This window comes from Kitasatospora purpeofusca (genome assembly GCF_000718025.1).
Classification (GTDB): domain Bacteria; phylum Actinomycetota; class Actinomycetes; order Streptomycetales; family Streptomycetaceae; genus Kitasatospora; species Kitasatospora purpeofusca.
Map to the genome: position 1 here is coordinate 56,962 of NZ_JODS01000028.1, position 52,595 is coordinate 109,556.

42 protein-coding genes and 2 pseudogenes are annotated in these 52,595 nt (G+C 75.0%); 21 read left to right on the forward strand and 23 right to left on the reverse strand.

Translation table 11 applies throughout. The annotated features are described in order from the left end of the window. Window positions 1-389: 389 nt before the first annotated feature. A complete protein-coding gene (locus tag IF01_RS0130900) occupies window positions 390-1,175 on the reverse strand; it encodes a glutamate racemase (RefSeq protein ID WP_030396890.1) in 786 nt (261 codons plus the stop codon). Window positions 1,176-1,193: 18 nt separating this feature from the next. On the opposite strand from IF01_RS0130900, the gene IF01_RS0130905 reads away from it, so the two are divergent. Beyond that, on the forward strand, window positions 1,194-2,375 hold the full coding sequence (locus IF01_RS0130905) for a glycosyltransferase (protein ID WP_051742914.1): 1,182 nt from the start codon (window positions 1,194-1,196) through the stop codon (window positions 2,373-2,375). Between the two features lie 100 nt (window positions 2,376-2,475). Then, window positions 2,476-3,222 (forward strand): SAM-dependent methyltransferase, encoded by a 747-nt coding sequence (locus IF01_RS0130910; protein ID WP_030396892.1) that lies wholly within the window; start codon window positions 2,476-2,478, stop codon window positions 3,220-3,222. A 34-nt stretch (window positions 3,223-3,256) separates the two neighbouring features. Here the strand turns inward: IF01_RS0130910 and IF01_RS0130915 are convergent, their stop codons facing one another. The 6 genes from IF01_RS0130915 to IF01_RS44465 all read right to left on the reverse strand — a co-directional run bounded on the left by IF01_RS0130915 (window position 3,257) and on the right by IF01_RS44465 (window position 9,731). Beyond that, the gene (locus IF01_RS0130915) at window positions 3,257-4,132 is read right to left on the reverse strand and encodes an alpha/beta fold hydrolase (protein WP_030396893.1); all 876 of its coding nucleotides are present in this window, start codon (window positions 4,130-4,132) and stop codon (window positions 3,257-3,259) included. 61 nt (window positions 4,133-4,193) lie between these two features. Further along, window positions 4,194-5,393, reverse strand: coding sequence for a glycosyltransferase family 4 protein (locus tag IF01_RS0130920; RefSeq protein WP_051742915.1), 1,200 nt, complete (start codon window positions 5,391-5,393; stop codon window positions 4,194-4,196). Window positions 5,394-5,396: 3 nt separating this feature from the next. Then, window positions 5,397-6,596: an ABC transporter ATP-binding protein gene (locus IF01_RS0130925; protein WP_030396895.1), complete on the reverse strand. Its 1,200-nt coding sequence runs from the start codon at window positions 6,594-6,596 to the stop codon at window positions 5,397-5,399. Beyond that, window positions 6,586-7,500, reverse strand: a complete 915-nt coding sequence (locus IF01_RS0130930; protein WP_233290520.1) for an ABC transporter permease — start codon at window positions 7,498-7,500, stop codon at window positions 6,586-6,588. Before IF01_RS0130930 ends, IF01_RS0130925 begins: the two co-directional genes overlap by 11 nt. A 219-nt stretch (window positions 7,501-7,719) precedes the next feature. Further along, window positions 7,720-8,406 (reverse strand): thiol:disulfide interchange protein DsbA/DsbL, encoded by a 687-nt coding sequence (locus IF01_RS0130935; protein ID WP_030396897.1) that lies wholly within the window; start codon window positions 8,404-8,406, stop codon window positions 7,720-7,722. Window positions 8,407-8,510: 104 nt separating this feature from the next. After that, window positions 8,511-9,731, reverse strand: coding sequence for a glycosyltransferase family 4 protein (locus IF01_RS44465; RefSeq protein WP_051756535.1), 1,221 nt, complete (start codon window positions 9,729-9,731; stop codon window positions 8,511-8,513). A 341-nt stretch (window positions 9,732-10,072) separates the two neighbouring features. On the opposite strand from IF01_RS44465, the gene IF01_RS0130945 reads away from it, so the two are divergent. From IF01_RS0130945 to IF01_RS0130990, 10 genes are all read left to right on the forward strand, one after another. Beyond that, window positions 10,073-11,212, forward strand: coding sequence for a glycosyltransferase family 4 protein (locus IF01_RS0130945; protein ID WP_244215685.1), 1,140 nt, complete (start codon window positions 10,073-10,075; stop codon window positions 11,210-11,212). Window positions 11,213-11,671: 459 nt separating this feature from the next. Beyond that, window positions 11,672-13,561: a tyrosine-protein kinase family protein gene (locus tag IF01_RS42560; protein WP_037781780.1), complete on the forward strand. Its 1,890-nt coding sequence runs from the start codon at window positions 11,672-11,674 to the stop codon at window positions 13,559-13,561. Beyond that, window positions 13,558-14,766 carry a glycosyltransferase gene (locus IF01_RS0130955; RefSeq protein ID WP_078880464.1) on the forward strand — a complete coding sequence of 403 codons (1,209 nt, stop codon included), beginning with the start codon at window positions 13,558-13,560 and terminating at the stop codon, window positions 14,764-14,766. The genes IF01_RS42560 and IF01_RS0130955 overlap by 4 nt, the downstream gene beginning before the upstream one ends. Before the next feature lie 85 nt (window positions 14,767-14,851). After that, window positions 14,852-15,925 (forward strand): GNAT family N-acetyltransferase, encoded by a 1,074-nt coding sequence (locus IF01_RS0130960; protein ID WP_233290522.1) that lies wholly within the window; start codon window positions 14,852-14,854, stop codon window positions 15,923-15,925. Continuing rightward, window positions 15,925-17,550, forward strand: coding sequence for a hypothetical protein (locus tag IF01_RS0130965; protein WP_051756537.1), 1,626 nt, complete (start codon window positions 15,925-15,927; stop codon window positions 17,548-17,550). The genes IF01_RS0130960 and IF01_RS0130965 overlap by 1 nt, the downstream gene beginning before the upstream one ends. Then, on the forward strand, window positions 17,547-18,740 hold the full coding sequence (locus IF01_RS0130970) for a DegT/DnrJ/EryC1/StrS family aminotransferase (RefSeq protein ID WP_030396903.1): 1,194 nt from the start codon (window positions 17,547-17,549) through the stop codon (window positions 18,738-18,740). Before IF01_RS0130965 ends, IF01_RS0130970 begins: the two co-directional genes overlap by 4 nt. 138 nt (window positions 18,741-18,878) lie before the next feature. Then, window positions 18,879-19,340: a large conductance mechanosensitive channel protein MscL gene (gene mscL, locus IF01_RS0130975; RefSeq protein ID WP_037781782.1), complete on the forward strand. Its 462-nt coding sequence runs from the start codon at window positions 18,879-18,881 to the stop codon at window positions 19,338-19,340. 612 nt (window positions 19,341-19,952) lie between these two features. Beyond that, window positions 19,953-20,756: a DUF6643 family protein gene (locus tag IF01_RS51610; RefSeq protein WP_051756539.1), complete on the forward strand. Its 804-nt coding sequence runs from the start codon at window positions 19,953-19,955 to the stop codon at window positions 20,754-20,756. Window positions 20,757-21,095: 339 nt separating this feature from the next. After that, on the forward strand, window positions 21,096-21,974 hold the full coding sequence (locus IF01_RS0130985) for an MOSC domain-containing protein (protein WP_037781784.1): 879 nt from the start codon (window positions 21,096-21,098) through the stop codon (window positions 21,972-21,974). A 444-nt stretch (window positions 21,975-22,418) separates the two neighbouring features. Next, window positions 22,419-24,818 (forward strand): right-handed parallel beta-helix repeat-containing protein, encoded by a 2,400-nt coding sequence (locus IF01_RS0130990; protein WP_030396907.1) that lies wholly within the window; start codon window positions 22,419-22,421, stop codon window positions 24,816-24,818. Window positions 24,819-24,877: 59 nt separating this feature from the next. Here the strand turns inward: IF01_RS0130990 and IF01_RS0130995 are convergent, their stop codons facing one another. Then, on the reverse strand, window positions 24,878-25,984 hold the full coding sequence (locus IF01_RS0130995) for a PLP-dependent cysteine synthase family protein (protein WP_030396908.1): 1,107 nt from the start codon (window positions 25,982-25,984) through the stop codon (window positions 24,878-24,880). Between the two features lie 144 nt (window positions 25,985-26,128). Then, complete coding sequence (locus IF01_RS0131000) at window positions 26,129-27,307, reverse strand: ROK family protein (RefSeq protein WP_037781810.1); 1,179 nt, start codon at window positions 27,305-27,307, stop codon at window positions 26,129-26,131. A 116-nt stretch (window positions 27,308-27,423) separates the two neighbouring features. Between IF01_RS0131000 and IF01_RS0131005 the strand changes: the two genes are divergently transcribed. Both IF01_RS0131005 and IF01_RS0131010 read left to right on the forward strand, forming a co-directional pair. Then, window positions 27,424-28,689 carry an MFS transporter gene (locus IF01_RS0131005; RefSeq protein WP_030396910.1) on the forward strand — a complete coding sequence of 422 codons (1,266 nt, stop codon included), beginning with the start codon at window positions 27,424-27,426 and terminating at the stop codon, window positions 28,687-28,689. A 76-nt stretch (window positions 28,690-28,765) separates the two neighbouring features. After that, window positions 28,766-29,347 carry a HutD/Ves family protein gene (locus IF01_RS0131010; protein ID WP_030396911.1) on the forward strand — a complete coding sequence of 194 codons (582 nt, stop codon included), beginning with the start codon at window positions 28,766-28,768 and terminating at the stop codon, window positions 29,345-29,347. Here the strand turns inward: IF01_RS0131010 and IF01_RS0131015 are convergent, their stop codons facing one another. Together IF01_RS0131015 and IF01_RS0131020 are read right to left on the reverse strand one after the other, a co-directional pair. Next, window positions 29,348-30,526 carry a hypothetical protein gene (locus IF01_RS0131015; protein ID WP_063764340.1) on the reverse strand — a complete coding sequence of 393 codons (1,179 nt, stop codon included), beginning with the start codon at window positions 30,524-30,526 and terminating at the stop codon, window positions 29,348-29,350. It lies immediately after the preceding gene. Between the two features lie 139 nt (window positions 30,527-30,665). Further along, complete coding sequence (locus IF01_RS0131020) at window positions 30,666-31,664, reverse strand: esterase/lipase family protein (protein WP_375341009.1); 999 nt, start codon at window positions 31,662-31,664, stop codon at window positions 30,666-30,668. A 114-nt stretch (window positions 31,665-31,778) separates the two neighbouring features. On the opposite strand from IF01_RS0131020, the gene IF01_RS0131025 reads away from it, so the two are divergent. Continuing rightward, a complete protein-coding gene (locus IF01_RS0131025) occupies window positions 31,779-33,074 on the forward strand; it encodes a PucR family transcriptional regulator (protein ID WP_037781786.1) in 1,296 nt (431 codons plus the stop codon). 13 nt (window positions 33,075-33,087) lie between these two features. On the opposite strand, the gene IF01_RS0131030 is transcribed toward IF01_RS0131025, so the two are convergent. Together IF01_RS0131030 and IF01_RS0131035 are read right to left on the reverse strand one after the other, a co-directional pair. Next, window positions 33,088-33,624 carry a GNAT family N-acetyltransferase gene (locus IF01_RS0131030; RefSeq protein ID WP_030396915.1) on the reverse strand — a complete coding sequence of 179 codons (537 nt, stop codon included), beginning with the start codon at window positions 33,622-33,624 and terminating at the stop codon, window positions 33,088-33,090. 76 nt (window positions 33,625-33,700) lie between these two features. Further along, the gene (locus IF01_RS0131035; RefSeq protein ID WP_030396916.1) at window positions 33,701-34,459 is read right to left on the reverse strand and encodes an acyltransferase; all 759 of its coding nucleotides are present in this window, start codon (window positions 34,457-34,459) and stop codon (window positions 33,701-33,703) included. 147 nt (window positions 34,460-34,606) lie between these two features. Here IF01_RS0131035 and IF01_RS0131040 point away from each other — a divergent pair, with 147 nt between their 5' ends. Next, window positions 34,607-35,365 (forward strand): maleylpyruvate isomerase family mycothiol-dependent enzyme, encoded by a 759-nt coding sequence (locus tag IF01_RS0131040; protein ID WP_030396917.1) that lies wholly within the window; start codon window positions 34,607-34,609, stop codon window positions 35,363-35,365. Window positions 35,366-35,386: 21 nt separating this feature from the next. Here the strand turns inward: IF01_RS0131040 and IF01_RS0131045 are convergent, their stop codons facing one another. After that, window positions 35,387-36,160, reverse strand: a complete 774-nt coding sequence (locus IF01_RS0131045) for an enoyl-CoA hydratase family protein (RefSeq protein ID WP_030396918.1) — start codon at window positions 36,158-36,160, stop codon at window positions 35,387-35,389. Between the two features lie 150 nt (window positions 36,161-36,310). Beyond that, window positions 36,311-36,880 (reverse strand): Uma2 family endonuclease, encoded by a 570-nt coding sequence (locus tag IF01_RS0131050; protein ID WP_051756541.1) that lies wholly within the window; start codon window positions 36,878-36,880, stop codon window positions 36,311-36,313. 107 nt (window positions 36,881-36,987) lie between these two features. On the opposite strand from IF01_RS0131050, the gene IF01_RS0131055 reads away from it, so the two are divergent. Next, on the forward strand, window positions 36,988-37,410 hold the full coding sequence (locus tag IF01_RS0131055) for a RidA family protein (RefSeq protein WP_030396920.1): 423 nt from the start codon (window positions 36,988-36,990) through the stop codon (window positions 37,408-37,410). 40 nt (window positions 37,411-37,450) lie between these two features. On the opposite strand, the gene IF01_RS0131060 is transcribed toward IF01_RS0131055, so the two are convergent. Further along, the gene (locus tag IF01_RS0131060; RefSeq protein ID WP_157855394.1) at window positions 37,451-38,761 is read right to left on the reverse strand and encodes an MFS transporter; all 1,311 of its coding nucleotides are present in this window, start codon (window positions 38,759-38,761) and stop codon (window positions 37,451-37,453) included. Between the two features lie 146 nt (window positions 38,762-38,907). On the opposite strand from IF01_RS0131060, the gene IF01_RS0131065 reads away from it, so the two are divergent. Continuing rightward, window positions 38,908-39,900 carry an ArsR/SmtB family transcription factor gene (locus IF01_RS0131065; RefSeq protein ID WP_030396922.1) on the forward strand — a complete coding sequence of 331 codons (993 nt, stop codon included), beginning with the start codon at window positions 38,908-38,910 and terminating at the stop codon, window positions 39,898-39,900. A 237-nt stretch (window positions 39,901-40,137) separates the two neighbouring features. Beyond that, window positions 40,138-42,450: a glycosyl hydrolase family 18 protein gene (locus IF01_RS0131070; RefSeq protein ID WP_051756542.1), complete on the forward strand. Its 2,313-nt coding sequence runs from the start codon at window positions 40,138-40,140 to the stop codon at window positions 42,448-42,450. Window positions 42,451-42,546: 96 nt separating this feature from the next. Here IF01_RS0131070 and IF01_RS0131075 read toward each other — a convergent pair whose 3' ends face one another. Then, on the reverse strand, window positions 42,547-43,812 hold the full coding sequence (locus tag IF01_RS0131075; protein WP_167349781.1) for a geranylgeranyl reductase family protein: 1,266 nt from the start codon (window positions 43,810-43,812) through the stop codon (window positions 42,547-42,549). Window positions 43,813-44,050: 238 nt separating this feature from the next. Here IF01_RS0131075 and IF01_RS0131080 point away from each other — a divergent pair, with 238 nt between their 5' ends. Then, window positions 44,051-45,415: a dipeptidase gene (locus IF01_RS0131080; protein WP_030396925.1), complete on the forward strand. Its 1,365-nt coding sequence runs from the start codon at window positions 44,051-44,053 to the stop codon at window positions 45,413-45,415. A 198-nt stretch (window positions 45,416-45,613) separates the two neighbouring features. Here the strand turns inward: IF01_RS0131080 and IF01_RS0131085 are convergent, their stop codons facing one another. Both IF01_RS0131085 and IF01_RS0131090 read right to left on the reverse strand, forming a co-directional pair. Beyond that, window positions 45,614-46,480, reverse strand: coding sequence for a DUF4184 family protein (locus IF01_RS0131085; RefSeq protein ID WP_051756544.1), 867 nt, complete (start codon window positions 46,478-46,480; stop codon window positions 45,614-45,616). Window positions 46,481-46,682: 202 nt separating this feature from the next. Continuing rightward, window positions 46,683-47,750 carry an NUDIX domain-containing protein gene (locus IF01_RS0131090; RefSeq protein ID WP_030396927.1) on the reverse strand — a complete coding sequence of 356 codons (1,068 nt, stop codon included), beginning with the start codon at window positions 47,748-47,750 and terminating at the stop codon, window positions 46,683-46,685. A gap of 384 nt (window positions 47,751-48,134) precedes the next feature. Between IF01_RS0131090 and IF01_RS0131095 the strand changes: the two genes are divergently transcribed. Further along, complete coding sequence (locus IF01_RS0131095; protein ID WP_030396928.1) at window positions 48,135-49,121, forward strand: PfkB family carbohydrate kinase; 987 nt, start codon at window positions 48,135-48,137, stop codon at window positions 49,119-49,121. Between the two features lie 147 nt (window positions 49,122-49,268). On the opposite strand, the gene IF01_RS44475 is transcribed toward IF01_RS0131095, so the two are convergent. The 4 genes and pseudogenes from IF01_RS44475 to IF01_RS47030 form a co-directional block, all read right to left on the reverse strand. Beyond that, window positions 49,269-50,186: a C40 family peptidase gene (locus tag IF01_RS44475; RefSeq protein WP_051756548.1), complete on the reverse strand. Its 918-nt coding sequence runs from the start codon at window positions 50,184-50,186 to the stop codon at window positions 49,269-49,271. 225 nt (window positions 50,187-50,411) lie between these two features. Continuing rightward, complete coding sequence (locus IF01_RS0131105; protein ID WP_030396930.1) at window positions 50,412-51,836, reverse strand: acyl-CoA synthetase; 1,425 nt, start codon at window positions 51,834-51,836, stop codon at window positions 50,412-50,414. Between the two features lie 239 nt (window positions 51,837-52,075). Continuing rightward, window positions 52,076-52,354 (reverse strand): annotated as a pseudogene (locus IF01_RS46085) (electron transfer flavoprotein subunit alpha/FixB family protein); the annotation flags it as partial. 146 nt (window positions 52,355-52,500) lie between these two features. Next, window positions 52,501-52,595, reverse strand: a pseudogene (locus tag IF01_RS47030) (electron transfer flavoprotein subunit beta); the annotation flags it as partial.

Here is a 52,595-nt window from a genome sequence, read left to right on the forward strand (position 1 = left end):
CGCAATCGGGTCGGCGTCGGGTGTGCTGCCTCGGCCTGCGTCCGTGCGGGCAGGTGGTCGGCGGGAGTGGCGGCCCGCGCAGGGCCGACGAGCAGGCTCGGGCCTGCCGGGGCGGCGAGGCGGGCGACCCGGAGAGCAGCCGGAGGCCGCCGGAGCAGCGCAGCAGGCAATCCGGGAAACAACCGGGCGGCCGTCCTCACGCCACAGGGCGGCGGAGGCGGACGATCCGGGGGGAAGCATCCGGGAGACCGATCCCGAGGCCAGGCAGCCGGCGGCCGACCCAAGGCGACCCGGGTGCAGCCGGGCGGACGCCACCGAGCCGCCGGGCGCTCCGGGAGCAGCCGCGGAGGGTGTCCCCCACGCCGCCCGACGTCCCGGGCGGCCGGGGCTCAGGCGGCCGGGGTCGGGATCGGGGGGGCTCCGAGGAGGGCGGTGCCGGGGTAGGCCAGGGCGACGGCGGGGAGGGTGGTCGGGATGCCGGCGTGGAGGACGGTGAGGGTCCCGTTGCCGCGGCGGGTGGGGTCGGCGACGCGGCGGAGGGCCTGGGCGACGACCGGTTCGGCGGAGCCGTGCAGGGTGAGCGTGGGCAGGGCGGTCGGTGCGACGGCGGCGCGGATGCGTTCGGCGACCAGTTCGTAGTGCGTGCAGCCGAGGACGAGGGCCGCCGTTCCGGCCGGGGTCCGGGCGGCGGCGTCGGCGATCGCCGCGTCGATCGCGGCCTGGTCACCGTGGTCCACGGCGTCGGCGAGGCCGGGGCAGGCCACCTCGGTGACGGCGGCGGTTCCGGCGAAGTCGCGGATCAGTCCGCGCTGGTACGCGCTGCCGGTGGTGGCCGGGGTGGCCCAGATGGCGACCGGGCCGCCTAGCGCGGCGGCCGGCTTGATCGCCGGGACGGTGGCGATGACCGGGAGCGCGGGCTCCAGTTCGGCGCGGAGGGCGGCGAGCGCGTGCACGGAGGCGGTGTTGCAGGCGATGATCAGCGCGTCCGGCTCGTGCGCGGCGGCGGCGCGGGCGCAGCCGAGGGCGAGTTCGGTGATCTCCTCGGGCGTCCGGGGGCCCCAGGGCATCGAGGCGGGGTTGGAGGAGAGCACCAGATCGACGTCCGGGCGCATGGTCCGGAGTACGCCGGCGGCGGCCAGCAGGCCGATTCCCGAGTCCATCAGTGCGATCTTCACGCTTCAAGACTTTAGTCGATGACCCGCCACGGGCCCTTGGTGCGGCAGACTGCCCGGGTGACCGTCCTGCTGTGGATCGCCGTGCTCTCCCTGCTGGTCTGGCTCTGGCTGGCGGGCTGCCACGGGTTGTTCTGGCGTACCGATGTCCGGCTGCCGCCGCGCCGTCCGCCCGAGCGGTGGCCGCAGGTGGCGGTGGTGGTGCCGGCCCGGGACGAGGCGGAGGTGCTGCCGCTGTCCCTGCCGAGCCTGCTGGCGCAGAAGTATCCGGGGCGGGCCCGGGTGGTGCTGGTGGACGACCACAGCTCGGACGGCACCGGTGCGCTGGCGCGTTCGCTCGCCGCCCCGGGGGGCCTGGAGCTGACGGTGGCCTCCCCTCCCCCGCTGCCGCCGGGCTGGACGGGCAAGCTGTGGGCGGTGCGGCACGGGGTGGAGCTGGCGGGGGCGGACGCCGAGTACCTGCTGCTGACGGACGCGGACATCGCGCACGGGCCGGACTCGCTGGCCGAACTGGTGGCGGCGGCGGAGGCGAACCGGCTGGACCTGGTGTCGCAGATGGCCAGGCTGCGGGTGGAGACGGGGTGGGAGCGGCTGATCGTGCCGGCCTTCGTCTACTTCTTCGCCCAGCTCTACCCGTTCCGGTGGAGCAACCGGCCCGGTTCCCGGACGGCCGCGGCGGCCGGCGGCTGCTCGCTGGTGCGGCGGGAGGCGCTGGAGCGGGCGGGCGGGGTGGCGGCGATCCGGGGCGCGGTCATCGACGACGTGTCCCTCGCCCGGGCGGTGAAGGCCACCGGGGGCCGGACCTGGCTGGGTCTGGCCGAGCAGGTGGACAGCGTGCGCCCGTACCCGCGGCTGGGGCAGCTGTGGCGGATGGTGTCGCGCAGTGCGTACGCCCAGCTGCGGCATTCGCCGGTGCTGCTGCTGGGGACGGTGCTGGGGCTGGCGCTGGTGTACCTGGTGCCGCCGGTGGCGGTGCTGGCGGGGGTGGCGGCGGGTGCCTGGCCGGTGGCGGTGGCGGGCGGGGCGGCCTGGGCGCTGATGACGGGCACCTTCGTCCCGATGCTGCGCTACTACCGGCAGCCGGCTGCGGCCGCGCTGCTGCTGCCGTTCACGGCGGCGCTGTACCTGCTGATGACGGTCGACTCGGCGGTGCAGCACTGGCGCGGCCGGGGCGCCGCCTGGAAGGGCCGGACGTACAAGTAGCGGACGTGCGGACAGCGGGCGGACAGGTAGTGGACGGACAGGCAGCGGGCGGACAGGTAAAGGCCGGACGGGCGGGGGCCGGGTGGGCCACACTGTTCGAATGGACCGTCAGACGATCTCCCGGCTCGCCCACGCCCATCACCCGATCGCCGCGCCACTCTCCGACGAGGCCGTGGCGACGCTGCTGGAGCGGGCGCTCGGCCCGGAGGAGGAGGGGCGGGTGCTCGACCTCGGCTGCGGGCAGGGCGGCTGGCTGCTGCGGGCGCTGGCGGCGCGGCCGCGCCGGCGGGCGGTCGGGGTGGACCTGGACCCGGGCGCGCTGACCCGGGCCCGGGAGTCGGCGGAGGCGGCGGGGGTGCAGCGGCGGTTGGGGCTGCACCATCTCGATGCCCGGGAGTTCACCGACCGCGAGCCCTTCGGGCTGGTCCTGAACGTCGGCGCGACGCACGCCTTCGGTGGGCTGCTGCCGACGCTGGCCGCCGCCCGGGAGCATCTGGCGCCGGGCGGCCGGGTGCTGGTGGGCGAGGGTTTCTGGGAGCGCGAGCCCTCGTCGGCGGCGCTGGGCGGACTGGGCGCCGCCCGCGAGGAGTACACGGACCTGGCCACCACGGTCGACCGGGTGGTGGCGGCCGGGTGGACACCGGTGTTCGGCCACGTCAGCAGCCTGGCGGAGTGGGACGACTACGAGTTCTCCTGGACGGGCTCGCTGGCCGCGTGGGCGCTGGACCACCCGGATCACCCGGACGCGGCGGACGCCCGGGCGGCGGCCGACCTGCACCGTGCGGAGTGGCTGCACGGCTACCGGGGGACGCTGGGCTTCGTCACCCTGGTGCTGCGCCGGGACTGACGTGGCAGGACGGACGCGGCAGGACGGCCGCCCCTCAGGGCTTGAGGCGGGCGAGGAAGTCGTCGATCAGCGGGGCGATCTCGGGCAGCTTCTCCTCCAGCGCGAAGTGCCCGGTGTCGAACACGTGGAGTTCGGCGTCGGGCAGGTCGCGCAGGTAGGCGCGGGCGCCGGGCTCGGTGAAGAACGGGTCGTTGCGGCCCCAGACCACCAGGGCCGGCGGCCGGTGGGTCCGCAGCCAGTCCTGCCAGACGGGGTAGAGCTCGACATTGCTGTGGTAGTCGAGGGCGAGTTCGACCTGGATGTCCTTGCGACCGGGCAGGTCGAGGTGGTGCTGGTCGAGGGTCCAGCCGTCGGGGGCGACCAGTGAGGGGTCGCCGGTGCCGCCCTCGTACTGGGCCCGGGTGATCTCCTCGACGAGGATGGCGCGGGCGCGTTCGGCGGCGCCCTCGACGCCGGGGCGGTTGGCGACGAACTCCCGTGCCTGCGCGGAGAGCCCCTCCTCGTAGGCGTTGCCGTTCTGGACGATCAGGCCGGTGATCCACTCGGGGTGGCGGGTGGCGAGCCGCAGGCCGACGGGGGCGCCGAAGTCGAAGACGTAGAGGGCGAAGCGGTCGAGGCCGAGGGCCAGGCAGAAGCCCTCGACGACGTCGGCCAGGGTGTCGAAGCGGTAGCGGAAGTCCTCGGGTGCGGGGCTTTCGCTGTGGCCGAAGCCGGGGTAGTCGGGGGCGATCAGCCGGTAGCGGGTGCCGAGCGCGTCGAAGAGCCGCCGGAACTGGTGGGAGGCGGACGGGAATCCGTGCAGCAGCAGGAGCACGGGGGCGTCGGCCGGTCCGGTCTCCCGGTAGAAGACGCGCAGGCCGTCGACATCGACGTGGCGGTGATGGATGTGCGGGATCGTCAGCTCGCTCATGCTAACCATTAAACACCCGAGTACCGGTTAGAGGAAGAGCTGATCAAGGAAAGAACCGGTGTCACCGCCCCAGCAGCCGCAGGGCGGTCGGCTTGGTGAACTCGTACCTGGTCATCTGCTCCAGGTCCTTCAGCCAGCCGACCGTGCGGCCCGGCCGGGCGAGCACCCGGGCGTAGAGCTCCTCGAAGGCACCGGTGACGCTCTCCAGCGAGAACCGGCCGACCACCCATTCCCGCCCCCAGGCGCCCAGTTCGGCCCGGCGCGCCGGATCGTCGAGCAGCCCCCGCAGTTGGGCGGCCAGCGCCTCCGGCGACCGCGAGCCGTCCCCGAAGCCGTACATGCAGCGCGAGGCGTGCGGTTCGACCAGCGGCCCGGGCTCGTGCACGGCGGCGTACCCGGCCGCGCCGTGCACCACCACCGGCTTGCCGAAGGCGAGTCCGCGCAGCGCGGAGCCGCCCATGCCGAGGACGATGTCGGCGCCCTGGTAGGCGGGTCGCGGATCGGCGAGCTGGCCCGGGACCAGCACCGCCGGACGGCCGAGCGCCTCGTTGACGGCGGCGGCGCGGGCCCGCAGCGACTCCAGGCTCGGGCCGGTGCCGACGATCACCAGCCGGACCCGGGGGTCGTCCAGCTGCCGGACGGCGTCCACGGTGAGCTCCGCACCGGCGTCCTTCTCCAGCGCGGGGACCAGCCGGGTGACGATGGCCAGCAGCAACTCCTCGTCCCCGATGCCGTGTTGGCGGCGGAAGGCAGTGCCGTCGACCAGGCCGGGGGCGTCCGTGGCGGTGTTCACCGGCGGTTCGATCAGGCTGACGTCCCGGTGGCCGAAGGCCCGGCCGTCGCCCAGCAGCGCGCCGAGGCCCAGCACCAGGGGCTGGTGCCGGGGCAGGCCGCGCAGCATCCGGATCCCGTAGAAGGTGGTGACCACCGGGATCCGCCCGTAACGGCCGGGCCCGAAGTAGGAGTTGCGGGCCGCCCTGACCTCCCAGGCGTGCAGCAACTGGCTGCCGTGCTCGGCGGCCAGCCGGCCCAGCCGGCGCCGGACCTCGGAGTGCGGGGTGTCGGGGCCGCCCGCCACCACCACGTCCAGACCGTGGCCGGCCGCCACCTCGACCAACGGGGCCGGTCCGTCCACCCCTTGGGCGAACAGCACCGGGTCGTGACCCCGGTCGCGCAGGGTGCGGGCGATGTCGACGGCGTTCAACTGGGCGCCGCCCAGGGCCAGATTGTTGAGATGGACGAGCACCCGGACCGATCTCACGCCTCACTCCTCCCAGTGGTGCGGGACGAACACCGGCGCGGCCAGCACGACGGCACGCGGCGGGGAGTCCAGCATCGGCCCGAACACGTCGAACTGGCCCACCGAGTGCCAGCTCATCAGCGTGCCGCCGTCGGTCCGGCCGATGCTGTAGACGCCGGCCCAGAGCGTGTACCGGCCGCGCGGCAGCGGCAGCCGGGGGATCACGCAGGCGACCTGGCGGTCCCCGCCGGTGAGCCGGATCTCGTGGCTGATCTGGAAGATCGGGCTGGAGGTGCCCTCGCTGACGCCCAGGTGCAAGGTCGCGTCGCCCCGGTACTCGCCGCCCAGGGTGAGCTCGACGGTCATCGGCTCGTCGGTGGTCAGGCTGTCCCGGTCCTCGCCGCGCACCTCGTGCTTGAGCAGTTGGAGCGGCTCGCCGGTGCGCCCGCCGGCCTCGGACTGCGCCTCGATCGAGTCGCGGTAGCCGGCCATCGCGTCCTTGATCCCGGCGTCCACCCGGATCGAGCCCTGCTCCAGCCAGATGCCGCGCCGGCAGATGGACTCCACCGCGGGCAGGTCGTGCGAGACGAAGACGATGGTGGTGCCCTGTTCGGCGACCTCGCGCATCCGGTCCAGGCAGCGCTGCTGGAACACCGCGTCGCCGACCGCCAGCACCTCGTCCACCAGCAGCACGTGCGGCTCCAGGTAGGCCGCGACGGCGAAGCCGAGGCGCATCTGCATGCCCGAGGAGTAGAACTTCACCTGCCGGTCGATGGCGCCGCCGAGCCGGGCGAACTCCACGATGTCGTCGAAGCGGCCGGCCACCTCGCGGCGGCGCAGGCCGAGCAGCGCGCCGAACAGGTAGATGTTCTCCCGGCCGGTCAGGTCCGGGTGGATGCCGGCCCGGATCTCGATCAGCGCGCCGATCCGGCCGCGCACGTCGATCACCCCGCCGTACGGGTACATCACCCGGGTCAGCATCTTCAGCAGGGTGGACTTGCCGGAGCCGTTGGAGCCGATCAGGCCGACCGACTCGCCCGGCTCGATGTGCATCGAGATGTCCCGCAGCGCCCAGCGCCAGTCCTCGCCCTTCTCGCCGCGCAGTCGGCGGGCCAGCGAGTCGACCTTGTCGCGCAGCAGCATCCGCTGCTGGTCGGCCTTGAAGCGCTTCCACACCTGGTCGGTGCGGATGGTCCCGAGCGGGAGGGTCTGGCTAGGCGACATCGGCGATCCCCGTCTCCAGCTTCTTGAACAGCAGGTAGCCGCCGACCAGGAACACCACCGAGGAGACCGCGGCGATCGTGGTGAGCGCGGCGTCCGGCGCCTGCCCGTAGAGCAGGGCGTTGCGGTAGCCCTCGATCACGGCGCCGAGCGGGTTGACGCCGACGTACAGCTCCTGGAGCCGCTCCGGGATCTGGGCCAGCGGGTAGGCGACGGGGGTGGCGAACACTCCCATCTGGGTGATGATCGGCAGCAGGTGGCGGACGTCGCGCAGGTACACCACGGCCACCGAGAGCACGAGGGCGATGCCGTAGGTGAAGGCGAACTGGATGCCCAGCAGCGGCACCACCCAGAGGAAGGTGACGGCGGGGGCGGTCCAGAAGATCAGGAAGAGCAGGCCGAGCACCGCGGTGCCGATCAGCATGTCGACGGTGGCGACCAGCATCGTGGCGAGCGGGAACACCTCGCGCGGGCAGTACACCTTGTTCAGCAGGCTGAGGTTGTTGGCGAGGCTCAGCGCACCCTGGTTCATGGTGTTGCTGAAGAACTGCCAGACGATCAGGCCGACATAGGCGAACAGCGGGTACGCGGCACCCTCGGTCTCGACGTGCACGGCCCGGCGGAAGACCAGGGTGAAGATGGCGCACAGCGCGAGCGGGGTGAGCACCGCCCAGGCGAAACCGAGCACCGCCTGCTTGTAGCGGGCCCGCAGGTCCCGCTCGGCGAGCGCGCGGACGAGTTCACGGGCGCCCCACAGTTCGCGGGCCACCTGGGCCGGACGGAGCCCGCGTTTGAAGATCAGCTCGGGCGGCGGCCCGTCGGCGGCCGACGGGCGTCGCCCCGGGGCCTGCGTTGTCTGGCTGTCGCGCTCGTCGACGAGCTGCGCGCGTTGTCCCCCCACGGACACCTGCCCTCTCCGGTACCGGTGGTATCGAGAAGTGGGCCCGTCACAACGGCTGTTGACGCCGTCGCGGTGCGGCCCGGCCCCACTCTGGCACAGAGTGTGGCCGCCGGGGGTCGGTTCGGTGAAGGTGATCGACCCCACCCCGGCCGACGACCGAAAAGGGGCGGACCGGTCGCGGTGCGACCGGCCCGCCCGTCGGAGGTCGGGAGGGGTGGGAGGACGTCAGTACAGCTTGTGGGCGCGCGGGTGGCGCTGCTGCTCCTGGGCGACCAGGTGGTCCATCACCTCGGGCATCGCCTCGACGCCGCCGGCGTTGGTCGGCGAGGTGCGGTACTCGCCCTGCACCACCACGGTCGGCAGCTCGTTGATGCCGTAGCGGACGAACAGCGCGGCGGCCTCGTCCACGGCCCGCAGGGTGTCCTCGGAGCGGTAGGCCTCGCGGAAGGCCTGCTGGTCGACACCCTGGCGCAGGGCCCAGTCGGTGGCGGTGTCCTCGGTGGTGACGTCCTGCTCGCTGCTGTGGACCGCGCGGAAGGCGGCGGCCTGCAGCCGCTCGACCAGGCCGAGCCGCTCCAGCGTGTAGTAGAGGCGGGCGTGGCCGCGCTGGGCGGTCTCCTCGCGGCTGCCCTGCCAGATGGCCGGGACGCGGCGCAGGTCGACGTCGGCGCGGTGCCGCTCGGTCCAGGCCTGGAGCGGCTGTTCGAGCTGCTGGGAGTGACCGCAGTCGTACCAGAAGAACTCGATCGCCTCGGTGCGGGCGCTCTCGCGCACCGGCTGCGGCTGGTCGAGGCGGACGTACTGGGCGCCCTCACGGGGCGGCTGGTGGGTGACGGCGCCGGCCTGGACGGGGGATGCGGCGATCCCGGCGGCGACGGCGAGCAGCAGGGTGGTTCGAAGGATCGACTTCACACGGGGCAGTGTGTCCGTGACGGAACGTCATCGGCCAGGTCGTCCCGGTGCGTCGGGCCGGGATTCGCCCGATCGGCGCACCCGGCCCGGCGCACCGGGACGCGTCAGCCTCGTCCGCCGTCCGGGCCGTCCTTCGCCGCGCCGACCCGGTCCGCCTCCGCCGCGGGTCCGGCGGGTGCGGCGGGTCCGGCGGGTCCGGCCGCACCGCCGCCGACGCGTCCGCAGACCTCGCCGAACAGCTGCTGCCAGGCGTCGGCCACCACGTCGAGCTCGTTGTGGGCGAGCGCGTGCGCCCGGGCCGCGGCGCCGAGTCCGGCCCGGTCGCCGGCCAGGACCTTGGCCAGCGCCTCGGCGAGGGCCGGCGGGTCGCCGGGGGAGACCAGCGCGCCGGTGATGCCGTCCCGGACCACCGAGCCGACCCAGCCGACGTCCGTGGCCACGGCCGGCAGGCCGGCCAGCGCCGCCTCGATCAGCACTCCGGGCACACCCTCGCTGTCACTGCTGAGCAGCACGGCATCGGCGGCCCGGTAGAGCGGCGCCGGGTCGGCGAGGGTGCCCAGGAAGTGTGCCCGGGCGGCGGCCGGATGTCGCTCCAGGGCGGAGCGTTGCGGGCCGTCGCCGGCGACCGCGAGGCGGACGTCCGGGAGCCGCCCGAGGGCGTCGAGGGCGAGGTCCAGGCGCTTCTCGGGGGCGATGGCGCCGAGCCAGGCGACCAGCAGGCCGTCCGAGGGCAGGCCGAGCGCCTGCCGGGCGGCGCGGCGGTCGGCCTCGTCGGCGGCCGGCGGGTAGCGGTCGGCGGACCGGGCGTTGGGGATGGTGCGGACCCGGGCGGCGGGCAGCCGGAAGCGTTCGACGAGCAGTTCCGCGGCCTCGTCGGCGAGGGCGGTGACGGCGGCGGCACGGTGCAGCAGGGCGCCGGTGCGCAGCCGGCGGACCGCTCCCGCGGTCCAGTGCCGGGGGTCGCCGATGGACACGTAGACGAACGGGGTGCGGGTCCCGGCGAGGGCGATGGCGCAGGCCGGGAGGGTCGAGGAGCCGTGGGCGACCACGAGGTCGGCGGTGCGGGCGGCGGCGCGCAGGGCGCCGAGGGTGCGCGGGTGGAGCCGGCCGGGACCGAGTACGGCGGTGGCGCGGGTGTCGGGGGCGTCCGGGTGGGCGTCGGGGTGCGGGGCGAGGGCGCGCAGTGCGGAGGCCTGGCCCCGGCGGCGCAGTTCGCGGTGCAGGTCGCGGGCGAGGCTCTGGGCGCCGCGACGGCGTGGATCGGTGATGAGGTGAAGGATGCGGGGGCGGGTTCCGGCCGTCCTGACCGGTGTCGCTTCGGGCATGGCAACGACCTTGGCACAGCCTCCCGTCAGGGACGACCCCTTCGCGCAACCCGGCGGTGGTCCGTAGGTCGGCGTGCGGCCTCCGGAAGGGCGCCGCCCGGGAGCCGTCGTACGCCCTGCCGGGGGTTCGCGCGCCCCGTTCCGCGCTGTCGACCGCCCCCTGACCGTTCGCCGGCGTCCGGTCCGCGGCGCCCGGCCGGCGGCGCACCCCGCCCCGGCGCCGGTCTGACCGAACCGCTGGCGGGCGCCGACCGCGACCTGCGATGCTGAGCGGCAGTCAGGGCGCCCTCCCGGCACGGGAGACCGGGGGTGCCCAGGAGGGCGGGGGTTGGCCTGTGCATGTGCTCTATGTGATCGACAGCGTGAGCCGGGTCGGCGGGGCCGAGCAGGGCCTGGTGGCGATGACCCCCCAGCTGGTGCGGGCCGGGGTGAAGCTCGACGTCGCGTACCTCAAGGACTCGCCCGGCGGCTTCCAGCCCGAGCTCACCGCGGCCGGGGCCGATGTGTTCGGGGTCGGCAGGCCCACCCGGGGCGGCACCGTCGCCGCGCTGCACCGGCTGGTCCGCGAGCGGCGGCCAGACCTCGTGCACACCACGCTCTACGAGTCGGACGTGCTGGGCCGGGCGGCCGCCCTGGCGGCCCGCACCCCGGTGGTGACCAGCCTGGTCAACGCGGCGTACGGGCCGGAGCACCGCAACGCGCGCGGGCTGAACCCGTGGAAGGTGCGGGCCGCGCAGGCGGTGGACGCCACCACCGCGCAGGGCACCCGGCGCTTCCACGCGCTGACCAGGTACGTGGCCGGGGCGATGGCCCGGCGGCTGCGGGTGCCCTCGCAGCGGATCGACGTGGTGCCGCGCGGGCGCGACCCGGAGCTGCTCGGCTCGGTGACGCCGGACCGGCGGGCCGCCGTCCGGACGGCGCTGGAACTGCCGCAGGACGTGCCGGTGGTGCTGGCCGCGGCCCGGCAGCAGTACCAGAAGGGCCTGGACGTCCTGCTGGAGGCCTGGCCCGAGGTGCTGCGGGCGGAGCCGGAGGCGGTACTGCTGCTGGCCGGCAGCGAGGGCACCGAGAGCGAGCGGCTGCGGGCGCTGGCCGCGGCGACCCGCGGGGTGCGGTTCCTCGGGCCCCGCGACGACGTGTTCGACCTGATGGCGGCCTCGGACGCGTTCGCGGTGCCGTCCCGCTGGGAGGGGCTCGGCAGCGCGGCGATGGAGGCGATGGGCGTCGGGGTGCCGCTGGTGGCCGCCGACGTGCCGGCCCTGCGGGAGACCGTCGGCTCCGAGGACTACGCCCGGCTGGTGCCGGCGGAGCACCCGGCCGCGCTGGCGGCGGCGCTCACCGACACCCTGGAGGACCGGGCCTCGGCCCGGGTGCGGGCGAAGGCGGCGCGGGCCCGGTTCCTGACCTCGTTCACGCTGCACCAGGTGTCGGCGCAGATGGTGGGGTTCTACGAGCGCTCGCTGCGGCTGCGGACGGTCTGAGCGCCCCGGCCCCGGAGCCGTCGGCGGTGTGTGCGCGCCGCGGCGTCCGGGCCGGGGCGCGCACCGCCGACGGCCCGTTCTGTCCGGATCCGGGCGGGTCGGCGGCCGGTGTACACGATCTCCCGGACCAGTATCGCCAAAGCGGTTGCGCCGCACGTCGGGGCTCGGGAAGCATCGCAAGGGGATCCGGCGGGGGCGGGGGTCGGCGTGCGGAGCACGCGTTGGACCACCGGGTCGGACCGCGCCGTGGGGAGTACGTCGTTCAGGACGTTGTCCGCGAGTCGTCAGGGGGGCGGGTTGCGACATCAGCCGAGGGATTCCACCGTGCCCGCGAGGGTGTGCCGGTCGCGCCCCGGGGCGTGACCCGACCAGCGGTACCCGGACCCGCCGCGCCCCCGGACAGGGGGGCGACGGGCGCTGACAGCACCACCGCACCACGAACGCGAGGGGATCCAACCGGTGGAACCGGCAAACCACTTCACCGTCCTGCGGCGCTACTGGCGCCTGCTCGTCGGCTGCACGCTCGCCGCGCTGGTCGTCGGCTGGCTGCTGACCCCGGCCGGTGACACGGTGGACAACGCCAAATGGAAGTGCAAGGTCGCGATCACCCCGGTCGCCGGCGCCGGCGACACCGTCCGGGCCGACCAGGTGCTCTCCTACGCCCAGGGCGCGGACGTCGCGGCGGCAGCCGCGAAACAGCTCGGCATCGCCGACGCCTCCGAGGTGCTCGCCCGCCGGACCGTCACCGCCGACAGCCCCCAGATGCTGACCATCGCCACCACCGGACCCACCGGGCCGTCCTGCTCCGACCTGGCCACCGCCTACTCGGCCGCGATCATCAAGGGTTACAGCGACGAGTCGGCCCGCAGCGCCGCGGAGACGATCAAGAAGCTGCAGGCCCAGGCGGACGCCCAGCAGCAGCAGTTGAACGACATCCAGGCCCAGTACAACCGTTCCTCCCCGGCCGACCAGCCCAAGCTCCTGCCCAAACTGACCGCCGCCAACACCTCGCTGACCACCACCCTCACCACGATCAACAAGCTGGCCAACAGCGCCCAGACCGACGCCATCCAGCAGTGGGGCAGCATCGACGCCCGCCAGGGCACCAGCAATCTGCTCTCCTCCCCCAGCCGCAGCGTGCGGCTCGGCCTGGCGGTGTTCCTCGGCCTGGCGCTCGGCGTGGTCGCGGCGCTCATGCTCAGCCGGATGGACACCCGGCTGCGCAGCCGCAACGCGGTCGAGGAGGCGTTCAACCTGCCGGTGATCGGCGAGGTGCCGCACCTGTCCCGCCGCCAGCGCCGGGTGCGCGAACCGCTGGTGCGCGCCCGGCCGTCCGACCCGGCCGCCGAGGCCTATCGCTCGCTGCGCTCCACCCTGCTGCTGACCGGCCCGGACACCCTGGCCCGGCCGGCCGGCGGCGACGACCGGGACCCGAAGCGGACCGCCCCGCGCCCGCTCACCGAGCCGGCCCCGGTGGTCCTGGTGGCCTCCGGCGGCAGCCGCGACGGCCGGACCATCACCATCGCCAACCTGGCCGCCGCGCTCGCCGAGACCGGCCGCGGCGTCCTCGTCCTGGACTGCGACTTCCGCCACCCGCAGCTGCACACCCACCTCGGTGTGGGCGACGGCCCCGGCATGGCCGAACTGCTCAGCGGTGAGCGGCTCGACGAACTGGACGAGCTGATCCGGCCGACCAATGTCGCCGGGGTCTCGCTGATCACCGGCGGCAACACCACCGCGTACCCGGCGGCCCTGGTGCTGCGGGCCGGCGACGTGCTGCGACGGGTCCGGCCGCACGCGGACGTCATCCTGATCGACACCTCCCCGCTGCTGCACGCCAACGACGCCTACGACCTGGTGCAGCACGCGGACGCCGTGCTGGTCACCGTGCGCAGCGGCAATGTCACGCCGGAACAGGCCGACCGGGTGGCCGAGTTGCTCTCCCGGACCGGGGTGCCGGTGGCGGGCGTGGCCCTGCTCGGCACCTACGGCCGCTCCGGACGGCGGCGGCGCGGGCCCGCGGGCGTCGCCGGGGCGTCCGGACCGGCCGGGCGGGGCGGACAGCAGCACCAGCCGCAGCAGTCGCAGCAGCAGACGGCGCAGCCGCGCCAGTCCGGGCCGGCGACGGAGCGGACGCCCGCGTCCGCGCCGGAGCGGGTCGCCGAACCGCCCGGGGAGCGCGGCGGCGGACGGACCACCCCCAGCTGGGCGCGGCGCGCGGCCGGGGCGAACGGCGACGGCCCGGACAGCGGCGGACCGGGCAGCACCGGCCCGGACAGCGCCAACGGCCACGGGCACGGCGGCGACCAGGGCGAACCGGCCCTGCTGCGCGAGGCGGAGGAGCGATGAGCGGGCCACTGGACGAGTCGCCACAGGCAGCGGGGCCGGTGCCGGAACAGCTGCCGGAGCCCGGACCGGCGGACGCCCCCGTGCGGGTGCTGTGGCTGGCCAAGGGCCTCGGTCGCGGCGGCGCCGAGCAGCTGCTGCTCAACTGCGCCCGCCACGCCGACCGTTCGCGCTACCGGATCGAGGTCGCCTACGTCCTGCCGTGGAAGGACGCGCTCGCCCCGGCGCTCACCGGGGCCGGGGTGACCGTGCACTGCCTGGGCGGCGTCCCCGGCACCCCGGGCCGGGCCGATCCGCGCTGGCCGCTGCGGCTTCGCCGGCTGCTCGTCGAACGCCGGTACCACCTGGTGCACACCCACATGCCGGTACCGGCCGCCGCCGCCCGGCTGCTCGCGCCCACCCTGACCGGCCCCGGGCCGCGCCTGGTGCACACCGAGCACAACGTCTGGGAGCGCTACCGCCCGGCCACCCGCTGGGCCAACGCGCTCACCTACCGGCGCAACGACGCGGTGATCGCCGTCTCGCACGCCGTCGCCCGGACCGTCCCGCCCGGACGGCGCCGCCCCGGCGACTGGGTCACCGTGGTGCACCACGGCCCCGACCTGGCCGGAGCCCCCGGCGGACCGGCCGCCCGCGCCGCCGCCCGCGCCGAACTCGGCCTGCCGGCCGAGGCGTTCGTCGTCGGCACGGTCGGCAACCTGACCCCGAAGAAGGACCAGGCCACCCTGCTCGCCGCCCACGCCGCCCTGCTGCGCCGCCACCCCCGGGCCCGGCTGGTGCTGATCGGCGCCGGACCGCTGGAGGGGCAACTGCGCGCCCGGGCCGCCGAACTGGGCATCGCCGACGCCGTCCTGATGACCGGGTCGCGCCCCGACGTGCCGCAACTGCTGCCCGCGCTGGACGTGTTCACCCTCAGCTCCCGCCAGGAGGGCCTGCCGGTCGCCCTGATGGAGGCGATGACCAGCGGACTGCCCTCGGTGGTCACCCGGGTCGGCGGCATGCCCGAGGTACTGGACGACGGCGAGCAGGGCTACCTCGTCCCGCCCGGCGACCCGTCCGCGCTGGCCGACGCGTTCGCCCGGCTGGCCGAGGAACCCGACCTGCGCACCCGGCTCGCGACCGCCGCCCGGGAGCGCTCCGGGCGCTTCGACGTGGCGGGCGCCCAGCGCGCCGTCGAGGCGGTGTACGCACGGGTGCTGCGGCACTGAGCGGACCAACCGCACCCGGAGAACTCCGGAGCACCGACGTTTCCCCGTTGACCCCCCGACCACCGATGGGAGAGCGAGTCCGGACGTGAGCGCCCTGCCCGCCCCCGCCGAGCTGACCTTCCGCCCGCCGGCCGAGCCCGACCTCCCCGCCGTGCTCGACCTGCTCACCGCCTCCCTGGCGGGTGGACCCACCGGCACCCGCACCGCCGAGTTCTTCGCCTGGAAGCACCTCCGCAATCCCTTCGGCGCCAGCCCCGGGCTGGTCGCCGAGACCGCCGACGGGCGGCTCGCGGGGGTCCGCCTGTTCCTGCGCTGGCAGTGGCAGGCGGGCGGCGCGGACGGCCGCCCGGTCAACGCCGTCCGGCCCGTGGACACCGCCACCCACCCCGACTTCCAGGGCCGCGGCATCTTCCGCCGGCTCACCCTGGACCTGCTCGACCAGGTCGCCGGGGACACCGAACTGGTGTTCAACACACCCAACGGCAACAGCCTGCCCGGCTACCGGAAGATGGGCTGGCAGGAGCTGGGCCGGGTACCGATCGCGGTCCGCGCCGTCCGCCCGGCCGCCTTCGCCCGGGGTGCGCGCGCCGCCCTCGCCCGACGTCCGGCCGCCGTGCCGACCGGTCCCCCGGACTGTCGACTGCCCACCGTCCTGGCCTGGTTGGCCGACCCGGCGGTGACCGGCGCACAGGGCCCGCTGGCCGAACTGCTGCGCGAACGCGCCGCCGCCGACGCCGCCGACCGCCGGCTCGCCGTCCACCGCACCCCGGAGTTCCTGCGCTGGCGGTACGGCGAGGCCCCCGGCCTGGACTACCGGGTGCTCACCGTGCACCGCGGCGAGGAGCTCACCGGCCTGGCCGTCGGCCGGCCCCGACGGCGCGGCCCGCTGGCCGAGTTCACGCTCGCCGACCTGGTGGTCCGCCCCGGCGACCGGGACAGCGCCGTCCGGCTGCTGCGCGCCGCCGCCCGCGAGTCCGGCTGCGACCACGTCGCCACCCACCTCTCCCCCGGCACCGAGGCCGCCGACGCCGCGCTGCGGGCCGGCTACCTGCGGGCCCCGCGCACGGGCATGACCCTCGCCGCCCGCACCCCGGGCGGCGCCACCCCGCTCACCCTGGCCGACTGGCGGTTCAGCCTCGGCGACCTGGAGGTGTTCTGATGGCGGCGGCGCCCGGGGAACCGGGCACCACGGGCGCCGCGTCCGCGGTGCTCCGGCGCGTCCCCTGGCCGTCCGCCCTCGCCGCCACCCTGGCCACCGGCTACGTCACGCTCTTCGTGCTCGCCTCGGTGCACACCTCGTACGACACCTGGGGCGCGCTGCTGATCCTCCCGGCGCTGATGGCGATCGGCACCCCGCTGCTGGCCAGGATCGCGGCCGCCAACCCCGAACGGGACGTCTTCCGGCTGCTGCTGCTGGCGATGACCGCCAAACTGCTCTGCGCCTTCCCCCGCTACCTGATGGCCTTCGTGCTCTACGGGGGCGCGGCCGACGCCAAGATGTACCACCAGAAGGGCAGCGAGCTCGCCGCCTACCTGGACACCGCCGACCTGCTCGGCGGCGTCCACTACGACCTGGGCATGAAGGTCGCCGGCACCGGCTTCGTCATCATCGTCACCGGCATCGTGTACGCGATCACCGGCCCCTCGCTGATCGGCGGCTTCCTGGTCTTCTCCTGGATGGGCTTCTGGGGCCTGCTGCTGTTCTGGCGGGCGCTGCAGATCGCCTTCCCGGAGGCGGACACCCGCAAGTACGCCAAGCTGGTCTTCTTCCTGCCCTCACTGCTGTTCTGGCCCTCCAGCATCGGCAAGGACGCCTGGATGATGTTCTGTCTGGGCCTCACCACCTACGGCACGGCGCGGCTGCTGGACCGGCGGTTCGGCGCCTTCTTCTGCATCGCGCTGGGCTCGGTGGGCACCGCGATGGTCCGCCCGCACGTCACAGCGCTGGCCGGGGCCGGGCTGATGGTCGCGTACGTGCTGCGCCGCCGTCCGCAGCAGGTCAGCGCGCTGGGGCCGCTGCGCACCATCCTGACCGCCGTGGTGCTGGGCGCGATGGCGGTGCTGATGCTGCAGCAGGTCTCGACCTTCTTCGGCACCGACGGGACCGGCGGCGACGCCGTCAACCAGGTGCTCTCGGAGACCTCCAGACGTACCAGCCAGGGCAATTCGATGATCAACGCGACCGCGCCCGAGGACGCCGCGCCGAAGTTCAGCCTCAATCCGGCGGGGCTGCCGGTCGCGGTGATCAGCGTGCTGTTCCGGCCGTTCCCGTTCGAGGCGTCCAACATCCAGAACCTGATCCAGTCGGTGGAGTGCTTCGCGCTGCTGGTGATGTTCATCCGGGCCTGGCCCCGGCTGTCCCGGCTGCCCCGGCTGTTCGTGCAGCGCTCGTACGTGGCCTTCGCCGCCGTCTACACGCTGCTGTTCTGCTGGGCCTTCTCGACCATCAACAACATGGGCATCCTGTCCCGCGAACGGGTCCAGGTACTGCCGCTCGCCCTGGTGCTTCTGGTCGTCCCGGCCGCCACGGCGAGCAGGGGGAGCAGCGCGGCCCGCCGGCCGCCACCGGTCTGGCGGGTCTCGCCCGGGCAGTGGGGCGCCCGGCGGACGTCCGAGCCACCGGGCCCGCCGACGGAACCACCCGTACCGACGGCGGTACCGGCACCTGCTGTCCGGTCCACCGCCGCACCTTCGTCCATCGTGTCACCTCCGTCCATCGTGTCACCTCCGTCCACCGTGTCACCGTCACCGTCAACGTCCCAGGGGGGATCGACCGCGCCATGACCACCGACACCCTTGCCCTGCCCGCCGCCCTCGGCGGCACTCCCGCCTTCCCCGACGGGCTGCCGCTCACCCGGGTCCAGGTGCCCGACCGCGCCGCGCTGCTGGAGCGGCTCGGCACCGTGCTCGACAGCGGACAGCTCACCAACGGCCGCACCGTCGCCGAACTCGAGGAGGCCGCGGCCGCGCTGCTGGAGGTGCCGCACGTGGTGGCGGTCTCCAACTGCACGACCGGACTGATGCTGGTGCTCCAGGCCGCCGAGGTGGACGGCGGGCGGGCGGTGGTGATGCCCGGATTCACCTTCTCCGCCACCGCGCACGCCGCGCACTGGGCCGGCGGCACCCCGGTGTTCGCCGAGGCCCGCGAGCGGGACATCACCCTCGACCCGGAGGACGCCGCCGCCCGGCTGGCCGCCGCCGACCGCCCGGCCGCGCTGATGGCCACCCATGTCTACGGCACGCCCTGCCAGGTCGAGCGCCTCCAGGAGGTCGCCGACGCGGCCGGGGTGCCGCTGGTGTACGACTCCGCGCACGGCTTCGGCAGCCGCCGCAAGGGCGTGCCGATCGGCAACTTCGGCTACGCCGAGGTGTTCTCGATGAGCCCCACCAAGGTCGCGGTGGCCGGCGAGGGCGGCCTGGTCGCCACCCGGGACGCCGCGCTCGCCCGGCGGCTGCGCACCGCCCGCGACTACGGCAACCCGGGCGACTACGACACGCTGTTCCCCGGCCTGAACGCCCGGATGAGCGAGCTGCACGCCGCCGTCGGCCTCAACTGGCTGGCCGGACTGCCCGAGCGGGTGGCCCACCGGGGCGCGCTGGTGGCCGAGTTCGCCGCCGTCACGGCCGGCCTGCCGGGGCTGCGGCTGGCCCTGCCGGAGGAGGGCGACACCTCCACCTTCAAGGACCTCACGCTCATCCTGGACGCCGACGGGTTCGGCCTCGACTCGCGGCAACTCGCCGACGCCCTGCGGGCGGAGGGGATCGACTCGCGGCGCTACTTCCACCCGCCGGTGCAGCGCCAGCGGGCCTACGCCCACCTCGGCCAGGCCGAGGCGCTGCCGCTCACCGACCGGCTCGCCGACTCGGTGCTCACCGTGCCGCTGTGGTCCCAGATGGACGCGCCGACGGTCCGCCGGATCGCCGAGGCGGTGGCCCGGATCCAGCCGTACGCGGAGCGTCTGCGCTCCGCCTGAGCCGACCGCACCGGGCCGCGTCGCCGTTACGCGGATCGGGTGAACGCGGTTGGACCGCGGGCACCCCCGGTCGGCAGGATGTCCGGCCGGGGCCCGTGGTCCCATCCCACCTTCCCCCGTACGGATTTGGAGTTCCCGGTGCTCAAGGGATTCCGCAGCTTCCTGCTGCGTGGAAACGTCGTCGACCTCGCGGTCGGCATCGTGATCGGCGCGGCCTTCACGGCCGTGGTCACCGGGTTCGTGACGGCCTTCCTCACCCCTCTGATCGGGGTGGCGACCGGCGCGGTCGGCGACTTCACCCTGAAGACCTTCGACGTGGCCGGCACCCGGTTCCCGTACGGCGTCTTCGTCAACGCGCTGATCAGCTTCCTGCTGGTCGCCGCGGTGATCTACTTCATCGTGGTGGTTCCGGTCGGCAGGCTCCAGGCGCGGCTCGACGGCGACAAGCCGGCGCCGGTCGCCAAGGCGGACTGCCCCGAGTGCCTGAGCAGGATCCCGGTCGCGGCGGTGCGCTGCTCGTTCTGCACCTCCGAGGTGGCCGGACTGCCGGGCTTCCCCGCCCAGAACGGCGGCGCTCCCCGGCCGGCCCCGGTGCACTGAGCGGACGCGGAGCACAGCCCGGTGGCCGTTCGGTGACCACCGGGCGACCGCGCGGGGGTGGTCCGAGGGCGGTCCGAGGGCGGTCCGGCGGCAGGTCGGGGCCGGGCCGCGGCGAGTCCGGGGCACGTCGGGGGCAAGTCGGGGGCGTTCCAGCGGCGTTCAGCGGCCCCGTCCGGGCGCGAGCGGTCCCGAACGGCCCGGCCGCGGCACCTCCCGGGCTGCCCCGGACCCCGCCCCGGCCCCTCCGAGGCCCTTCCGAGGCCCGGACAAACCCCGCGAATGCTCTGATGGGGACTTTATCCCCGAAACATTCACGAGCCCCCGCCGCGCTGTCGGCGGGGGCTCGGATGCGCCGGTACGCGCCCTGCCCGCAGAAGTTTCTTCGGCAGTGCCCGAACCGTCCACCGCCCCGTCACCGCACGGGGCTTCGACGGCCGCGTCCGGGCCCCGTTCGAGCTCCCGGAGCGGGCAACGGGTGGCCTGAAGTCATCGCCAATTTGTCCGTTCTTACTACTTTCGAAACCTTTGTTCGAGCGAAGCTTGTGTAAACACTCGAACTGCTCCGCCTCCCAGTCTCCTCAGTAGGCTCGTTGTGGGCTTACCGTATGCCCCATGACCTCGCCCCGCTCCTACGACGGAGTCGGCTACCCCTCTCCGTCCTTCTCCTCCGGCACGCCCATCTACGACAGCCTCGTCGCAGAGCGCGGTGTCCCGCAGATCGCGCCCATCAATGTGCCGGCCGCCCTGCCGCCGGCCCTGTCGACCGGTTACGGATCCGGCCTCCCCGGCCAGTCCTACGACAACCGGTACGGCTCCGGGTACGACAGTCCCGGTGGCAACCTCCCCGCCCTGCCGCCGGCCCGCCTCGCCCTGGGCCCCGGCCCGAGCAGCACCCCCTCCGGTCCGGCCACCACGTACATCCCGGCGCAGCCCGCCCCCGCGTACGCCGCCGCGCCCCAGCCGGCGGTCCCCGGGTACGGCGCTCCGCAGCCCTACCTGCCGGGCCAGCGCCCGCAGGCCCCGACGCCGGGCTTCACCCAGGCCTCCACCGGCGGGTACCAGCCCTCCGGCGGCCAGAGCTTCGGCGGCCAGAACACCTTCGTCGGCGGCAACGGCGGACAGCAGACCTTCGGCGCGCAGCCGGCCGGTCAGCACGGCGCGGCCGGCCAGCCCCAGGGCGGCCCGCAGTCCTTCGGCGGCCAGCAGTCGTTCGGCGGTCCGCAGGGCTTCGGCGGCCAGGGCGGCCACCAGGGCGGCTTCGGCGGCTCGGCCGACCAGTCCTTCGGCGGCGCCCAGCTGCGTCCGGCCGTCACCCCGGTCGCCCCGGTCCGCCCGATGCAGCCGCAGCGGCCCGGCCCGTACGGCGAGCACGGCCAGTACCAGCAGGGCTACCAGCCGCAGGCGCAGGGCTACTGACACCACCCCGGGCCGGACCCCCACCCGGCCCGGACCCGCACCACCTGAGCACTACCCGGCGCGCACCGAACGACGCCGGGCGTACGGAGAAACGGGTCATCCACGGACCGCCCGGAACGCCGGCCCCACGCCGGCGTTCCGGGCGGTCCGTGCGCGTTCGGGCAGCGTGTCGGGGCAGTCCCTCGCGGCACCGGCCCCGGCGGCTTCCGGCCGCGCGGTTCCGGCCGCGGTTCCGGTCGCGGTTCCGGCTGCGGTTCCGGCCGCGGTTCCGGTCACCGGTCCGCGAGCGAGGCAGGACTCACCCGCGGCCGGTTCGGGCGGGGCTGGCAGGATGGAGGTATGCAGCTCACCGGACTCCACGTCTACCCCGTCAAGTCCATGTACCGTCTGAGCCCCGAGAGCGCGCTCGTCGAACCGTGGGGCCTGGCCGGCGACCGCCGCTGGATGCTCGCCGACGCCACCGGCCGCTTCGTCAGCCAGCGCGAGAACCCCGCCATCGGCCAGGTCCGGACCGAGCTCACCGCCACCGGCGCCCTCGTCCTCACCACGCCCGGCGGCTCCCGCGCCGAGATCCCCGCCCCCTCGGTCGCGGTCGGCGACCAGCTCGCCGACGTCGAGGTCTGGGGCACCCGCTTCCACGCCGCCGAGGCCGAGAAGGAGGCCCAGCTGTGGATCGCCGAGCAGCTCGGCGACTACCGGCTGGTGCACCTGGACGACCCGCGCGCCCGGCCCGTCGACCCGGGCTTCTCCTCGCCGGGCGACACCGTCTCGATGGCCGACGGCTTCCCGCTGCTGCTCACCACCACCGCCTCGCTGGCCGAGCTCAACACCCTGATCGCCGAGGCGCACCCGGACGGCCACGAGACCCTGCCGATGGAGCGGTTCCGCCCCAACGTGGTGGTCTCCGGCAGCGACGCCTGGGCCGAGGACGGCTGGCGCCGGATCCGGATCGGCGGACTGACCTTCCGGGTGGTCAAGCCGTGCGGGCGCTGCGTGGTCACCACCACCGACCAGGAGAGCGGCGAGCGGCGCGGCCCGGAGCCGCTGCGCACCCTGGCCAAGCACCACCGGCTGCTGAAGAAGGCCGCGTTCGGGCAGAACCTGATCCCGGAGCGGCCGGCGGGCGTCGAGGGCGACGTGCTGGGCACGCTGCGGCTCGGCGACGAGGTCGAGGTCCTGGAGGACGGCATGGAGTGGCCGTCCGACCGACTGGTCTGACCGTCCGGCCCGCCCGGCCGGCTTCCTCGGACGGCCGCTGCGGAACGCCGCTGCGGCCGTCCGACACCGGGAGGGACCGCGCGCTCCCGGCGCACGGGGCCGGCGCCCACGCGCCGGTACCCGCGCGCGGGTGCCCTGCCCGGGGCTCCCGGCCGGCCCCGCAACCGGCCGCTCCCCCACCGGCGCCGCACCGGCCCCCGGCCGCTTGCGCACCCGCGTCCCGGAACCGGAACTGTGCGCACTCGTTGAAGCATGTGGTGAACCCGCGACGGCACCCGGCCCCGCCCGCCACCGGGCAGTGCGGAACGGCGGGAGCATCCGTGCGGGCGCGCTACGGTGGGCGGACGACCCGCGCACCCCGTGCGCCGCGTCCGGGCGAACGGCGCCCGCGTGCGTCCGGTCCGCAGATCGCCGGCTCGATGAAGGTGGGGACAACAAACCGTCATGGCTGAGCACAGGGTCCGGGTCACCCAGGACAGCGCATCCCGCTGGCGGCGCCGCGCCGGCGAGTACGACACGCTCACCGAGGCCCTGGCGGCCGCCGAACCCGGCGACACGGTGACCGTGCGGTCCGGCACCTTCCGGGAGAACGTGGTCGTGGACAAGGCGGTCACGATCGTCCCCGCCCAGGGCCCCGGCACCGTCCGGATCGACCCTCCCGGCGGCGTACCGCTCACCGTGACGGCCTCGGCCACCGTCCGGGACCTGGTGATCGAGGGAAGCGACCGGTCCTCCCCCGCCGTGCTGGTGTCCGGCGCGGACGCCGCCCCCTCCTTCACCGGCTGCCGGGTCGAGACCCGCTCCGCCGCCGGGATCGAGGTCGTCGACGGCGCCCGGCCGACCCTCAAGGGCTGTGTGGTCGCCAACCCGGACGGGCTCGGCCTGCGGCTGCGCGGACCGGGCACCGCGGCGGCGTTCGAGGACTGCGAGGTGTCCGCCGCCGGTCAGGCCGGACTCGCCGTGCTCGGTGGCGCGACCGCCGCGCTGGAGCGCTGCCGGGTGCACCACGCGACCGGCGCGGGCGTCCTGCTCTCCGACCCGGGCAGCGCCGCCGAGTTGACCGGCTGCGAGATCTACGAGATCCGCGGCAGCGGGGTGCAGGCCGAGGACCGGGCCGGCGGGCGGCTGGTGGACTGCGACATCCACCGGGTCACCGGCAACGGCCTCACCCTCGACAGCGAGGCCGAACTCGTCCTGACCGGCTGCCGGGTGCACGACCTGCCGGAGAACGCGGCCGACCTGCGCGGCCGGGCCCGGCTCAGCCTCGCCCACTCCACGGTGCGGGACTTCGGGCGCGGCGCGCTCTCGGTCTGGGACCAGGGCACCGAGGCGAGCGCCGAGTCCTGCGAGATCCACGGCTCGAACGGCGAGTACCCGGCACTGTGGGTCAGCGACGGCGCCCGGCTCACCCTCACCGACTGCGCCCTGCACGACCTGCCGGACGCCCTGTTCGTCCTGGACCGCGACTCCGCCGCCGTCGCCGAGGGCTGCTCCTTCAGCCGGATCCGCAGCTCGGCGGTGTCGGTCAGCGGCGGCGCCACGGTGACGCTGAGCGGCTGCCGGGTGCAGGAGGCGGGCACCGGGCTGTGGTTCCGCGACCACGGCAGCGGCGGCCTGCTGACCAAGTGCGAGATCTCCGACGTGGCGACCGGGGTGATCGTCACCAAGGGCGCCGACCCGGTGTTCCGGGACTGCACCGTCCGGGCCGGCTCGGACGCCGGCGTCTATGTCTCCGCCCAGGGCCGGGGCACCTTCGAGGACTGCCGGGTCTCGCACGGCAAGGGCTTCGGCTTCCACATCATCGACGGCTGCCGCACGGTGCTGACGCGGTGCCGGGCCGAGCAGAACGAGCGGGCCGGCTTCGAATTCTCCGAGCCCGGACCGGTGGTGGAGGGCTGCACCTCGGACGATGTGGCGGCGCTGCCGTCACCGGCCACCGAGATTCCCGGGCCGCGCGCCCAACTCGCCTCCTCCGCAGGCTCCCTGGCCTCCGCCGCGCCCGCGGTGATCGGGCCGATCCCGGACTGCCGGCCCGCCGACGAGGCACTGGCCGAACTCGACGGGCTGGTCGGCCTGGCCACCGTCAAGCAGGAGGTCCGGACCCTGATCGACCTCATCTCGGTCGGCCGGCGGCGCCGGCAGGCCGGCCTCAAGGCCCCCTCGCTCCGCCGCCACCTGGTCTTCACCGGCGCCCCCGGCACCGGCAAGACCACGGTGGCACGGCTCTACGGCGAGATCCTCGCCTCGCTCGGGGTGCTCCAGCGCGGGCACCTGGTCGAGGTGGCCCGGGTGGACCTGGTCGGCGAGCACATCGGCTCCACCGCGATCCGCACCGCCGCCGCCTTCGACCGGGCCCGCGGCGGCGTGCTCTTCATCGACGAGGCGTACGCGCTCGCCCCCGAGGACGGCGCCCGCGACTTCGGCCGGGAGGCGATCGACACCCTGGTGAAGCTGATGGAGGACCATCGGGACGAGGTGGTGGTCATCGTGGCCGGCTACACCACCGAGATGGAGCGGTTCCTGTCCGCCAACCCCGGTGTCTCCTCCCGGTTCTCCCGGACCGTCACCTTCCCCGACTACACGGCCGAGGAGCTGCTGGAGATCGCCCGCGCCCAGTGCGCCGAGCACGAGTACGCGCTGGCCGACGCCACCGCGCTGGCGCTGCTGGAGCACTTCGCCGGCATCGAGCGCGGCCCGACCTTCGGCAACGGCCGGACCGCCCGCCAGGTCTTCGAGACCATGGTGGAGCGGCACGCGATGCGGGTGGCGCAGCTCGACGACCCGTCCACCGAGGACCTCCAGCTGCTCGTCCCCACCGACCTTCCCGCGCCCCGACTGCCGTAGCGGAAGGGGGCGGTGGGGGCCGGCGCCACTCGTCAGCCGCCCGTCAGCCCGTCAGCCCGTCAGCCCGTCCAGGCTCCGCCGGCCAGGAAGGCTTCCAGTCCGGCCCGGTAGGGCGCGATGTCGATGCGCTCCCCCGCCAGCCACTCGTCCGCGTAGTACTTGTCGAGGTAGCGGTCGCCCGGGTCGCAGAGCAGGGTGACCACGCTGCCGCGCTCCCCCGCCGCCCGCATCTCGGCGACGATCCGCAGCGCGCTCCACAGCCCGGTCCCGGTGGAGGCGCCCGCCTTGCGGCCGAGCACCCCGTCCAGCACCCGGACGGCGGCGATCGAGGCGGCGTCCGGGACCTTCATCATCCGGTCGATCGCCCCGGGGACGAAGCTCGGCTCCATCCGGGGCCGGCCGATCCCCTCGATCCGCGAACCCCGGTCGCACACCGCGTCCGGGTCCTCCCGCACCCAGCCATCGAAGAAACAGGAGTTCTCCGGGTCCGCGACGCAGATCCGGGTGTCGTACTGCATGTAGTGGACGTACCGGGCGATGGTCGCCGAGGTGCCGCCGGTGCCGGCGGTGGCCACGATCCAGGCCGGCTCGGGGTGCGGCTCCAGACGCAGCTGGGCGAAGACCGACTCGGCGATGTTGTTGTTGCCGCGCCAGTCGGTGGCCCGCTCGGCGTAGGTGAACTGGTCCATGTAGTGGCCGCCGGTCTCCTCGGCGAGCCGGGCCGAGGCCTCGTACACCTCGTCCGGCCGGTCCACCAGGTGGCACTCGCCGCCGTGGAACTCGATCAGGTCGATCTTGGCCTGGCTGGTGGACTTGGCCATCACCGCGATGAACGGCACCCCGACGAGCTGGGCGAAGTACGCCTCGGAGACGGCGGTGGATCCGCTGGACGCCTCGATGACCGGCTTGCCGGGGCGGATCCAGCCGTTGCAGAGCCCGTAGAGGAAGAGCGAGCGCGCCAGCCGGTGCTTGAGCGAGCCGGTGGGATGGGTGGACTCGTCCTTGAGGTAGAGGTCGATGCCCCACTCGGCGGGCAGCGGGAAGCGCAGCAGGTGGGTGTCGGCCGAGCGGTTCGCGTCCGCGTGGACCTTGCGGACCGCCTCCTTGAGCCAGCTCCGGTACTCCGGGTCGGTGCGGTCGACGTCGACGGTCGGTTCGGTCCCCATGGCCTGCCACTCTCCTCGTGCGAGTTCTTCGAAGCCCCCCTCCGATGTGCTCACTACGAGTGTACGAGTGTCACGATAAGTGACATTATGCGAAGCCCCAGGCTCCGCTTATCGACCGCCGAAGCCACGGGCCCCCGAGCGGAGTCACCCCACCTGCACCGACTGCGGGTCGGCCAGGTACGGGCGCCAGCCGAGTTCCGCCGCCCCGGCCAGCGCGCTGTGCGCCAGCTCGGCGCCGACGATCGGCACCCGGCCGCTGCGCCCCCAGAGGCTGCGGTCGGCCACCACCGCCCGCAGCCGGTCCGGCGCGGCCTCCAGCAGGTCCCGGTGCAGCCCGCTGAGCACCACCCGGTCCGGGTTGAGGATGTTGACGACCCCGGCGAGCCCGAGTCCCAGCCGGTCGATGACGTGCTCCACGGCCGCCCGGGCCCGCTCGTCGACGGCGGCGGCCCGGCAGACCTCACCGGCCTGGTCGAGCAGCGGCCGCCCACGGTTCGGCGTCAGACCGGCCGCGGCGAACAGCGCGTCCGGGTCGGTCTCGGAGTTGAGGCAGCCCCGGTTGCCGCACGGGCAGGGGCGGCCCTGCGGATCGACGGTCAGATGGCCGACCTCCAGGGCGAGCCCGGCGCTGCCGGTGTGCAGCCGCCCGTCGATGACCAGCGCGCCGCCGACCCCGCGGTGACCGGAGGTGACCAGCAGCAGGTGCCGGGCGCCCCGTCCGGCGCCGTGCCGGTACTCGGCGAGGGCGGCCAGGTTGGCGTCGTTGGCGATCGAGGTGGGCAGCGGGTCGAACGCCCCCGGACCGTGCTCGGCGCGCCCCACCTCGACGTCGTAGAGGTCCGCGACCGGGGTGCCGCTGGGCCAGGCGAAGTGCAGCGCGGCCAGTGCGGTGCCGTCCGGTTCGGTGACCGGGTTGGGCAGGGCGAGCGCCGCGCCGAGGCAGCGGCGCTCGGTGGCGCGGGCGAGTTCGGCGCCCGCCTGGGCCACCGCGCGCAGCATCCGCACCGGGTCGGTGGCGGCGGGCAGCGGCAGGTGGACCGGCGGGTCGAGCAGTCCGCCGAGGCCGGCCAGGGTGACGCTCAGGCCGTCGGCGTGGATCTGTCCGGCGATCACCACCGGGCCCGCGGGGTCGATGGCGAGCCGGTGCGAGGGGCGACCGCGGCCGCCACCGGCCGGGCGGGAGTCGACCGTGATCAGCCCGAGCGCCTCCAACTCGGCGGTGACGGCGCCGGCGGTGGCCCGGGTGACGTCGAGCGCGCGGGTGAGGGCCGAGCGGGTCGGGGTCTGGCCGGTGTGGATCAGCTGGAGCGCCGGACCGAGCAGCGTCCGGCCGCGGTCGGGGGCCGCGCGGCGGTGGGCGTCGCGCTGCGCGTCGAGTTCGGCCCCGGTCCCGGGCTTCGGACTTGAAGGTGAGAGCTGCACGTCCCTATTCTTACTTTGTGCCGCTCCGAAACAAAATTCGTCCCCATGCCCCCGCCGACCGGCCGTCCCCCCAGTCTCGCAGCATCGGCGCCCGATCCCGCACCCTCCCCGCGTCCGCCCTCTCCTCCTGGGGCGGCGCCCGACTCGCCCTGACCGCCTTCTTCGCCGTCGACGGCCTGCTCTTCGCCGCCTGGGTCGTCCGGATCCCCGACATCCGCAACCAGGTCAGCGCCTCGCACGGGGCGCTCGGCCTCGCCCTGCTCTGCGTGTCGGCGGGCGCCGTGGCCACCATGCCGCTCGTGAGCCGGCTCTGCCTGCGGTACGGCTCCCGGCCGATCACCGTGGCCTCGCTCGTCCTGCTCGCGGTCTCCGTCCCGCTGCCCGCGCACACCCACTCGGTGCCCGCGCTCGGCGGCGTCCTGCTGCTCTTCGGCGCCGGCTACGGCGGCGCGAACGTCGCCATGAACAGCGCCGCCGTCGAGATCGTGAGCGAGCTCGGGCGCCCCGTCATGCCCAGCTTCCACGCCGGCTACAGCCTCGGCGGCCTGCTCGGCGCCGGGGCGGGCGGCCTGCTCGCCGGCACCCTGACGGCCGCCCAGTGGCTCGCGATCGCCGGACTGCTCGGCCTCGCGGTCACCGCGCTCGCGGGTGCCGCCCTGCTCCGCAGCCCCGCGGCGCGACCGGTCGGCACCGCGTCCACCACCGCGTCCACCACCGCGGCCCCCTCCGGCCGCACCGCCGCCGGCGCCGGCCGCGTACTGGTCCTGCTGCTCGGCCTCACCGCGTTCTGCACCGCGTACGGCGAGGGCGCGATAGCCGACTGGACCACCGTGCACCTGACGGACGACGTCCAGGCCGGCGCGCAGGCGGCCGCCGCCGGTTACGTGGCCTACGCGCTCGCCATGACCACCGGGCGGATCGGCGGCACCTGGCTGTCCGTCCGGCTCGGGCAGAACCGGGTGATGCTGCTCGGCGGGTTCACAGCTGCGGCCGGGATGCTGCTGGCCGCGCTCGCCCCGCTGGTCCCGCTCGCCCTGGCCGGGTTCGTGCTGGTCGGGCTCGGACTGGCCAACCTCTTCCCGCTCGCCATCGCCCGGGCCGGTGCCGCCGGCGGCCCCCGGGGTGTCGCCCTCGCCTCCACGCTCGGGTACGGCGGCATGCTGATCGGCCCGCCGGTGATCGGCTTCCTGGCCGACGCGACCAGCCTGCCGCTCGCCCTCACCACGGTCGCGGTCGCGGCCGCCGTGGCCGCCCTGCTCCCGCTGGCCGTCCGGCGGCACTGAGCCGCCCGCCGGCCCGCCGGACGGAGGGCTCACCGGCGGCTCCCCCACGCCTCCGGGCCCGTGCGAGGATCGCGCCATGACGAACAGCACCGGACCGGTCCAGCTCCTCCGCGCCGCCGAACGCCCGGCCACCGCCTGGCGCAACGGCGGCGGGGTGACCAGGGAGGTCGCCGGTTACCCGGCGGGTTCGGGGCTGGACGACTTCCAGTGGCGGGTCAGCCTCGCCGACGTCGGGTCGGCCGGGCCCTTCTCCGCCTTCCCCGGGGTGGACCGGGTGATCACCCTGGTCGAGGGCCCGGGGATGGCCCTGACCGTGGACGGCACCGAGCACGTCGTCGACGCGCCGTTCCGCCCGTTCGCCTTCTCCGGCGACGCGGCCACCGACTGCCGGCTGCTCGGCGGCCCGCTGGTCGACTTCAACGTGATGACCCGACGCGGCCGCGCCACCGCCGAACTGGCCCTGGCGACGGAGCCCCGGCCGCTCGTCGTCGCCGCCGGCACCACCGTGCTGCTGGTCTGCCTGTCCGGCACCGCGGACCTCGACGACGCCACCACCCTCACCCACTACGACGCCGCCCTCCTCACCGCCCCCGCCACCCACACCCTCGACCCCGCCGGCACCACCGCCGTACTCACGCTCCGCGTCTCCGTCGACTAGCTAGCGAGCGTCCGGCCCCAGTCCCAGCGCGGCGAGCACCCGCTCCAGCTCCCCTCCCTCGGCGCCCTCGACCTCGATGGCGCCCGCCACCCGCAGCTCGAGGTGGGCGAACCGGGGGACCAGCGCGGTCAGGACCGCCAGCGGGTCCCGCTCCGCGTCGGTGTCCTCGATCACCAGCTCCCGGACGGTCAGGCTCTCCAGTTGGGGCAGCAGCGGGTGCTCGGCAAGGACGACGAGGTCACCGGCCTCCTCGGGCTCGAACGTCGCCGCGCCCAGGTCGAGGTGCCGCAGCCGGGGGTACCCGGCGGGGGCGAGCTCCTCCAGCTGGAGGTTGCTGCCGACGGTGCCGTGCACGTCGTCGTCGATCTCCACCTCCAGCGCGACCAGGCCCGGCGTGGACGTCCCGAACAGGGACCCGTCCGAGAAGACCGCGCCCCTGGTCCGCAGGTGCGTCAGCTCCTCGTGCACCACGTCGTCGAACAGGAACGCGCCTTCGAGCTCCAGACTGCGCAGGGCGGGCAGCGCGGGCCAGAGCGCCCGGCCCGCCTCGTGCGGGACCACCGGGTCGTGCAGGTACCGCTCGACCTCCAGCGGGCGGCCGGTCGAGGTCCGGTGGAGCTCGAAGAGCGTGTCGTAGTGGTGGCCGAGGTACAGCTCCGCGAGCCGGGGCCGCCGCCGCGCGGCGAGCGCCGCGGCGGCGCGCCCGGCCGAGTGGTGGTGGTCCGTCAGGCGCAGCTCCAGCGTGCGCAGCCGCCCGGCGGCGGGGTGGCGCAGCAGCACGTCGACCAGGGCCGCCTCCCACTGCTCGGGGTCGTCCGGGTCGTGGCCGCCGCCGTGCGGCAGCTCCGCCAGGAGCCGGACCACCAGCGCCCGGCGCCGCCGAGCGGTCCCGTCCGCCGGGCCGGTCCCCTCCGTCAGCCGGAACCCGGCGGTGTCGAGGAAGCCGCGGGACCAGCCGAGCCGCCACGATCCGTCGGCCCGGAGGCCGTCCAGCCCGCAGTCCCGCTCCACCTGCCGGTACAGCGCCGCGAGTTCCGGGTCGTCGGCCGGCGCCCCCCGGTGCTCCAGCCGGATCGCCTCCCCCCGCGGATCACCGGCCTCGCTCAGCACCCGCGCGTACACGAGCCAGTCCGCCCAGTCCTCCGACACCGGCACCGGCACCTCGTCGACGAAACCCACGCCACTCTCCTGTCCTCGGTCCACGGCAGTATCCCCGCCCCCACCGACACCCGGCGCACCGGACCGCCGCGCGGGAAGTCGGCCCGTCCGACTTCCCACGCGGCGGCAACGGCCTTGAGCGGCACCGGTGGTGGCGGCCTCAGCCGCAGAGCACCGGTGTGGCGTGGGCCGGGTCGAGCGCGTTGGTGACCAGGTGCAGCGCGGTCGGCGCGAAGGCGACGGCCACATGCTCGGCGAGCGACAGCGGGCAGTGCGCCTGGACCACCTCGTTGTCCACGGCCGCCGCACCGGCACCGCCCGCACCGTCCAGGAACTGGCTCCGGTAGGGCGTGACGACCTCGTCGTAGACCGTGGAGATCACGGTGTAGCGCACGCCGGGGACGGTGTCCGGCCGGGAGGCCATCCGCCGGTTGAAGTCGGAGCCGACCGCCTGGTCCCGGCAGGCCGCGCAGGCCGTGTAGATCAGTTCGGCGACGCGCGGGAAGTACGGGGCGAGGTTGGTGATGCCGTCCAGCGTGGTGCCGTGGTTGGACGGCGCGAGGGCGACCAGCTTGCCGACCTTGGCCGCGCCGCCGAGGAACTTCAGGTAGTAGTTCGGCAGCATGCCGCCCTGCGAGTGGCCGACCAGGTCGACCTGGGCCGCGCCGGTCGCCCCGCGCACCAGGTCGACGAAGCGCGCGAGTTGGGCCGCCGAGTCGGCGACCGGGGCGAGCCCGCCGATCGGCAGCAGCAGTCCGCTGCCGGACGAGGTGATGCCGGGGACCGTGCCGTAGTCCAGGGCGAAGACGCAGTAGCCCAGGCTCTTCAGCAGCGGCGAGAGCACCAGCCAGTTCTCGTACCGGTTGGCGAAGGTGCCGTGCACCAGGACCACCGGGTTCGGGTGGGCGGCACTCGGCCGGCAGGTCCAGTCGTTGGCGCCGGGCGGGGAGGCCACCGTGTCGCCGTCGGGCGGGAGTTCAGCCGCGGAAGCCGGGGCGGGGGCAGCGGCGGCGGGCGCGGTGGGGGTCGCGTCCGCCGCCCGGGCCGCACCGGCGGGAGTGCCGGCGAGCAGCGCACCGGCCAGGAGCGCCGCACCAGTGGCCCCAAGGAGCCTGCGGCGCAACAGCCTTGCGGCGGAGCGGAGAAGTGGGGTTCTCAACGGTTGCCTCCGGAGCGGAAGTTTGTTACCAACAGGTAACCCGAGTGCCTCCATCCTGCGGTCGCCCCTCCGACCTGGGTCTCGGGCGGCTTCCAGACCTCGACGGAGTTCTCTGTGACCGGTCACAATTCACCCCCCACCGCAGCCGGTTGGCGGATCCCGGTGATCGGCGGCACCGCCGCCGACCAACGTCTGCTGAGCGCCGTACCGGAGTTGGCCGAGGCCCTGGTCGCCGCACTGCTGGACCGGGTGCCGGCCTACCGCCGCTTCCCCCGCGAACTCGCCGCCGGCGAACTGGTCCCGGTCGCCGCCCGCCGGATCCGCGCCCTCGCCCACGCCGTCCGCACCGGACTGCCCGCCCCCGAGGGCGAGTTCGCCGCCGTCCGGGAGGCCGCCGCCCGGCGCGCCGAGGAGGGCGTGCCGCTGGACGCCGTGCTCTTCGCCCACCACCTCGGCATGGAGGTCTGCTGGGAGCTGATCACCCGGCACGCCGACGACGGCGACGCCGCCGACCTGCTGCTGCTCAACCGGCTGATGCTCAACCACCTGCGCCGGGCCGCCGCCGCGACCTGCGCCGGATACCTGGCGGAGGGCCGCGGCGACGCCGACGAACGGCGGGCCGCCCGAGGGGCCCTGGTCACCGCGCTGCTGGACGGCGCGCCCGCCGAGGCCGCGGCGGCGGCCGCCCGGGCCGGGATCGGCCTGCCGCCCGCCTACGCGGTGCTGCGCCTCGCCGTCGCCGAGCACCCCGACGAGCGCTCCCCGGACGTCGACCGGGCGGTCGCGGGGCACCGCAAGCTGCGCCGGCTGCGCACCGAACTCGACCACGCCACCCGGCAGTCGGCGCTGTCCGCGCTCACCGCCGCCGGCGGTGTGGTGCTGGTCCCGCTGGAGCACGACCCCGAGGCCGTGCCCGAACAGGCCTGGGAGCGGCTGGCCGAGACCCTGCGGCGCCTCGCGCGCGCGGCGGGAGTCGCCGTCCGGGCGGGCGGGTCCGCCTCGGCGCCCGCCGAGGTACCGGCGGGCGCCGCGCTCGCGGCGGAGGTCCTCGAAGTGGCCCTGGCGGTCGGGCGGGCACCCGGCCTGCACCGCCTGGACGACCTGCTGGTCGAGTACCAGCTCAGCCGGCCCAGCCGGGCCCGGTCGCGGCTCGCCGCACTGCTCGCCCCGCTGGACGACGCGGGCGAACTGCTCACCACCCTGCGGGTGCACCTGGCCGGCGGTCTCAGCAGACGCCACACGGCCCAGGTGCTCCATCTGCACCCCAACACCGTGGACTACCGGCTGCGCCGGATCGCCGTCCGCACCGGCCTGGACCCCACCCGGCCCGCCGACCTGCCCCGGATCGCGGCCGCCCTCGCCGCCCGCGACGCCGAACGCGCCGCCGCGGACACCCGGGCCGCCCCCTGACCCCTGCCCTTCGTCAGCCCCGGGCCTTCCAGTCCTGGACCAGCAGGCCGAGCAGCACCTCGTCCAGGAACTCGCCCATCACCCAGGCCGAGGAGCGCAGCACGCCCTCCCGGACGAAGCCGTTGCCCTCGGCGGCGCGGAGCATCGCGGCGTTGTCCGCGAGGGTCTCGACCTGAAGCCGCCGCAGGCCGCGCACCACGAAGCCGTAGTGGCACAGCACCGCGACCGCCTCGCTGCCGTGGCCCCGCCCGCGGGCGGAGGGGAGCAGCCCGAGCCCGAGGTGCGCGGAGCGGTTGTGGTTGTCGATGCCCCACAGGCTCGCGCTGCCGAGGAGCGCGCCGCTGTCGAGCTCCACCACGGAGAACGGCACGACCGCGTCGTCCGTGCGGTCCAGCGAGACCCGGGACTCCTTCGAGCCGGGCGGGATCGGCCGCCACGCTGCGCTCTCGGCCCGCGAGGAGTTGGCCACGTCGTCGTGGAGCTCGGTCAGCAGGACCGGAAGGTCGTCCTCGTGCCGGGCCCGCAGCCCGATCTTCTCTCCTCGAAGCATGCGAGCTTCCTATCCGACCCCGCGGAGCGGCGGCAACCGAATTAGGGCCTGCCGCTCGGATCCTGGCCGCCCGGCCTCAGACCTCGGACTCGCCCGGCAGCCGCAGGTCCCAGCCCGCCAGCGCGCGCAGCTGCGCGGCGGTCATGTCGTCCGGCAGCGGGCTCGGCGGCTCGTTGCGGAACGGCGGCTGCCAGCCCTCCTCCTGCGTCCAGCGGCGGACGGCCCTGGCCGGCGCGCCCGCCACCACCGTGTGGTCCGGCACCTCGCCGCGCACCACCGAGCCGGCCGCGACGACCACGTTGCGGCCCAGCCGGGCGCCGGGGAGGATCACCGCCCCGGTGCCGATCCAGCTGCCGGAGCCGATCTCCACCGGCTCGTTGCGCGGCCACTGCTTGCCGATCGGCAGGTCCGTCGCCCGGTACTCGTGCGCCTGGTCGGATATGTAGACGCCGGGCCCGGTCCACACGTCGTCGCCCAGCACGATCGACTGGTGGCCGACGATGTGGCTGTCCCGGCCGATCACGCAGCCGCCGCCGATCCGCACGATCGGCTCGGGCCCGAGGTCCAGGCCGGGGAGGAAGCCCGCGCTGATGGTCACCCGCTCGCCGATGATCGAGAACGGGCCGATGGTGATCCACTGCTCGTTGAAGACCGCGCCGAGCGGGAAGCTCAGCTTCGTGCCCGCGCCGAGCTCCCCGAAGCGGTACGGCCCGGGGTTCTCGCTGGAGACCGCGCCGGCCCGCTGCACCCACTGCCAGCCCCGGTGGACGAGCCGCCCCGCAGCGCGCCGGCCGCCGGCCCGGGCGGCGCTGAACAGGGAACGCGTGATCGACATGCGCTCACGTTACCGGTCCGTACGGTCCGCCCGGCGCGGAGGCGGCCAAGGTCACACGGGCCGCGTCGGCACGCCCTCGCGACATTTTCGCCGCCCATCCATGGGAACACGCGTCCGAATACCGCCGATGCTGCCAGAATCCCGATCATGGAGATCACCGCACACATCGACGCCCTGCGCCACGAGGGCGGCCTGCTCGCCGACGCCGCCGCCCGCACCGAGCTCGACGCCCCCGTCCCGACCTGCCCGGAGTGGCGGCTGCGGGACCTCGTCCTGCACACCGGCCATGTGCACCGCTGGGCCACCACCCACCTCCGGGACGGTCGGCCGACGCCGATGGACGAGGCGAGCCAGCAGGCGATCTGGGCGGAGAAGCCGGACGACGCCGTCCTCGTCGACTGGTTCCGCGCGGGCCACGGCGCCCTGGTCGACACCCTCCTCGCCGCCCCGGCCGACCTGGACTGCTGGACCTTCCTGCCGACGGCCCCGAGCCCGCTCGCGTTCTGGGCCCGCCGGCAGGCGCACGAGACGGCCGTGCACCGGATCGACGCCGACGCGGCCGCCGGCGCCGAGGGACCGGCGACCGCACCGGAGCTCGCGCTCGACGGCATCGACGAACTGCTGCGCGGCTTCCTGTCCCGCGACCGCTCCACGCTCCGCAGCGAGCGGCCGCGCACCGTGCTGGTCAGCACGACCGACGGGCCCGGCCGCTGGCTGGCGACGGTCAGCGAGGAACCGCTGTCCGTCGAGCTCACCGAGGCCCCGGCCGACCTGACCCTCACCGGCCCGGCCCGGGACCTCTACCTGCTGCTCTGGAACCGGCTGCCCGCCGGGACCGGTCGGGTGGAGCACTCCGGCGACGAGGCGCTGCTCGAACTCTGGCGCGAGACCGCCACCATCGGCTGAGCCGAGCGGCCGCGACAGCCGTCAGCGCACCCAGCGGGCGGGCCGCTTCTCCAGGAACGACCGCATGCCCTCCTGCGCCTCCTCCGAGCCGAACAGCCGCGCCGACAGCTCGACCAGCTCGTCCGCGTCCCGCTCGAAGGAGCGCACCACCTCGGCGTTGGCGAGCCGCTTGGACTGCGCCAGGCCCTGCGGCGAACCCAGCCGCAGGGCGTCCAGCAGCTCCTTCAGCGCGACCTCGACCGACTCCGGCGCGTCGGCCGCCCGGGTGACCAGACCGATCCGGGCGGCCTCGGCCGCGTCGAACACCTCGCCGGTCAGGTAGTACCGGGAGGCCGCGCGCGGGTCCAGCTTGGGGCGCAGCGGCAGCGAGATCACGGCCGGCGCCAGGCCGAGCCTGACCTCGGTGAACGCGAAGGTGGCGGCCGGTCCGGCGATCGCCAGATCGGCCGCGCCCACCAGCCCCAGCCCGCCGGCCCGCACGTGCCCGTCGATGACGGCGATCACCGGCTTGGCGCAGTCCACGATGGCCCGCTGGAGGTCGACCAGCCCGCGCGGCCCGACCGTCGGGTCCGCCCCGGTCGCCTCCGAGAGGTCCGCCCCGGCGCAGAACACCTTGCCCGCGTGCGTCAGCACCACCGCGCGCACCTCCGGATCCGCGGCCGCCCCGGCCAGCCCGGCGGTCAGCTCGGCCATCAGCCGACGGGAGAGCGCGTTGCGGTTGTGCGGCGAGTCGAGGGTCAGCGTGGTGACCGCGTCCTCGGTGGAGACACGGACAAAGGGCGCTTCACTGGTCATCGGTACGGTCCTGCTTTCCGGCTGAGGGTGGGTCGGAACGGGGCCGCGACCACGGGTCGGCGGCGGCGCCCGCACGACTCTGACATGCCCACCCTCCCCTCGGCCAGGCTTCCCGACGCCCGGATCCCCGCCGGTGACGCCCCCGGCCGCTCAGAGCCGCGACGTGTCGAGGTCGAGCTCGAACGGCGCGGGCAGCCGGACGGGCACCCCGAAGGCGTGCGGCCCGTCCTCGACGGCGTAGCCGAGCCGGGTGGGCTCGCTGAACACCGTGCAGGCCCGGTGCTGCCGGTCGACCAAGAGGTAGATCGGCGCCCCGTACTGGCCGTACCGGCGACGCTTCACCGTCCGGTCGGTCTCGCCGTTCGAGGGCGAGGTGACCTCCACCACCAGCAGCGTCCGGTCCGGGAGCAGAGCGCCCTCGGTCTTCGCCGCCAGGTCCGCCGGTACGACCGCGAGGTCGGGGATGAACCAGTTCTCCGATCCGGGCAGGTCGAGACTGCCTGCTCCGGACACCAGCCCCAATGCTTCCAGGCGCGCCGTCAGCTGTCGGCGGACGAGCTCGGCGGCGTTCTCGTGCGCCCAGGTCGACGAGAGCAGGGTGATGGCTCCCTCGACGACCTCGGCACGGGCGACTGCGATGTGCTGGATCGCGTACTTCAGTGCCCGTTCGGGATCCGTCACCGTGCTGTAGTCGCCGGGGAGTCGGTGGGCTGTGCTCACGAAGCGGTCTCCTTCGCGGCGGTCGCTCTCGTCACGTGGCGCACACCGGAAGAATACCCTCCGTGAAAGCCGTGGTGCGGTGATCGGCTGTCGGCCACGATGGGCCCATGACCACGGAATCACAGCCCACCAGCAGCGGCCTCACCCACATCGCCGAGCCGCCCGGGGTCGCTCCCGGGACCGGCTACACCCAGGTGGTGACGGCCACCGGGCGGCTGGTGGCGGTGTCGGGGCAGGTCGCCTTCGACGAGGGGCGGCAACTGGTCGGCGAGGGCGACCCGGGGGCGCAGGCGCGGCAGGTCTTCGAGAACCTGCGGCGCTGCCTGGCCGCAGCGGGCGCGGACTTCTCGCATGTCGTCAAGTTGACGTACTTCCTCACCGACATCGCGCACATGCCGGCCGTCCGCGAGGCCCGGGACGAGGCGTTCGGCGGTCTGCCGCTGCCGGCGAGCTCGGCGATGCAGGTGGCGGCGCTGTTCCTGCCGGAGGTGCTGATCGAGATCGAGGCCTTCGCGGTGGTCCCGGAGTAGCCGACGGGCGACCCCCGTCGGCCCCGGCGGCCCCGGCGCGTCAGGCCGGCACCGCGCCCCGCCGCCGGGCCCACCGGACGGCGGGGCCCATGGCGAGGCCGGCGCCGGCGAGCAGCGCGCCGAGGGCGGCCCAGCCCACCAGGCCGTGGCCGATGACGGCGGTCGAGACGACGGCCGGGCCGATCATCAGCGCGGCGGACATGCCCGCGTTGAAGACACCCTGGTAGGCGCCGTGCGAGCGCTCGCCGGCCAGGTCGTAGCTGAGCGCCCAGGTGCCGGCCTGGCCCAGGACCTCGCCGACCGCCTGGAGTGCCACGCCGACCAGGACCACCACCGCGGCGAGCGCGGCGGGCGTGCCGTGGGCGAGGCCGATGACCAGGCAGGAGGCGGCCAGGATCAGCCCGGAGCGTCCGCAGGCCCGGGCGGCGGCGGTCGGGTGCTCGGTGCCCCGGGTCGCGCGGACCTGGAACGCGATCACCAGCACGGTGTTGACGATCAGGGTGCCGGCCACGGTGATCCGGGGCGCGTCGGTCTGCTGGACGATCCACAGCGGCACCCCGACCTCCAGCATCGCGAACTGCAGGGCGAGCACCGAGCCGAGCGCGGTCACCACCAGGAACGGCCCGTCCCGCAGCGCCGGGTTGCGCCCCCTTCCCCCGGCCGAGCCGTTCTCGACGGGCTTGCTCGCCTCGACCGCCTCGGCCGACGCGACACCCGACCACCCCGGCACCCGCAGCCGCTGGAACATCACCGCGACGGCCAGGTACGAGGCCGCGTCCGCCAGGATCGCCGCCAGATAGCCGGCCCGCGAGTCCACCTGGAGCGCGATCGCGCCGACCCCGGTGCCGAGGCACAGCCCGACGTTGGTCACCACCCGCAGGTAGGCCCGGCCCGCGACCCGCTTGTCGGCGGGCAGCACCTCCGCGTACAGGGCGTTGCGCACGGCCGCCGAGCCCCGGTCGGCGGCGGCGACCAGGCAGGCGAGCGCGACGAACGCCGGGTAGCCGTCCACCAGGGTGTACCCGGCGGTGCCGAGGCCGGTGAGGGCGACCAGCGCGACCAGGACCGGCCTGGACCCCCAGCGGTCGGCGGCGCGTCCGGCGGGGACACTGGCGAGCACCCCGCAGAGCCCGGCGGCGGTGAGCGCGAAACCGAGCCGACCGGCGCTCAGCCCGAGGAAGCGGGTGAAGAACAGCACGCCGACGGAGAGCGAGAGGCCGCTGCCGACCGTGTTGAGCAGGGTGATCCGGGCGAGCCTGCGCACCGTCGGGTCGGGGTGCAGCAGGCGGGACGCCCCGGAGGCGGGGAGGTCGGAACTCGGCGCGGCGGTCGCCGCCGGTGCGGTGGTCATGGTCACGATCACACCCCGCCGCCGCCGCTCGGCAGTAATCATTTAGGCTCAGGCTAAAACCAGCAGCGCACGGGCGGCACGGACACGTGCCACGGACGTGCCACGGACGCGCGGCGACGCGGACGGGAACAGGGAGCGGGGGTCGCGTGCACCGGTTCAAGCTCGGCCTGGCCGACCTCGCCACCACCTGGTTCGCCTGCTCCCCCGTCCAGGAGGCCGCGCTCAGCCTACGGATGTGGACCCACCCCGGGTACTTCCCCCTCCAGTCCGCCGCCTTCGAGCGACTGCGCCCCGCCTTCGAACGGCTGGACTCCGCACTGCTGCTCTCGCTGGTCTCCGTGCACCGCTGGATCCCGGACTTCCTGACGCCCCGCCCGGCCACCCCCTGGCCGGACTTCCGCACCGAGCTGGCCGCCGTCCGGGCACTGCCGCCCGAGCGGCTGCGACCCGAGCTGGAGCAGACCTTCCTGCCCCACCACCAGTCGCTGCCCCCACTGCTCGCGGCGGGCCTGGCCGACCCGGCCCGGCTGCTGGCGCGGATCGCCGACGCGCTGGAGGAGTACTGGGAGTGCTGCCTGGCACCGGGCTGGTGGCCGCAGGCCAGGGCGGTACTGGAGGCCGACCTGGTCTACCGCTCCCGGGTGCTGGCGCAGCAGGGTGCGGCCGCGCTGTTCGCCGACCTGGACCACCGGCTGCGCTGGACGGACGGGCTGCTGTCGGTCGACCGCCGCTGGAAGCAGTGGGACGGGGAGATCACGGTGGACGGTCGCGGGCTGGTCCTGGTGCCGACCTTCTTCGCCCGGGGCGCGATCACGATGATCAGCAACGACCGGGCGCCGCAGATCAGTTACCCGGCCCGGGGGCAGGCGGGGATGACCGCTCCGGCGGCGTCGGCGACCCCGCGCGCGCTGGAGCAGTTGCTCGGCGCACCGAAGACCCGGCTGCTCGCGCTGCTGGCCGAGCCGGCCAGCACCACCGACCTCGCCTACCGGCTGGGGGTGACGCCGGCCGCGATCAGCCAGCATCTGGCGGTGCTGCACCGGACCGGGCTGGTGAACCGGGCACGGCACGGCCGTTCGGTGCTGTACAGCCGCAGCCCGCTCGGCGACGAGCTGTCCGGCCACCCGCGCCGGGGCTGACGGCCCCGGCCCCGGCCCGCCGAATTCGATCAACTCGCCAGTGGTACAGACCTGTTGACGCATTGGTCTGTACCTCCTACAGTGCCCCATGCTGCGTCCCCCACGACGCGGGCACCGGTCGACCACGCACCGACCCCAGCACCCGACCGGGCACCACCAGGCACCACCAGGCACCACCGGGCTCCACCCGCACGGTTCTGCGCCACCCTGTCCAACCCCACAGTCACAGGGAGAACCATGTCCGTCCGATCCCGCACGCGCCGAGACCAGGCGCGCCGCACCCGCCGCAGACTGCTGGCGCTGCTCTCCGTCCTGCTCCTCCCCCTCGCCGCGATCACCGCCCTGGCCACCCCCGCCAACGCGGCCGGCAAGCTCACCGCCGCCTTCACCACCGAGAACAACGGCTCCTGGTGGAAGGGCACTTACATCGTCCGCAACGACAACACCACCGCCGTCAACGGCTGGACCCTGGAGTTCGACCTCCCGGCCGGCGTGACCGTCCAGAACAGCTACAACGGGACCGCGACGGTCAACGGCCGCCACGTCACCGCCGTCGCCGCGTTCTACAACGCCAACGTCCCCGCGGGGAAGACCACCGAGCCGTACAGCTTCTGGTTCGTCGCCAACGGCCCGGTCGGCACGCCCACCGGCTGCCGCATCAACGGCGACAAGTGCGACGGCAGTTCGGACGTCCTGCCGTCCGCGCCCGGCACCCCCGCGGTGACCGACGCGACGGCCCACACGCTCGCGCTGAAGTGGCCCGCCGCGACCGGCGGCGACTTCCCGGTGGCCTCCTACGACGTGCTGAACGGCAGCACCGTGGTCGGCGGCAGCACCACCACCGACGCCGTGGTCACCAACCTCACCCCGGCGACCAGCTACACGCTGACCGTCCGCGCCAAGGACACCCGCGGCAACCTCGGCCCGGCGAGCGCGCCGGTCACCGCCTCCACCTTCGACCCGGCGACCGACCCGACGCCGCCCACCGCGCCCACCAACCTCCGCACCACGGCGGTGGGTTCGAGCGACGTGACGCTCGCCTGGAACGCGGCCACCGACAATCTCAAGGTCGCCGCGTACGACGTCTACCAGGACGGCGCCCTGGTCCGCACGGTCACCGGCTCCACCCTGACCGCGACCGTCGGCAGCCTCTCCCCGTCCACCGCCTACACCTTCACCGTCAAGGCCAGGGACGGCGCGGACAACGCCTCGCCCGCCACCGCACCGCTGAAGGTCACCACCTCCGACCTGGTCGGCGCCGGGAAGTACGCCCGGGTCGGCTACTTCACCCAGTGGGGCATCTACGGCCGCCAGTACTTCGTCAAGAACCTCGACACCTCGGGCAGCGCGGCCAAGCTCGACGTCATCAACTACGCCTTCGAGAACATCGACCCGGTCAACCTGACCTGCATGGCGGGCGTCACCAAGGGCACCACCGCCGACCCGCAGGACCCGGACCAGGGCACCGGCGCGGGCGACGCCGACGCCGACTACGCCCGCCCGATGAGCGCCGCCCAGTCGATCGACGGCGTGGCGGACGACGGCTGGGGCAAACTGCGGGGCAACTTCAACCAGTTGAAGAAGCTCAAGGCGAAGTACCCGAACCTGAAGGTCGTCGTCTCGCTGGGCGGCTGGACGTACTCCAAGTACTTCTCCGACGCGGCGGCCACCGACGCGTCCCGGCAGAAGCTCGTCAAGTCCTGCCTCGATGTGTGGATCAAGGGCAACCTGCCGGTCTACAACGGCGCGGGCGGCGACGGCGTCGCGGCCGGCATCTTCGACGGCATCGACCTCGACTGGGAGTGGCCCGGCTCGCCCGACGGCCACGCCGGCAACCACTACAGCGCCAACGACAAGGCGAACCTGACCCTGCTGCTGGCCGAGTTCCGCAAGCAGCTGAACGCCCTGGGCGGCTCGCACAAGCTGCTGACCGCCTTCACCCCGGCCGACCCGGTGAAGATCAACCAGGGCTGGGACCTCTCGAAGATCTTCAACTACCTCGACATCGCCAACGTCCAGGGCTACGACTTCCACGGCGCGGGCAGCGACAACTCCTGGGAGCCCAACCGCACCGGCCACCAGGGCAACCTCTACCAGGACGCCCAGGACCCGTACGCCAACCACTTCAGCGTCGACGCGGCGGTCAAGCCCTACCTCGACGCCGGGGTCAACCCGCGCAAGCTCACCATCGGCCTGGCGTTCTACGGCCGGGGCTGGCAGGGCGTCGCCGACGGCGGCGTCAAGGGCGAGTGGCAGAGCGCGACCGGCGCCGCCCCCGGCCAGTTCGCCGAGGAGGCCGGCACCCGCGGGTACAACAACCTGATCACCACCTTCCCCAACCTCGCCGTCTACCACGACGAACAGTCGGTCGCGACCTACGGCTACACCGGCGCCGGCGGCCAGTGGTGGACCTTCGACGACGCCTGGTCGATCGGCAAGAAGACGGCCTACCTGAAATCGAAGGGCCTGCTCGGCGCGATGATCTGGGAAATGACCGGGGACACCCCCGGCGGCACCCTGATCACGGCGATCGACAACGGCCTCAAGTAGCACGCCGACGGACTCGAACAGCACGCCGAGTCCACGTACGCCGAGTCAGCACACGCCGGGTTCGGCGGGTACCCACCCGCCGAACCCGGCGTCACCTCAGCGCGAGGCCAGGGCCGCGAGGCGGCGGGCCGAGCGGTACTGGCGGATCACCTGGGCGAAGGTGGTGTGCCCCTGGGTGGTGCGGGCGAAGGCCCGCCAGGCCGGGTCGACCAGGCAGACCGCCGCGTGGAACAGGTACGGCCGGCGCTCGAAGGCGGTCAGCATCTGCTTGCCGGCCCGCATCTCCACCCCGAGACCGGCCTTGATGGCGAAGGCGTAGTTCAGCGCCTCCCGGCGCACCTCTGCCGCCGTGCCCGCCTCGGCCACCTTGACCGCCCACTCGCCGGCCAGCCGGCCCGAGCGCAGCGCGTAGGAGATGCCCTCCCGGGTCCACGGCTCCAGCAGCCCGGCCGCGTCGCCGGCCACCAGCACCCGGCCGCGCGACAGCGGCGAGTCCTCGGCCCGGCAGCGGGTCAGGTGCCCGGACTCCACGCTCGGCCGGAACCCCGCGAGGCCCAACTGCTGGATGTAGTCGGCCAGGTACTGCTTGGTCCGCTCGCCGTCCCCGCGGGCCGAGATCACCCCGACGGTCAGGCTGCTGGACTCGGTCTTCGGGAACACCCAGCCGTAACTGCCGGGCAGCGGCCCCCAGTCGAGGTGGATCCGGCCGGCCCAGGCCGCGGCCACCTCGGCCGGTACGGGGATCTCCGCCTCCAGGCCGAGGTCGATCTGGTCGAAGGACACACCCACGTGCCGGCCGATCCGGCTCGCGCTGCCGTCCGCGCCGACCACCGCGCGGGCCTCGAAGCTGCGCCCGTCGGCGGCCGTCACCAGCGCCGTACGGTGCTCGCCGCCGCGCTGCTCGACCCCGGTGACGGTCACTCCGGTGACCAGCACCGCGCCGGCCTGCTTGGCCGCCTGCACCAGGCGCAGGTCGAACTCGTCCCGGTTGACCAGGCCGAACAGCATCCGCTTGGACCGCCGGGTGCGGGTGAACCGGCCGCCGTACGCGAAGGTGACGGCGTGCACCCGGTCCTGGAGCGGCAGCTTGAAGTCCGGCGGCAGGCTGTCCCGGGACGGCCCGATGATGCCGCCGCCGCAGGTCTTGTACCGGGGGTGCTCGGCCTTGTCGAGCAGCAGCACGCGCCGGCCCTGGGCGGCGGCGGCGTGCGCGGCGGAGGAGCCGGCCGGTCCGGCACCGACCACGACGACGTCCCAGACGCCGTCCAACGGGTCCAACGGGTCCAACGGGTCCGGCCGGTCCGGCCCGGCGGCCTCGGCGTCGAGCGGGCTACGAGAATCGGGGCTTCCGGAGTCAGTCACGGGCAACAATCCTATGCGGCCGCCTCCGCCGACGTGGGCCGCACCGCACCGAACGCGCGAACGAATCGTGACCGGACCGGCCCGCACCGGCCGCGCGGACGGGGCCGGGCACCGGTGCCGGGCCCCGCTCCCCCCGGGGCCGTCCGTTCGTGTCCGCCTATGATCGGCGTTACCCCTCGTCAACGCCGTTCGCCCGAAGCACCCCCCGGACGGACCACCCCTACCCGGAGCACACCCGATGCCGCAGCAGCCCCTGGCCGACGCCGTCCGGTCCCTGATGGACCGCGCCCGCACCGACCTGGCCGAACTGGTCGCCTTCCGATCGGTCGCCGATCCGCGTCAGTTCCCGGTCGAGGAGTGCGAGAAGGCCGCCCACTGGGTCGCCGACGCCTTCACCGCCGAAGGCCTGACCGGTGTCCGACTGCTCGACACCCCCGACGGCACCCAGTCCGTCTACGCCGAGCTGCCCGGCCCGGCCGGCGCCCCGACCGTCCTGCTCTACTCGCACTACGACGTCCAGCCGCCGCTGGCCGAGGACGAGTGGCTGAGCCCCGCCTTCGAGCTGACCGAGCGCGACGGCCGCTGGTACGGGCGCGGCGCCGCCGACTGCAAGGGCAACATCCTGATGCACCTGACGGCCCTTCGGGCGCTGCGGCAGGCGGACGGCGGCTACCCGGTCGGGCTGAAGATCATCGTCGAGGGCTCGGAGGAGCAGGGCACCGGCGGCCTGGAGCGCTACGCCGAGGCCCACCCCGAGCTGCTCACCGCCGACGCCATCGTGATCGGCGACACCGGCAACTTCGCCGCCGGCCTGCCCACCGTCACCGCCTCGCTGCGCGGCATGACCGTGGTCGACGTGTCGGTCCGCACCCTCGCGGGCAACCTGCACTCCGGCGCGTTCGGCGGCGCCGCGCCGGACGCCCTCCAGGCCCTGGTCAAGGTGCTCGCCTCGCTGCACGACGAGCACGGCGACGTCGCCGTGGCCGGCCTGACCACCGATCAGACCTGGACCGGCGTGCAGTACCCGGACGAGCAGTTCCGCGCCGACGCCAAGGTGCTGGACGGGGTCGCGCTCACCGGTACCGGCACCGTCGCCGACCGGCTGTGGGCCCGCCCCTCGGTGACCGTCCTCGGCATCGACGCCCCGCCGGTGGTCGGCGCCACCTCCTCCGTGCAGTCCTTCGCCAAGGCCTCGGTCAGCCTGCGCGTCCCGCCGGGCACCGACACCGGCGCCGCCCAGGAGGCGCTGGTCGCCCACCTGGAGGCCCAGGTGCCGTTCGGCGCTCAGGTCACCGTCGAGCGCCAGGGCAACGGCTCCCCGTTCCTCGCCGACACCTCCGGTCCGGCCTACGAGGCGATGGGCGAGGCGATGGCCGAGGCATTCGGCACCCCGATGGTCGCCTCCGGCGAGGGCGGCTCGATCCCGCTCTGCAACACGCTGCGCACGCTCTACCCGGAGGCCGAGATCGTGCTGATCGGCGTCGAGGAGCCGACCACCCAGATCCACGCGGTCAACGAGAGCGTCGACCCGCTGGAGCTGGAGCGGATGGCCCTCACCGAGGCGCTGTTCCTGCGCCGCTACGCCGAGCTGCGCTCGGTCTGACCCCTCCGAACCCCGGTTGCGCGGGCCGCGCCGTCCACCACGACGGCGCGGCCCGCGTCACGTCCGCCGCAGGCGGCACGGGCCCGCCTCGCGTCCCCGTCACGCACCTCGGGCCCGAGTCACCACCGGGCAGGTCCTCCCCGCACGCCTGCCCCGCGCTGCCGCACGCCCGCGCGTCCCGGGGTGGCCGCGCCCCGCTCACACTCCCCGCACCACCCCGTTCCACCTGTGCGCCGTCGGCCGCCACCTCCGCGCCGCCCGTACCCCGGCCGCACCGGCCGCCCGGTCCGCACCACCCCGGACCCCCGTCACCGCGGCCCGGGCCAGCGCCCACCCGACCGCGCCGACCGCGAGCCCGGCCCCCGCCCCGAAGCACAGCTCCCCCACCAGCCCGCGCCGCAGCGGAACGAGCCGGTGCACCACCCCCGCCGCGGTGGCCGCGCCCAGCACCGCCGCGCCCGCCCGCCGGGCCCGGCCGGACAGTTCGACGGCCGGCCGGACCGGCTCCACCGACCGGGCCGCCCGCACCGCGTACCCCGCCACGGCGGCCAGCGCGGGCGCCGAGGTGCCGTACTGCAGCACCTCGCACAGCGGCGGCCCGCCAGCGACCGGCCGCCCCAGCGCCGGGAACAGCTGGACCCCGGCCCGGTCGTGGTGGGTGAAGGCGTCCCAGCCGACGTGGCTCGCCGCGCCGACCGCCGCCGAGGCCGCGAACCAGGCGAGGTCCGCCCCGGTCGGGCGCCCCCGACCGGCCCGGCGGACCGTCAGCGCCTCGGCCGCGCCGGACCACGGCGGCGGCAGCAGCGCGACCAGCGGCCCGCGCACCAGCCCGTGCCAGCCCGCCACCAGCCCGGCCGCGAGCGCCACGTCCACCGTCGGCACCCCCCACCAGCGGTGGGTCGCCCCGCCGTACCGGTAGACCCCGGGCAGCAGCGACTCGGCGAAGAACGGCACGTCCGGCGCCATCGAGCCGGCGACCAGCGCGGACGCGACCAGCGGCCCGCGCTCCCCCGCCAGGCGCAGCAGGGGCAGGACGGCGGCCGGGTGACTCAGGGTGAACGGCATGGCTCCATCCTGCCGCGCCCGGTCACGGCCGCCGCACCCGCCCCGCACGGCTCGCCCCGCCCACCACCACCCACCGGGCACCGTTCCCGGAACGCCGAAGCGGCCGGCCCGGCCGAGGACGCCGGACCGACCGCTCCCACCGACCCTGCCGCCGGACCCCGGGCCCGACCTGCCCCGGGCCGGGCCCGACCAGCGGGTCCGCTCAGGCCGCGTCCGCCGTCGACGCCAGCCCCACCCCCGCCCGCCGCCCGGCCTCCAGGTAGCGCAGTTCCCCGCAGCGCCGGGCGTCCAGCGCCGCGGCGAGCCGCCGGTAGCGCCCGGGCGGCAGCAGCCCGGAGGCCTCCTCCAGGCTGACGAAGCGCCAGCTCCGCAGCTCGTCCTGCTGGAGCAGCAACCCCTGCCGGGCGGTGGCGTCCAGCAGGCCGCCGTCGTAGACCAGGCGCAGCCCGCCCCGGCGCGGGCCGGTGCGCGGCTCCCAGTCGACGGCGAGCAGCCGCAGCGTGGCCGGGTCCAGCCGGAGGCCGAGTTCCTCGGCGGTCTCCCGCAGCGCGGCGTCGGTCGGCGCCTCGCCGCGTTCGACCACCCCGCCGGGGAACTCCCAGTCCGGCTTGTAGACCGGGTCGACGAGCAGCACCCGGTCCTGCTCGTCGAAGAACAGGACGGCGGCGGCCACGGTGTCCCCGGTGGGATCGGGGCTCTGCACGATCGGGCAGCGGGCCGACCCGTCGCCCACCAGCTGGGCGAGTCTGGCGGCGGTCTCCTGCGGGGTGAGTCCGGAGGTGTCGACGAGCCGGGCGTCCCGGCGCAGCCAGCGGCGGGCGGCGAGGTAGCGGGGCACGTGCTCCAGGCACCACTGCCGGATCCGTTCGCTGCGCTCGGGATCGTCGGGCACCTCCTCACGCTGGGCAATGCGCGCACGCAGGATCGTTTCTTCAGGGTCCAGGACGAGGTGGTGCACCGCGATGCCGTTGGAGGCCAGTGAACCGAAGATCTCGTCCCGGTAGTCCTCCCGCAGCAGTGTCATCGGGACCACCAGCGGCCCGGGCACCTCCCCGAGCAGCGCCGCCGCCGTCTCGGGGACGAGCCGCCGCCAGGCCGGCAGCTCCTGGAAGTCCGACACCGCCGCCATCCGGTCGGCCGGCAGCATCGCCCGCAGCCCGAAGCCGACCAGCTCGGGATCGAACAGCATGCTGCCGGGCAGCAGCTCCACCAACTCGCGACAGGCGCTCGTCTTGCCCGCCCCGAACGTGCCATTGACCCAGACGATCACTAACGTCCCCTGTTTCTCGACCTCCCCCGGTGCCGTTCGCACCGGGCGGCGCCCCCGTCAGCCGAACCAGCGCCACCCGAGGTGGTACCCGCGCCGCGCCGTTCCCCATACCTCCACGTCGGCCCGGCTCATGGCGGTTCCCGGTTCCGTTTGACAGCGGCATGTGCCCAGGTCAGAGGGCCTACCACGGGGCCGCTGCAACCCCCGCCGCGCCGGAGCGCACACCCCTGGGCACCGGAGTCCGGCAGCACGGCGCGCGCCCCCTCCGCACCTCGTACGCCCCACCGTCCGTACACCCCACCGTCCGTACGCCCCACCCCGCCCGGGGGCCGCCGGGCCGGGCCCGTGCTTGCCCATCGGCGGCCGAACGCATAGAGAGGAACGATGACCGCACCCAGTACGCCCGGCCGCGTCGTGGCCATCGGCTCCGTGAACATCGACCGCATCCTGCGCTGCCCCGTCCTCCCGGCCCCCGGGGAGACCGTCCTCGCGGCCGGCTCCGCCCAGGGCTTCGGCGGCAAGGGCGCCAACCAGGCCGTGGCGGCGGCCGCCATGGGCGCGCCGACCTGCCTGGTGGCCCGGGTCGGCGCCGATGCCGAGGGCCGGGCCGCACTGGCCGACCTCCGGGCGGCCGGAGTGGCGACCGACGCCGTGCGCACCGACCCGGACGCGCCCACCGGGCTGGCCGTCGTCCTGGTCGACCCGGCCGGGGAGAACAGCATCGTGGTCGTCCCCGGCGCCAATGCCCGGCTCACCGGCGCCGAGGTCGCCCGGGCGCTCGCCGAGCTCGCCCTGACCTCCGCCGACACCGTGCTGACCAGTGGCGAGGTGCCCGAGGAGTGCATCCGCGCGACGGCCTCCGCGTTGCCCGCCGGGCCGCGCTGGATCCACAACGCGGCGCCCGCGGGCGTCCTCCCGGACTGGTCCGGCCCGGGTCGGCGCCGCCCGCTCCTGGTCGCCAACGCCGTCGAGGCCGCCCAGCTCACCGGCCGGTCCGCCCACGCCGACGGGACCGCTGCCGCCGGGACCGACGGCAGCGACACCGACGGCAGCGACACCGCCAGGACGGCCGCCGCGCTGGCGGCGCTCGGCGACGGCGCGGTGGTCACCCTCGGCGCGGCGGGCGCCCTGGTCTCGGCGGGCGGCGCGCTCCACCGCATCCCCGCCCCCGAGGTGGCCGTCGTCGACACCACCGGCGCCGGCGACGTGTTCTGCGGCGCCCTCGCCGCCCGGCTGGCCCAGGGCGCGTCCCTCCCCGAGGCCGCCGCCACCGCCGTCGCGGCCGGCGCCTTCGCGGTCACCGCCCTGGGCGCCCGCGGCGCCCTCCCCCGCCCGGCCGACCTCACCGGCCCGGCCGCCCGCGCCTCCTGACCGCCCGCTCCCGAAGCACCCCCGGACCGGCGCCACAGACCGGCGCCACGGACCGGTGCCACGGACCGGTGGCAGAGACCCGCACCCACGGACCGGCGCCCGGACCACCGCGGTCCGAGCGCCGGTCCGGGCCGACACGGGCAGGCCTCAGGGCCGCCCCATGTGGGTCGGGTAGTAGCCGCTGCTGATCCCCGAGATCCGGATCAGCGTGCCGGGCCGGGCGGCCTCCACGTACTGGTTGTTGCCCAGGTAGATCGCCACGTGGTGGATGCCCCGGGCGGAGCCGTCGTCCGACCAGAACAGCAGGTCACCGCGCCGCAGCTGGGAGGCCGTCACCGGCGTGGTGGCCGCGTACTGGTCGTTGGCGACCCGGGGCAGCTCGATGTCGCCGCGCCGGAAGGCCTGCTGGACGAGGCCCGAGCAGTCGTAGCCGTCCGGACCGTTCCCGGCCGTCTTGAACGGCTTGCCCAGCTGCGCCAGCGCGAACTGCACCGCCGTCTCGACGTCACCGTCCGCCGCCGGGGTCGCCGGAGCCGCCGCGTCGGCCGAGGAACCGGACCCCGAGGCCGAACCGGAGGAGGTGTCCGACCCCCCGGTCCGCGCGAGGTAGATGTCGTAGTGCGTGGTCCAGCGCCACTGGCCCTGGCTGTTCTTGAACCAGTACCGCGAACCGTCCCACCCCTGGGTGATGCCCCCGGACGGGACGGTCGTCGGCGACGCCGAGGCGGCCGCGGCGGTGCCCTGGGCCGAGCCGCCGGTCCGCGCCAGGTAGACGTCGTAGTGCGTCGTCCAGCGCCACTGGCCCGCGCTGTTCTTGAACCAGTACCGCGAACCGTCCCACCCGGCGTGGGCCGGCGCCGGCTCGGCCGCCGCCGTCCCCACCCCGGTGCCGAGACCGATCACGCCGGCACCGGCCGCGATCACGGCCACCATGCCTATCCCCCGGCGGACCCGCGCGGCCCGCGAGGGTCGGGCGCCGCGCGCCGGCCGGGGGGAGGTGGTGGCAGTGGGCTGCCCGGTCGCGTCGTCGGCGGCACCCGGTGCGCCGGTGTTGACGGTCGTCATGCTGCTGTCTTCCTTCGCTGATCGCGCCGGTCGCACCGATCGTCTCGGTCGCGCCGAACGCTGGTCGCCAATCGCTGGACGCGGTGCGCGGGCCCCTGGGGACCCGGTCCGCGCCGCTTGTCACGGTAGGCACGCGTCCGGTCACAGCGCGCAGTGGAGTGCGCCAAAGGAAGGCTCACGGAAGGTGAGCGACCGTCACCCGACCCGGCGCCGGGTGACCGCCCGTCACCCGTGTGCCGTGTCCGCCAACAGCTGCTTCTTCAGCACCTTTCCCAGCGCGTTCCTGGGGAGTTCGGACACCAGCACCACCCGCCGCGGCCGCTTGTGGACCGAGAGCCGCGACGCCACGAAGTCCGTCAGCTGTTCACCCGTCACCGGACCGTCCGGCACGACGTACGCCACGATCGCCTGGCCGAGGTCGGCGTCCGGCGCGCCGACCACGGCGGCGTCGGCCACGGCCGGGTGGTCGCGCAGGGCCGCCTCCACCTCGCCGGCCCCGATCCGGTAGCCGCCGCTCTTGATCAGGTCGACGGAGGCCCGCCCCACGATCCGGTGGAAGCCGTCGGCGCCGATCACCGCGACGTCCCCGGTCCGGAACCAGCCGTCGGCGGTCCACGCCTCGGCGTCGGCGTCCGGCCGGTTGAGGTACCCCCGGAACAGGGTGGGCCCGGCCACCTGGAGTTCACCGACGCTCTCGCCGTCGTGCGGCACCGGCGCGCCGTCCTCGCCGACCAGCCGGGTGCGCACCCCGGCCACCGGCAGGCCCACGCTGCCCGGGCGGCGCTCGCCGTCGGCGCGGGTGGAGACGGTGATCAGCGACTCGGTCATGCCGTACCGCTCGATCGGGGCGTGGCCGGTCAGCGCGGCGAGTCGTTCGAACACCGGGACGGGCAGCGGGGCGCTGCCGGAGACCAGCAGCCGGGCGGAGGCGAGCCGGGCGGCCGCTTCCTGATCCGCCGCCAGCCGGGACCAGACGGTCGGCACGCCGAAGTAGAGGCTGCCGCCGGCGGCCGCGTACCCGGCGGGGGTGGGCCGGCCGGTGTGCACCAGCCGGCTGCCGGTCCGCAGCGCGCCGAGCACGCCGAGCACCAGCCCGTGCACATGGAACAGCGGCAGGCCGTGCACCAGGGTGTCCTCGGCGGTCCACTGCCAGGCGTCGGCGAGCGCGTCGAGGTCGGCGGCGACGGCGGAGCGGTCGATCACCGCCCCCTTGGGCGCACCGGTGGTGCCGGAGGTGTAGAGCACGAAGGCGGTCGCCGCCGGGTCCGGCTCGGCGTAGGTGGTGGCCGAGCGCTCGCGCAGGTCGACCGGCAGCCCGGCGACGCCGGCGTCCTCGGGCAGGGTGTCGCCGGCGGCGTGCGCCAGCAGGGCCGCGCCGGAGTCGCGCAGGATGTGCGCGCGCTCCTTGGGCCCGGAGTCGGGGGGCAGCGGGACCACCGGGACCCCGGCGAGCAGGCCGCCGACGACCGCGACCACCGTCTCGGCGGTGGACCGGGCGAGCACCGCGAGGGCCGGGGCGCCGGCCACCCGGTCGGCGACGGCCGTGGCCGCGCCGAGCAGCCGCTCGCGGGAGAGGCCCGGTCCGTCGGAGATCCGCAGTGCGTCGGCGGAGTCGCCCGAGCCGCCCCGAAGCGCCGTCAAGAGTGTCATGCGTCTGCCCTCGCCCCTGTCCACGGTGGGCCGGATGCCCACGGTCCGCTGCGCGCCGGGCCGCGGAGTGCACGGGGTCCACGGGATCCACGGAGTCCGCGGCGATCCGCGACCGGCGCCGCCGACCGACTCTACGGGCCGGGGCCGGTCACCCGTGGGCCAGGGCGAACGACGGCGCGGGGGCGCCCCCGGGAGTTCCCGGGCGCGCCCCCGCGCCGTCACCTGCCGTCAGGTCGGTGTCAGGCCTTGCGGGCCTTCACCTCGCCGGTGAGCTGGGGCAGCACCTCGAACAGGTCGCCGACCACGCCGTAGTCGACGAGCTCGAAGATCGGGGCCTCGGGGTCCTTGTTGACGGCCACGATGGTCTTCGAGGTCTGCATGCCGGCCCGGTGCTGGATCGCGCCGGAGATGCCGGCCGCGATGTAGAGCTGCGGGGAGACCTGCTTGCCGGTCTGGCCGACCTGGCTGCTGTGCGGGTACCAGCCGGCGTCGACGGCGGCGCGCGAGGCACCGACGGCGGGCGGCGACCTCCTTGCCCTCGCCGGAGGAGGTGACCAGCACCGCGGCCGCGTCGGCGGCCTTGGCGATCTGGGCCAGCGCGTCCACCTTCCTCAGCCATGATTCATTGCTCCTGATCGATCGTTGGATGCGCGAACGGGTGGGACTAGATGAACTTCTGGTCGGCGAGGAAGCCCGCGAGCGCCTTGCCGCCCTCGCCCTCGTCCTTGACGACCGTGCCCGCGGTACGCGCCGGACGCG

What these genes read in the sequence shown, in the direction of transcription:
- IF01_RS0130905 (WP_051742914.1), top strand. Translation starts at nt 1,194, where the DNA reads ATGACCCGCCACGGGCCCTTGGTGCGGCAGACTGCCCGGGTGACCGTC.
- IF01_RS0130910 (WP_030396892.1), top strand. Translation starts at nt 2,476, where the DNA reads ATGGACCGTCAGACGATCTCCCGGCTCGCCCACGCCCATCACCCGATC.
- IF01_RS0130915 (WP_030396893.1), bottom strand. Translation starts at nt 4,132, where the DNA reads ATGAGCGAGCTGACGATCCCGCACATCCATCACCGCCACGTCGATGTC.
- IF01_RS0130925 (WP_030396895.1), bottom strand. Translation starts at nt 6,596, where the DNA reads ATGTCGCCTAGCCAGACCCTCCCGCTCGGGACCATCCGCACCGACCAG.
- IF01_RS44465 (WP_051756535.1), bottom strand. Translation starts at nt 9,731, where the DNA reads ATGCCCGAAGCGACACCGGTCAGGACGGCCGGAACCCGCCCCCGCATC.
- IF01_RS0130955 (WP_078880464.1), top strand. Translation starts at nt 13,558, where the DNA reads ATGAGCGGGCCACTGGACGAGTCGCCACAGGCAGCGGGGCCGGTGCCG.
- IF01_RS0130965 (WP_051756537.1), top strand. Translation starts at nt 15,925, where the DNA reads ATGGCGGCGGCGCCCGGGGAACCGGGCACCACGGGCGCCGCGTCCGCG.
- IF01_RS0130970 (WP_030396903.1), top strand. Translation starts at nt 17,547, where the DNA reads ATGACCACCGACACCCTTGCCCTGCCCGCCGCCCTCGGCGGCACTCCC.
- IF01_RS51610 (WP_051756539.1), top strand. Translation starts at nt 19,953, where the DNA reads ATGACCTCGCCCCGCTCCTACGACGGAGTCGGCTACCCCTCTCCGTCC.
- IF01_RS0130985 (WP_037781784.1), top strand. Translation starts at nt 21,096, where the DNA reads ATGCAGCTCACCGGACTCCACGTCTACCCCGTCAAGTCCATGTACCGT.
- IF01_RS0130990 (WP_030396907.1), top strand. Translation starts at nt 22,419, where the DNA reads ATGGCTGAGCACAGGGTCCGGGTCACCCAGGACAGCGCATCCCGCTGG.
- IF01_RS0130995 (WP_030396908.1), bottom strand. Translation starts at nt 25,984, where the DNA reads ATGGGGACCGAACCGACCGTCGACGTCGACCGCACCGACCCGGAGTAC.
- IF01_RS0131010 (WP_030396911.1), top strand. Translation starts at nt 28,766, where the DNA reads ATGACGAACAGCACCGGACCGGTCCAGCTCCTCCGCGCCGCCGAACGC.
- IF01_RS0131030 (WP_030396915.1), bottom strand. Translation starts at nt 33,624, where the DNA reads ATGCTTCGAGGAGAGAAGATCGGGCTGCGGGCCCGGCACGAGGACGAC.
- IF01_RS0131035 (WP_030396916.1), bottom strand. Translation starts at nt 34,459, where the DNA reads ATGTCGATCACGCGTTCCCTGTTCAGCGCCGCCCGGGCCGGCGGCCGG.
- IF01_RS0131040 (WP_030396917.1), top strand. Translation starts at nt 34,607, where the DNA reads ATGGAGATCACCGCACACATCGACGCCCTGCGCCACGAGGGCGGCCTG.
- IF01_RS0131045 (WP_030396918.1), bottom strand. Translation starts at nt 36,160, where the DNA reads ATGACCAGTGAAGCGCCCTTTGTCCGTGTCTCCACCGAGGACGCGGTC.
- IF01_RS0131055 (WP_030396920.1), top strand. Translation starts at nt 36,988, where the DNA reads ATGACCACGGAATCACAGCCCACCAGCAGCGGCCTCACCCACATCGCC.
- IF01_RS0131060 (WP_157855394.1), bottom strand. Translation starts at nt 38,761, where the DNA reads ATGACCACCGCACCGGCGGCGACCGCCGCGCCGAGTTCCGACCTCCCC.
- IF01_RS0131070 (WP_051756542.1), top strand. Translation starts at nt 40,138, where the DNA reads ATGTCCGTCCGATCCCGCACGCGCCGAGACCAGGCGCGCCGCACCCGC.
- IF01_RS0131080 (WP_030396925.1), top strand. Translation starts at nt 44,051, where the DNA reads ATGCCGCAGCAGCCCCTGGCCGACGCCGTCCGGTCCCTGATGGACCGC.
- IF01_RS0131085 (WP_051756544.1), bottom strand. Translation starts at nt 46,480, where the DNA reads ATGCCGTTCACCCTGAGTCACCCGGCCGCCGTCCTGCCCCTGCTGCGC.
- IF01_RS0131095 (WP_030396928.1), top strand. Translation starts at nt 48,135, where the DNA reads ATGACCGCACCCAGTACGCCCGGCCGCGTCGTGGCCATCGGCTCCGTG.
- IF01_RS44475 (WP_051756548.1), bottom strand. Translation starts at nt 50,186, where the DNA reads ATGACGACCGTCAACACCGGCGCACCGGGTGCCGCCGACGACGCGACC.
- IF01_RS0131105 (WP_030396930.1), bottom strand. Translation starts at nt 51,836, where the DNA reads ATGACACTCTTGACGGCGCTTCGGGGCGGCTCGGGCGACTCCGCCGAC.